Origin of the sequence: Paenibacillus sp. FSL M7-1046 (assembly GCF_038007405.1) — a bacterium.
Taxonomy (GTDB): Bacteria; Bacillota; Bacilli; order Paenibacillales; family Paenibacillaceae; genus Paenibacillus_AQ.
In genome coordinates, this window is the sequence record NZ_JBBOXB010000001.1 from 2,421,369 (window position 1) to 2,479,039 (window position 57,671).

At 46.3% G+C, this 57,671-nt stretch carries 56 protein-coding genes, 1 pseudogene and 1 riboswitch (2 of these 58 cut by a window edge); of the genes and pseudogenes, 35 read left to right on the plus strand and 22 right to left on the minus strand.

Translation table 11 applies throughout. The features are described from left to right. From NYE29_RS10550 to NYE29_RS34565, 7 genes and pseudogenes are all read left to right on the plus strand, one after another. A protein-coding gene (locus NYE29_RS10550) for a methyl-accepting chemotaxis protein (RefSeq protein ID WP_256718153.1) crosses the window boundary here: on the plus strand, positions 1-1,072 show its 3' portion. It extends 668 nt beyond the left edge of the window; the window shows 1,072 of its 1,740 coding nt (coding positions 669-1,740); the start codon falls outside the window, past its left edge; the stop codon is at positions 1,070-1,072. Between the two features lie 443 nt (positions 1,073-1,515). After that, positions 1,516-2,523, plus strand: coding sequence for a phosphotransferase (locus NYE29_RS10555; protein ID WP_076111789.1), 1,008 nt, complete (start codon positions 1,516-1,518; stop codon positions 2,521-2,523). Between the two features lie 284 nt (positions 2,524-2,807). Continuing rightward, the gene (locus tag NYE29_RS10560) at positions 2,808-3,674 is read left to right on the plus strand and encodes a hypothetical protein (RefSeq protein WP_076111791.1); all 867 of its coding nucleotides are present in this window, start codon (positions 2,808-2,810) and stop codon (positions 3,672-3,674) included. Positions 3,675-3,767: 93 nt separating this feature from the next. After that, a complete protein-coding gene (locus NYE29_RS10565) occupies positions 3,768-4,325 on the plus strand; it encodes a VanZ family protein (protein ID WP_076111793.1) in 558 nt (185 codons plus the stop codon). Positions 4,326-4,363: 38 nt separating this feature from the next. Continuing rightward, the gene (locus NYE29_RS10570; protein WP_039832860.1) at positions 4,364-5,047 is read left to right on the plus strand and encodes a response regulator transcription factor; all 684 of its coding nucleotides are present in this window, start codon (positions 4,364-4,366) and stop codon (positions 5,045-5,047) included. Then, positions 5,037-6,152 (plus strand): sensor histidine kinase, encoded by a 1,116-nt coding sequence (locus NYE29_RS10575; RefSeq protein ID WP_076111866.1) that lies wholly within the window; start codon positions 5,037-5,039, stop codon positions 6,150-6,152. The genes NYE29_RS10570 and NYE29_RS10575 overlap by 11 nt, the downstream gene beginning before the upstream one ends. A gap of 394 nt (positions 6,153-6,546) precedes the next feature. Next, positions 6,547-6,609, plus strand: a pseudogene (locus NYE29_RS34565) (DUF7660 family protein); the annotation flags it as partial. Positions 6,610-6,688: 79 nt separating this feature from the next. On the opposite strand, the gene NYE29_RS10580 reads toward NYE29_RS34565, so the two are convergent. The 6 genes from NYE29_RS10580 to NYE29_RS10605 all read right to left on the minus strand — a co-directional run bounded on the left by NYE29_RS10580 (position 6,689) and on the right by NYE29_RS10605 (position 16,554). Next, the gene (locus NYE29_RS10580) at positions 6,689-9,322 is read right to left on the minus strand and encodes a family 16 glycosylhydrolase (RefSeq protein ID WP_340895888.1); all 2,634 of its coding nucleotides are present in this window, start codon (positions 9,320-9,322) and stop codon (positions 6,689-6,691) included. Between the two features lie 176 nt (positions 9,323-9,498). Next, on the minus strand, positions 9,499-11,034 hold the full coding sequence (locus NYE29_RS10585; protein ID WP_340895889.1) for a response regulator: 1,536 nt from the start codon (positions 11,032-11,034) through the stop codon (positions 9,499-9,501). Positions 11,035-11,037: 3 nt separating this feature from the next. Beyond that, a complete protein-coding gene (locus NYE29_RS10590) occupies positions 11,038-12,879 on the minus strand; it encodes a sensor histidine kinase (RefSeq protein ID WP_340895891.1) in 1,842 nt (613 codons plus the stop codon). A gap of 135 nt (positions 12,880-13,014) precedes the next feature. Beyond that, positions 13,015-14,682 (minus strand): extracellular solute-binding protein, encoded by a 1,668-nt coding sequence (locus tag NYE29_RS10595; protein ID WP_340895893.1) that lies wholly within the window; start codon positions 14,680-14,682, stop codon positions 13,015-13,017. 51 nt (positions 14,683-14,733) lie between these two features. Then, positions 14,734-15,618 carry a carbohydrate ABC transporter permease gene (locus NYE29_RS10600; RefSeq protein ID WP_076111812.1) on the minus strand — a complete coding sequence of 295 codons (885 nt, stop codon included), beginning with the start codon at positions 15,616-15,618 and terminating at the stop codon, positions 14,734-14,736. Positions 15,619-15,633: 15 nt separating this feature from the next. Next, on the minus strand, positions 15,634-16,554 hold the full coding sequence (locus tag NYE29_RS10605) for an ABC transporter permease (protein ID WP_076111814.1): 921 nt from the start codon (positions 16,552-16,554) through the stop codon (positions 15,634-15,636). Between the two features lie 152 nt (positions 16,555-16,706). Between NYE29_RS10605 and NYE29_RS10610 the strand changes: the two genes are divergently transcribed. Next, positions 16,707-17,450: a glycoside hydrolase family 16 protein gene (locus NYE29_RS10610; RefSeq protein ID WP_076111816.1), complete on the plus strand. Its 744-nt coding sequence runs from the start codon at positions 16,707-16,709 to the stop codon at positions 17,448-17,450. Between the two features lie 216 nt (positions 17,451-17,666). On the opposite strand, the gene NYE29_RS10615 is transcribed toward NYE29_RS10610, so the two are convergent. The 4 genes from NYE29_RS10615 to NYE29_RS10630 all read right to left on the minus strand — a co-directional run bounded on the left by NYE29_RS10615 (position 17,667) and on the right by NYE29_RS10630 (position 20,861). After that, positions 17,667-19,088, minus strand: coding sequence for an MDR family MFS transporter (locus NYE29_RS10615; protein ID WP_076111817.1), 1,422 nt, complete (start codon positions 19,086-19,088; stop codon positions 17,667-17,669). 64 nt (positions 19,089-19,152) lie between these two features. Further along, entirely contained in the window at positions 19,153-19,392 is a 240-nt protein-coding gene (locus NYE29_RS10620; protein ID WP_038598107.1) for a hypothetical protein, read from the minus strand. A 343-nt stretch (positions 19,393-19,735) separates the two neighbouring features. Next, positions 19,736-19,921 (minus strand): hypothetical protein, encoded by a 186-nt coding sequence (locus NYE29_RS10625; protein WP_179091784.1) that lies wholly within the window; start codon positions 19,919-19,921, stop codon positions 19,736-19,738. Positions 19,922-20,054: 133 nt separating this feature from the next. Beyond that, the gene (locus NYE29_RS10630; protein ID WP_340895897.1) at positions 20,055-20,861 is read right to left on the minus strand and encodes a hypothetical protein; all 807 of its coding nucleotides are present in this window, start codon (positions 20,859-20,861) and stop codon (positions 20,055-20,057) included. Positions 20,862-21,094: 233 nt separating this feature from the next. Here NYE29_RS10630 and NYE29_RS10635 point away from each other — a divergent pair, with 233 nt between their 5' ends. Both NYE29_RS10635 and NYE29_RS10640 read left to right on the plus strand, forming a co-directional pair. Beyond that, positions 21,095-21,742 carry a response regulator transcription factor gene (locus NYE29_RS10635; RefSeq protein WP_076111821.1) on the plus strand — a complete coding sequence of 216 codons (648 nt, stop codon included), beginning with the start codon at positions 21,095-21,097 and terminating at the stop codon, positions 21,740-21,742. A gap of 1 nt (position 21,743) precedes the next feature. Next, positions 21,744-23,144 (plus strand): sensor histidine kinase, encoded by a 1,401-nt coding sequence (locus tag NYE29_RS10640; RefSeq protein ID WP_340895899.1) that lies wholly within the window; start codon positions 21,744-21,746, stop codon positions 23,142-23,144. 146 nt (positions 23,145-23,290) lie between these two features. Here the strand turns inward: NYE29_RS10640 and NYE29_RS10645 are convergent, their stop codons facing one another. The 3 genes from NYE29_RS10645 to pdxR all read right to left on the minus strand — a co-directional run bounded on the left by NYE29_RS10645 (position 23,291) and on the right by pdxR (position 26,516). Continuing rightward, positions 23,291-24,478 carry an MFS transporter gene (locus NYE29_RS10645; protein ID WP_340895901.1) on the minus strand — a complete coding sequence of 396 codons (1,188 nt, stop codon included), beginning with the start codon at positions 24,476-24,478 and terminating at the stop codon, positions 23,291-23,293. Positions 24,479-24,582: 104 nt separating this feature from the next. Beyond that, positions 24,583-24,894 (minus strand): ArsR/SmtB family transcription factor, encoded by a 312-nt coding sequence (locus NYE29_RS10650; RefSeq protein ID WP_340895902.1) that lies wholly within the window; start codon positions 24,892-24,894, stop codon positions 24,583-24,585. 191 nt (positions 24,895-25,085) lie between these two features. Continuing rightward, complete coding sequence (gene pdxR, locus NYE29_RS10655) at positions 25,086-26,516, minus strand: MocR-like pyridoxine biosynthesis transcription factor PdxR (RefSeq protein ID WP_340895903.1); 1,431 nt, start codon at positions 26,514-26,516, stop codon at positions 25,086-25,088. A 223-nt stretch (positions 26,517-26,739) separates the two neighbouring features. Here pdxR and NYE29_RS10660 point away from each other — a divergent pair, with 223 nt between their 5' ends. From NYE29_RS10660 to NYE29_RS34570, 7 genes are all read left to right on the plus strand, one after another. Next, positions 26,740-27,285, plus strand: a complete 546-nt coding sequence (locus NYE29_RS10660) for a pyridoxamine 5'-phosphate oxidase family protein (RefSeq protein ID WP_076111830.1) — start codon at positions 26,740-26,742, stop codon at positions 27,283-27,285. Positions 27,286-27,485: 200 nt separating this feature from the next. Beyond that, a complete protein-coding gene (locus NYE29_RS10665) occupies positions 27,486-28,247 on the plus strand; it encodes a leucine-rich repeat domain-containing protein (RefSeq protein ID WP_076111832.1) in 762 nt (253 codons plus the stop codon). Positions 28,248-28,485: 238 nt separating this feature from the next. Beyond that, complete coding sequence (locus NYE29_RS10670) at positions 28,486-28,875, plus strand: hypothetical protein (protein ID WP_340895904.1); 390 nt, start codon at positions 28,486-28,488, stop codon at positions 28,873-28,875. Between the two features lie 44 nt (positions 28,876-28,919). Next, positions 28,920-29,900, plus strand: a complete 981-nt coding sequence (locus tag NYE29_RS10675; RefSeq protein ID WP_256718154.1) for a helix-turn-helix transcriptional regulator — start codon at positions 28,920-28,922, stop codon at positions 29,898-29,900. A 75-nt stretch (positions 29,901-29,975) separates the two neighbouring features. Next, a complete protein-coding gene (locus NYE29_RS10680) occupies positions 29,976-30,521 on the plus strand; it encodes a DinB family protein (RefSeq protein ID WP_340895905.1) in 546 nt (181 codons plus the stop codon). Positions 30,522-30,592: 71 nt separating this feature from the next. Continuing rightward, the gene (locus NYE29_RS10685; RefSeq protein ID WP_076111839.1) at positions 30,593-32,476 is read left to right on the plus strand and encodes an AraC family transcriptional regulator; all 1,884 of its coding nucleotides are present in this window, start codon (positions 30,593-30,595) and stop codon (positions 32,474-32,476) included. 212 nt (positions 32,477-32,688) lie between these two features. After that, positions 32,689-33,012 (plus strand): MerR family transcriptional regulator, encoded by a 324-nt coding sequence (locus NYE29_RS34570; protein ID WP_076111841.1) that lies wholly within the window; start codon positions 32,689-32,691, stop codon positions 33,010-33,012. Here the strand turns inward: NYE29_RS34570 and NYE29_RS10690 are convergent. Genes NYE29_RS10690 through NYE29_RS10710 form a run of 5 tightly spaced genes read right to left on the minus strand, consistent with a single transcriptional unit; the run spans position 32,917 to position 37,194 of the window. Then, complete coding sequence (locus NYE29_RS10690; protein ID WP_340895907.1) at positions 32,917-34,308, minus strand: HAMP domain-containing sensor histidine kinase; 1,392 nt, start codon at positions 34,306-34,308, stop codon at positions 32,917-32,919. The two genes, NYE29_RS34570 and NYE29_RS10690, sit on opposite strands and share 96 nt — an antisense overlap. Next, positions 34,305-34,967, minus strand: coding sequence for a response regulator transcription factor (locus NYE29_RS10695; protein WP_076111844.1), 663 nt, complete (start codon positions 34,965-34,967; stop codon positions 34,305-34,307). Before NYE29_RS10695 ends, NYE29_RS10690 begins: the two co-directional genes overlap by 4 nt. Positions 34,968-34,996: 29 nt before the next feature. Beyond that, positions 34,997-35,755: a lantibiotic immunity ABC transporter MutG family permease subunit gene (locus NYE29_RS10700; protein ID WP_076111846.1), complete on the minus strand. Its 759-nt coding sequence runs from the start codon at positions 35,753-35,755 to the stop codon at positions 34,997-34,999. A 1-nt stretch (position 35,756) separates the two neighbouring features. Beyond that, entirely contained in the window at positions 35,757-36,485 is a 729-nt protein-coding gene (locus NYE29_RS10705) for a lantibiotic immunity ABC transporter MutE/EpiE family permease subunit (RefSeq protein WP_076111848.1), read from the minus strand. A 1-nt stretch (position 36,486) separates the two neighbouring features. Further along, positions 36,487-37,194 carry a lantibiotic protection ABC transporter ATP-binding protein gene (locus NYE29_RS10710; RefSeq protein WP_076111850.1) on the minus strand — a complete coding sequence of 236 codons (708 nt, stop codon included), beginning with the start codon at positions 37,192-37,194 and terminating at the stop codon, positions 36,487-36,489. A 136-nt stretch (positions 37,195-37,330) separates the two neighbouring features. Here NYE29_RS10710 and NYE29_RS10715 point away from each other — a divergent pair, with 136 nt between their 5' ends. The 9 genes from NYE29_RS10715 (at position 37,331) to NYE29_RS10755 (ending at position 44,913) form a co-directional block, all read left to right on the plus strand. Then, positions 37,331-37,663, plus strand: coding sequence for a helix-turn-helix domain-containing protein (locus NYE29_RS10715; protein WP_076111852.1), 333 nt, complete (start codon positions 37,331-37,333; stop codon positions 37,661-37,663). A gap of 188 nt (positions 37,664-37,851) precedes the next feature. Further along, positions 37,852-38,940, plus strand: coding sequence for an IS200/IS605 family element RNA-guided endonuclease TnpB (gene tnpB, locus NYE29_RS10720; protein ID WP_340895909.1), 1,089 nt, complete (start codon positions 37,852-37,854; stop codon positions 38,938-38,940). A gap of 274 nt (positions 38,941-39,214) precedes the next feature. Continuing rightward, positions 39,215-39,646, plus strand: coding sequence for a hypothetical protein (locus NYE29_RS10725; RefSeq protein WP_340895910.1), 432 nt, complete (start codon positions 39,215-39,217; stop codon positions 39,644-39,646). A gap of 21 nt (positions 39,647-39,667) precedes the next feature. After that, on the plus strand, positions 39,668-40,645 hold the full coding sequence (locus NYE29_RS10730) for a phosphotransferase enzyme family protein (protein ID WP_340895911.1): 978 nt from the start codon (positions 39,668-39,670) through the stop codon (positions 40,643-40,645). Positions 40,646-40,835: 190 nt separating this feature from the next. Next, positions 40,836-41,345, plus strand: a complete 510-nt coding sequence (locus tag NYE29_RS10735; protein ID WP_340895912.1) for an SMI1/KNR4 family protein — start codon at positions 40,836-40,838, stop codon at positions 41,343-41,345. Positions 41,346-41,540: 195 nt separating this feature from the next. Further along, positions 41,541-42,233 carry a response regulator transcription factor gene (locus tag NYE29_RS10740; protein ID WP_038598076.1) on the plus strand — a complete coding sequence of 231 codons (693 nt, stop codon included), beginning with the start codon at positions 41,541-41,543 and terminating at the stop codon, positions 42,231-42,233. A gap of 83 nt (positions 42,234-42,316) precedes the next feature. After that, positions 42,317-43,240 carry an ABC transporter ATP-binding protein gene (locus tag NYE29_RS10745; RefSeq protein ID WP_076113779.1) on the plus strand — a complete coding sequence of 308 codons (924 nt, stop codon included), beginning with the start codon at positions 42,317-42,319 and terminating at the stop codon, positions 43,238-43,240. Next, on the plus strand, positions 43,233-43,994 hold the full coding sequence (locus NYE29_RS10750; RefSeq protein ID WP_340895915.1) for an ABC transporter permease: 762 nt from the start codon (positions 43,233-43,235) through the stop codon (positions 43,992-43,994). Before NYE29_RS10745 ends, NYE29_RS10750 begins: the two co-directional genes overlap by 8 nt. Positions 43,995-44,016: 22 nt before the next feature. Next, positions 44,017-44,913: a sensor histidine kinase gene (locus NYE29_RS10755; protein ID WP_340895916.1), complete on the plus strand. Its 897-nt coding sequence runs from the start codon at positions 44,017-44,019 to the stop codon at positions 44,911-44,913. A gap of 61 nt (positions 44,914-44,974) precedes the next feature. Here NYE29_RS10755 and NYE29_RS10760 read toward each other — a convergent pair whose 3' ends face one another. Next, the gene (locus NYE29_RS10760) at positions 44,975-46,003 is read right to left on the minus strand and encodes a helix-turn-helix domain-containing protein (protein ID WP_340895917.1); all 1,029 of its coding nucleotides are present in this window, start codon (positions 46,001-46,003) and stop codon (positions 44,975-44,977) included. Positions 46,004-46,271: 268 nt separating this feature from the next. Here NYE29_RS10760 and pnuC point away from each other — a divergent pair, with 268 nt between their 5' ends. The 6 genes from pnuC to NYE29_RS10790 all read left to right on the plus strand — a co-directional run bounded on the left by pnuC (position 46,272) and on the right by NYE29_RS10790 (position 52,726). Then, a complete protein-coding gene (gene pnuC / locus NYE29_RS10765) occupies positions 46,272-46,949 on the plus strand; it encodes a nicotinamide riboside transporter PnuC (protein ID WP_340895918.1) in 678 nt (225 codons plus the stop codon). Next, positions 46,946-47,956, plus strand: coding sequence for an AAA family ATPase (locus NYE29_RS10770; RefSeq protein WP_340895919.1), 1,011 nt, complete (start codon positions 46,946-46,948; stop codon positions 47,954-47,956). Before pnuC ends, NYE29_RS10770 begins: the two co-directional genes overlap by 4 nt. Positions 47,957-48,073: 117 nt before the next feature. Then, positions 48,074-48,154: riboswitch (glycine riboswitch) on the plus strand. A gap of 164 nt (positions 48,155-48,318) precedes the next feature. Beyond that, positions 48,319-49,710 carry an amino acid permease gene (locus tag NYE29_RS10775; protein WP_340895920.1) on the plus strand — a complete coding sequence of 464 codons (1,392 nt, stop codon included), beginning with the start codon at positions 48,319-48,321 and terminating at the stop codon, positions 49,708-49,710. A gap of 160 nt (positions 49,711-49,870) precedes the next feature. Continuing rightward, complete coding sequence (locus tag NYE29_RS10780; protein ID WP_340895921.1) at positions 49,871-50,182, plus strand: VOC family protein; 312 nt, start codon at positions 49,871-49,873, stop codon at positions 50,180-50,182. Positions 50,183-50,440: 258 nt separating this feature from the next. After that, positions 50,441-51,844, plus strand: coding sequence for a phytase (locus NYE29_RS10785; protein ID WP_340895922.1), 1,404 nt, complete (start codon positions 50,441-50,443; stop codon positions 51,842-51,844). Between the two features lie 210 nt (positions 51,845-52,054). After that, positions 52,055-52,726, plus strand: a complete 672-nt coding sequence (locus tag NYE29_RS10790; RefSeq protein WP_340895923.1) for a YdeI/OmpD-associated family protein — start codon at positions 52,055-52,057, stop codon at positions 52,724-52,726. A gap of 119 nt (positions 52,727-52,845) precedes the next feature. Here the strand turns inward: NYE29_RS10790 and NYE29_RS10795 are convergent, their stop codons facing one another. After that, positions 52,846-53,955: a C45 family peptidase gene (locus tag NYE29_RS10795; protein ID WP_340895924.1), complete on the minus strand. Its 1,110-nt coding sequence runs from the start codon at positions 53,953-53,955 to the stop codon at positions 52,846-52,848. A gap of 111 nt (positions 53,956-54,066) precedes the next feature. Here NYE29_RS10795 and NYE29_RS10800 point away from each other — a divergent pair, with 111 nt between their 5' ends. Then, positions 54,067-54,660, plus strand: coding sequence for a TetR/AcrR family transcriptional regulator (locus NYE29_RS10800; RefSeq protein ID WP_340895925.1), 594 nt, complete (start codon positions 54,067-54,069; stop codon positions 54,658-54,660). A gap of 71 nt (positions 54,661-54,731) precedes the next feature. On the opposite strand, the gene NYE29_RS10805 is transcribed toward NYE29_RS10800, so the two are convergent. After that, positions 54,732-56,207 carry a DHA2 family efflux MFS transporter permease subunit gene (locus NYE29_RS10805; RefSeq protein ID WP_340895926.1) on the minus strand — a complete coding sequence of 492 codons (1,476 nt, stop codon included), beginning with the start codon at positions 56,205-56,207 and terminating at the stop codon, positions 54,732-54,734. Positions 56,208-56,373: 166 nt separating this feature from the next. Between NYE29_RS10805 and NYE29_RS10810 the strand changes: the two genes are divergently transcribed. Further along, on the plus strand, positions 56,374-56,928 hold the full coding sequence (locus NYE29_RS10810) for a TetR/AcrR family transcriptional regulator (protein ID WP_340895927.1): 555 nt from the start codon (positions 56,374-56,376) through the stop codon (positions 56,926-56,928). A gap of 72 nt (positions 56,929-57,000) precedes the next feature. Here the strand turns inward: NYE29_RS10810 and NYE29_RS10815 are convergent, their stop codons facing one another. Next, positions 57,001-57,432 (minus strand): MarR family winged helix-turn-helix transcriptional regulator, encoded by a 432-nt coding sequence (locus NYE29_RS10815; RefSeq protein WP_340895928.1) that lies wholly within the window; start codon positions 57,430-57,432, stop codon positions 57,001-57,003. A 180-nt stretch (positions 57,433-57,612) separates the two neighbouring features. On the opposite strand from NYE29_RS10815, the gene NYE29_RS10820 reads away from it, so the two are divergent. Further along, a protein-coding gene (locus tag NYE29_RS10820; protein ID WP_340895929.1) for an amidohydrolase family protein crosses the window boundary here: on the plus strand, positions 57,613-57,671 show its beginning. The gene runs 1,228 nt beyond the window's last position; the window shows 59 of its 1,287 coding nt (coding positions 1-59); the start codon lies at positions 57,613-57,615; its stop codon lies beyond the right edge, outside the window.

Genomic DNA, 57,671 nt, shown 5'->3' on the forward strand with positions numbered 1-57,671 from the left:
TCCGATCCGTTATTTGCGCGGACGTGTCCGAGAGATGGCGGAGGGCAATCTGGCCGTCGATATACGTACCTTCTCCCAGGATGAGCTTGGGGAATTAACCGCTGATTTTAATATAATGGCATCTCATATGAAAGAACTCATTTCGATAGTAAGCCAATCGATTGGCGATGTAAATACTTCCGCTCATGAACTTACCTCTATTGCGGAACAAACAACGGCAACCGGCGAGGAAATGACATTGGGCATTAATGAAATTGCATTTGGTGCTTCCGAGCAGGCGTCCTTGGCAGAGACAACGAGCCGTGAAGCGATGGCGCTATCGGACACGATTGAAAAGGTAAATGTAAGGAACAAAAAAATGACCAGCTTGTCTTCGGAGGCGGAAATCGTCTTAAGAGGCGGCATGGATAAAGTAAAGAAATTGCAGGATCACAATCTCCAAACGACAGAAGCAAACCAACTGGTCGTACAGCATATTGAAGGCCTGGCAGGACAGATGCTTACGATTTCCACAATCGTACAAACGATTAATGAAGTATCCGAGCAAACGAAGCTCCTCGCATTAAATGCGAGCATAGAAGCGGCGCGTGCCGGCGACTCCGGAAAAGGATTTGCAGTCGTCGCTACAGAGATTCGCAAGCTGTCGACCATGACTTATGACTCAACAGAGAGAATTAACACAACTATTGCACGCCTCAAGGAAGAAGTTTCTCAAACGTTGCAGGTCATGAATCAGACAGAGGTGGTTATCTCCGAACAATCTCTTATTGTTCAGGAGTCGGGAACGGTATTTGAATCGATTACGGATATGCTAAAGGAAATCATCTGCTCGATTCAAGAGATGGATGGGGATATAGGGCAGATGAATGTTAACAGGGAACAGGTGGTCTCATCCATTATCAAGATATCCGATGTAGCTCGAGATGCAGCGTCTGCCACAGAAGAGATCAGTTCGGCTTCTAACGATCAGAGTCAAGCGTATTCCCATCTGCATAGTGCAGCTGAACAATTGAAACAATCAAGCCAACAAGTGAGCGAAATGATCAGCAGGTTTCGAATTGTACAAAAATAATTAGTACTGAGAATAAGAAAAGGAGCTATCTGACTACGCTTTGGACAAAAATTAATAATATAACACTCATTGCGTTAGCAGCAATCACTTCTCGGGTTAGCCGGGTGATTGCTGCTATTTTTTCTGCACTTTTATTGCTAATCAAAGTCGTTGAAGTACAGAAGATTTTGTTATCTCAGGGGTTTATATAATAGAAGGAAGGCTCAATACAATGTTCTGCCTTATTTAGTTTGACTATTCCCAACCCCCATAATATTCTTACTATGAAGCATATAACAAGGCCAAAGCATGGCCGTGACCTGACCATTCAGAGGCGTATCCCCCCGGAAAGGGGAGAACCGCCTCTTTTTAACATTGTTTCATTAATAGTTTCAAAACTCTACTACGCTCTCTGCGCAGTTTCGCTGTTCGGGTGCGGAGGGATTTAGAAAGGTTGGATTCAAATGCTGTTGACGACTGAGGACCAATTAGTCAACGAAATCGCGGACTGGCTGAAAAAGCATTTTTCGGCTGAGTTGCTGTCCGCCGAGCGTGTTAAGCGTGGGCTATTGAACGAGAAGTGGATTGTCGAGACGAACAAGGGGTGGCTGTTCGCCAAAAGCTATCACCCTGAGCGGTTTAAGATGCATGATCCGGAATTTCGCGGCAAGATTGAAAATGCGCTGCAACTGCAACTTCTTTTTTACCAGTCGGGAGGACCGTGTCCTGAGCCGCTGACTTTGGATGGGCGCTGCATGCACATTCTGCCGTGCGGAAGGTACATGACCGTCATGACGTGTTGTCCGGGCGCTATGGTGCCTGCTGGCAAGATCGGTGAGCATAGGATGCACGCACTCGGACGGGCTGCCGCGGATATGCATACCGTCTGGGATTCCGCGATGGCATCAGGCCTCGGAGCAGCAGTGCCGCCAGAGGAACCTGTTTGGCGGTTGTCTCGCGAGGAGCTGGAGCGCACCTGGGAGGTAAGTTGGGAGGCGGCTCGTAACTCGTCTGAGCGCGTCCGGAACGCATTGCAATTACAGAAGGCGATTGTTGATTCCCTTGGAGATGATGACTTTAAGCCTCTGACTGCCGGCTGGGCTCACCTCGATCTGTGGGCAGACAATTTGCTTTTCGAAGGAGATGCTCTGGCAGCCATCGTTGATTTCGACCGGGCACGCTACTCGTTTCCGGCGCTGGACCTCGGGCGGGCTGTCCTTTCCGGCACGCTCAGCGAGCGCGGATTCCACAAGGATGCAGTGGTCGCTTTCACTGAAGGCTACCGTAGTGTGCGGCGGCTACCGCCGGGCTCGCTTTTGAGGGCAATCAAGTACGACTGGTGTATCGAATCGCTTTGGTGGATTCAGCCGTCGTTCGAATCGTCCAGCATGGTCCCTGTCCGTTTTGCCGAAGAAATGATCCACACTGCGGAGCGGTGGGAGCAACTCGACGCTCTTCTTGGGGACATCTAACTGGATGTACACTAACCTAATGCACGGATACGGTAGTTGAATAAAGCGATTTTCGAAGAAAGGGGACTGATCAACAGGTCGCCTTGTCCCAAAAGAAAAACATTATACTTCGTCGTTCGAATCGTCCAGCGTAGTTCTTGTCCGCTTTGCCGACGCTTTTCTGTGTGATCTCCCCTGAAAATTTACTAAATCTTTAAACGTTCTTTAAAGGAACTTAGAAACTGCTGTTTATACTAAGTACATTCACCAAGAACACAACCAAAAAAATATTGGAGGGATGTACAATGAACAACAATCAGGATGGTAATAAGACAACGAAGAATGCAAGGAAAAAGTGGGTAGTGGGTACAGCGATAGCAGCAATATCATTAATGGCGATGGGAACCTCAGCGTTAGCTTCAACAGATAAGGCTGTTTTCAAAGAGTTTTTCAATGGAAATACCGAAATTTCTAGGGAATCTGCGACTTTGATTAATCAGTCTAAAGTAACGGCAGGGATTAAAACAACGGTAGAAGAAAGCATTATTGGAGAAAATAGTGCGATGATCATCGTTTCTTTTGAGAACGAAGACGGCACGGTTTTCCCTCAAGATGCGGCCATTGCTACGCCTGAACTAAATTGGGCAAAGGATGCTAGTTACATGGTGGAGCAACGAGTGACAGAGGATGGTAAAAAGATCATCGCCATGTTTGATGTCGACACACCAAGTCCTTTGAAAGGAAAGAAAGTTACGATTAAGGCGGATGCAGTAGTGAATAATACAGGAGCTGTTATTGCTAAAGGTCCATTCCAAAATACATTTACAGCACAAGAGAGCAGTACATCGTACAATATCGGAATTGATCAGACCCTTTCACAGCAACAAGAAAAGCTGTCCATTCAAACCATTAATATTTCTACGATTGGGATTGGCATTGAAGGTAATCGTTTAGATGGGCAAACGGATCAATTACCGAAATATAACCCCAAAGTTAGCATATCGACGTCAGATGGCAAGGATACTGAACTTCATTTAGGCTCGGCAAGCACATTAGATCAAGGGTTTAAATGGAACTATAATTTAGACCGAGAGGGAAAAAAAGTCTTCTTAAATACAGCGAAGATCACAAGTATATCGATCGATGGTCATATCATTCCGGTTACTAAATAATGATGGATTGATAAAATGGGGCTGTTTCAATCAGTCCCATTTTTTCTTGTCAAAATTAATGAAAGACAGTCACCTAAATTAGGAGGAAATAACGTGGAACAATCCATTGTGTTTACGATTCAATCAACATATTTTCTGGTACCCTTATTCTTATTAGTTCTTCTGTATCTGATTGTAGGTGCTCCGTGGAAAGAAAGAAAACTAAATGTAGGCCAATATTTTATAGTAATAACGTTTAGTATTTACTTACTGTGTGTCATCCAGTTAGTGTTCTTCCCCATCGATGTGAATATTGGCAAATATGCTAATCTAACTCCTTGGTACAAAACGATTAATTTCATTCCAATATTAACGATCGACGTAAAAACCTTTGTATTAAATATCATAATGTTGATGCCTTTTGGTGTGTATCTGCCACTGCTCAATAGAAAGTTTGACTCCTTAAAAAACGTAGCTTATCACGGATTCTTTTTAAGTTTATTCATTGAGGTATTTCAGATGATGATTAGAATTATTTTTGGCAACGGCAGGAGCACAGATATTAATGATCTTATTGCCAATACTGTTGGAGCGATTTTGGGATATATAGTAATAAACGGACTATTAAAGAGAAGCAATGGGAATAATTTATTTAATAAGATAAGATTATGATAGGGGGACGTTGGACATGGTTTTGAAGGGGGGAATATATGACTACCGAAATACTTATTGTAGACGATGATAAAGAGATTGCCGAGTTAATTGGGGTGTATTTGCGCAATGAAAGCTATCAAATTTATACAGTGCAGGATGGACTTGAAGCACTTCAATTCATGGAGCGTCACTCTATTGACCTCGTGATATTAGATATTATGATGCCCAAAATGAATGGACTGGATGTTTGTAGAGAAATTCGAAAAGAGCATGAAATTCCAGTCTTGATGTTAAGTGCAAAAGCAGAAGACATGGATAAAATTGTTGGTTTGATGACAGGTGCTGATGATTATATGATTAAGCCTTTTAATCCATTGGAATTAACAGCGAGAGTAAAGGCATTACTACGCAGAGCTAATTATCAACCAACGGTTAAAGATCCAGATAGCATCTATATTCACTCCTTGAAAATTGATAAACAAAGCCATGCTGTTCATGCTCAGGGACAAGAAATAAGGTTGACAGCTATTGAATTTGATATTTTATATTTGTTAGCCAAAAATCGCGGAAGAGTGTTCGGCTCAGAAGAGATTTTTGAAAAGGTATGGAATGAAATAGGATCAGGATCTAATAAGACCGTTATGGTTCATATTAGTAACCTAAGAGACAAAATTGCTGCTGCAACAGGAGAGACGATTATTCAAACGGTTTGGGGAGTTGGTTATAAAATTGAAAAATAATACGTTTTTCATTATAAAAACAATCCCAGTTTGGAAAGCAATTCTCTATGCTCTGCTATCGCTAATAGCATCAACGATAACGGTAGCTATGCTACTTCCTTCGATTTATTATTATGAGCAGCAGTATAGTGCGTTAGATTTCATAGCGAGTATCCTTTTTTCTCTAATGGGAAAGAGTATACTTGTACTTTTGTTTGTCTTGATTCTCTGTTTCTATCTGTTCTTGTTCTATCGAATGGAAAAGAAGCGCTATATTTCAACTGAATTTAATCGTATGATACGTGAAGTTGAGCTTATTGCTAACGGTTACTTTGATTATAGAATAGAAGAGAGAGCGGAAGCTGGTTTAGATGAACTTGCTGCCCACATTAATAATGTCGTAATTCAAGCCCAGAAGGCCATTGAGGAAGAGCGAAGATCAGAACAGATTAAAAATGATTTGGTGACGAATGTTGCCCATGACCTTAGATCACCTCTAACCTCTATCATCGGATACTTGAATCTTATAAATGAAGATGAATATAGGGACGAAGTGGAGCTTCGAGGTTATATACAGATTGTGTATGCAAAGGTCGAACGCTTACATCATTTAATAAATGATTTGTTTGAATATACCTATGTTCAAAACAAAGAAACCCTTATAAGCGATCAATTTATTAATATTGAAGAAATGATTAATCAATTAGTTGTACAACACAGGATTCAGATGCAAGAAGCGGGCATGCAGATGAGGACATTCATAACGACTGATAGTCCTGTCATAGTAGGAGATGGCAATAAAATTGCCAGGGTGTTTGAAAACCTTATTCAAAACGCTATGAGATATGGAAAAGAAGGAAAATACATTGATCTTATAGTAAGTGACTCGAGGCAAACCGTTGAAGTTGAAGTGAAAAATTATGGAAAAGCAATACCAAGTGTGGATCTCCCCTATATTTTTGAGAGATTTTATAGAGTAGAAAAGTCACGTTCTGAATACACGGGTGGATCAGGCCTAGGACTTGCTATTGCTAAAAGTATCGTTAAATTACATGGCGGGGAAATTGAGGCAAAAAGTTCGATGGGGAAAACCTCCTTTGTCGTTACATTATTAAAAAAACCATAAAATAATAGCGCTTTACGTACAAGGGCATGATGGTTGGATTGTGATAATAGATGGGTAAAAGTGAACCGTCGGCCCACTGGGGAGGGAACCCGAAATCGGATTTACCAGGAAGCTGAAAAAATGCTAAAACGCTACTGACATCACGTTGTCAGTAGCGTTTTTGAATATTAGGAGTATGCAATATCGCAGTGCTTTGGAGATAGGGCGACCTTTCTCAGAAACATATCATAAAGGTGGAATGTATTCATGAGCAATGTCAATTGGGAAGTAGATCCGGATCCCAGCTCCGTCGAGTTTTCGGTGACGCATTTAATGATTACTTTATATCGAGGCAATTAGAATAGAGCTATCTTGAAGCGATGGAAGCATGGCTTACTGATTATAGCACCCCCCCCCATCACAACCAACTTGGAAGATATTTGCTGATATTTTATACGCTTCAAAGATATATGAGTAGGTAAAAACAACCAAGCGATGCCCCAGGGGCATCGCTTGGTTGTTTCATTCCGCTTAATCAGCTCATTTCGCCTAAATCCCTACTCCGGAACCCCCTGTGTCAATCCATGCACATACGTCTGCCAAGGTGTGTCGAGCGCTCCTTGACCCGGGTTGTAGGTGAAGGAGTATTCCACTGTATCCCCTTGCTGCAGGTTGAGGAGCGGGTAGGTGAAGTTGCCGTTCCCTGTAGAGGACATGGCGACGTTGATCTGGCCGCCGCCATTGATCTTGTAGTGCAGGTCGGCGAAGGTCGCGCCGTTAACGTAGAATTGCAGGTTGTTGGCGGTCTTCTTCAGGCCGCGCACGCTGTCGCCTATGACGACGGTGCCGGGTGACGGCGTGACGACAGTGATAGTGCTGGCGGCCGTTTTGCTGCCGTCAGCAGTTGTTGCTGTTACGGTGACAACGCCCGGCGCGAGGCCGGCTACGCTGCCGGTTGCGTTGACGGAGGCGATGCCGGGATTGGAGACCGACCAGTTGACCCCTTTGTTGGTAGCGTTCGAAGGCGCTACGCCCGCAGTTAACTGGACGCTCTTGCCTACCTCTACTTGGAAAGAGGACGGTATGACGGTGACGCCGCTAACTGGAACGTTGCCCGGATTGCCGGGATTTTCGCCGCCTGTGCCTTCTTTGTACACCCGCACATAGTCCACCTGCATTGTGGCCGGGATACTGGATGGGTCCGGTATGCGGCCCCCGTCGAAATGGCCGCCGACTGCCAGGTTCATGATGAGGTAGAACGGCTGATCGAACGGCGCGTCTGGATTGTTCGGTGCGGCGACAGAATACCATTGCTCACGGCTTACTTTGAAGAAGAATTTGCCGTCTACATACCATTTGATGTTGTCATCTTCCCACACCATAGAATAGACGTGGTAATCGTTCGCGAACGTCTGCCCTTGCGGGAAGTGATACTCACCGGCGATATAGCGGTTCACCGGCCATTGGCCGCCGAAGTGGATAGCCCCGCTGGTGGTGCCGGGCAGCCGCCCTTTGGCTTCCATGATGTCGATTTCGCCGGATGCAGCCCAGGCTCCGTATACGGAATTCTCTGGAAGCATCCAGAGCGCCGGCCATATGCCGTCGCCGGTAGGCAGCTTGGCGCGGATGTCCACCCGGCCGTACTCAAGGGACATATGAGCCTTGGTGTTGATTTTACCGGAGGAATACTCCGCGTACCGGTTCGGGTCCTGCGGGAACGAACGGTGATCGTTCAAAGCCCGGATGTTCAGCTGTCCGCCAGTCACGAATACGTTCTGTGTGCTGTTCGTGTAGTGCTGCATTTCTGCATTGCCCCAGCCCCAGCTGTTAGCATCATCGCTGATGTAATAGCCTGTTTCATAATTCCATTTGCTTGTATCGAGTGAGGTGCCGCTGAATTCATCCTGCCAGATGAGGTTCATGCCGGCGATCGCCGGATCACTTGGCGTCCCGATGGCAATGTCTTCATGGTCGGTTTCATCGGGACGCGGTGCATTGGGGTTGCCAATAAAGTTGTAATACACATAGTTGCTGCCGACGTTTCCGCCGGACTGCCCGTTTAACGGGTAGCCGATACGGATTTCCATGTTCTCCTGAATCGGCTGGAACCACAGGCCGTAGACATAGTCTGCCCAGTATCCCCACTGGTTGGCGGCGGACATGTTATTGTATCCATTACCCGAGTAGACGAATCCGCTCTGGCCGGAGCTGCTGAGATCGACCCATTGCCCGCCTATTTTAATCTGATACACGAAGTTGCCTAGTTCGCTGCCAATCGGTGCGCCTTCGTCAATCTTAGGTAACGGGAAGCCGATGGCGCCGCTCTTGTCCGCTGTGTAGGTGGTACCGTCGTAAGCGGAGAGGACGAACGAGTTGCGGACAGGCTGATTGAAGGTAATGGTGTAGATGAGGCTGGCGGAAGAGGTCTTCGACTCCAGCTTGACGTTGATTGATTCTGTTACCTTAAACCAGTAACCGCCGCCCCCTTCAGTAAATTGGCCGAAATTGCTGTCATAGATCCAGCCGCTGGCCGCATTGTTGTCGATGTTAATCCACTGGCTGCTGCTAACGGGCTTGACGGACAGCTTCAGATCGTGAGCTACCGCATCATAGATGAGGCCCGGATTGTTGTTGAAGACGGGATACGTAAAACCTGCGCTGCCGGTGAAGCCCGCCGTAAGTGCTGGCCCTTGCGTCGGCGTCATCGACGTGATGGTTGCGGTGTTAACGTTCTGGAACACAAGCGTGTAATCCAGTGTAACTCCGCTATTGGCTTTGGAGTATAGCTGAATCTCTGTGGTGGCCGTTAGCGTAAACCAGTAGCCATTCGCGCCGCCGTCGCTCCAGTGTCCCCAGTTCTGGTTATAGACATAACCGCCTGCGCTGTCGATGTCTACCCAATTGCCACTTTTCTTCACCTTAACGCCCACATCGCCGGAAACGTCGCTCCAGCTGGCGGCGCCTCCATTGAAGACCGGCATAACAAACCCAAAGCTGGCTTGCCCCACTCCGGATTTGGAGATGACCGGCCCGTCTGCCGCCGAGAAATAAGCCATGGACGTTACAGTACTGCCTGCCGCCTGAACCCTGGAAGCTGGTAACAAGCCAATGCCCGACAGCATCACCAGCGCGAGGAACAGGCTCCATGCTTTGCGTGTAAACCTAATCTCAGCCTTGAACATTCGTTTCATACTTGCCCTCCTTTAGAATCGTTTGGCACAAAAGAAAACGCTTACAGATTATTACATCTATATTCTAACCAATGGAATAATTGGGTTAAAGGTACAGGATTTTATATGAAGGCCCATTATTTTGGCTTTAGGCAGGATGAACCCAAAAAATCCCCCATAAAGGGGGATCGTCACACTTATTTCCGCCGGATCATCAGTCTGTATTCCGTGGGCTGCATGCCCATGACTTCGCGGAAGGCCCGGGTGAAGCTTTTGTAGCTTTCATACCCGACCAGCGGCGTGATCTCGACGATTTTATATTCCGTCTCGGCCAGCAGCCGCCGGGCTTTATCCAGACGCACATCACGCAAGTATTCGGCGAACCCTTTACCGACATTCTTTTTGAACAGGTTGGAGAAATAAGCGTAGTTCAGCGATACATGATTGGAAACCATGGCGAGATCAAGCGGCTTGTGGTAATTTTCGTGGATGAAGCGGATCGCTTCGTTCAGGTCCTGCGAGTTACGGTAGCTGCACTTAAACTCGTAATAGAAATGGTTGAGACGCAGCATCTGATGCTGCAGCGCCTGAATATAATCACGGATACCCGGATAGTCATACAGGTTACGCAGCGATTCAATATCGAGCGCATCCTCCCCCATGTAAGGCCGTATCACCCACTCGTACTCCTCCAGCATCTGCACCACAGCCCGGCATAACCGATCGGTATATTGAATGTGATAACGCTGCAGCACATCTTTGTGAAAAAGCATCGAGATGCCCTCGGCGATTTTGCCGTCGTTGTTAGCCCCGATGAAACGGAACAAAGCGTACAGCTCCTCATGGGGAAGCTGCCACTGCTGCATAAGCCCCGCGATGTTCTCCGGCAGCATGCAGCGCAGCTCGGGGAATAAATAGCTGTGCCGGTATAACTCCTGGACCTCGGTGTAGGCGCAGGGAAGCGCCTTTAACCCTTGCTGCGGCCCGGTCATGACGGCTGTAGCGCCAATCTGTGCGGTCTTGAGAGCGGCGGGCAGCTTGTCGGTAGGAACAGAGGCATCAACGGCTAATATCAGGTGCGGCCGGTGCTGAAGGCAGATGCAGCCCTCACTGCCATACACGCGGTAGGCGATGGATTCCATGCTGTGGGCGCTGCTGGCACCCGGCTGGTTAATCCGCCGCTCCTCGCGCAGCAGGCAGAGCCGGTAGCTGCGCCATAGCTCCGCATTCTGCTGCTCCGTCTCGCCCACCCACACCTCATCGCTTACCGAGCCCTGCATGTATAGGCTGAGTTCCTTGCGGTCCGTCTCCCGGGCGAGCCGGGATAGCTGCTCCATGTTGCGCGAAAGCGCCTGCCGGGTCCGGATTTCCTGCCACACATGCTCAACCGAGGCTTGCAGATCCTCACGGTTCACCGGCTTGAGCAAATAGCCCTTCGCCCCCAGTTCGATCGCCTTCTGGGCATAAGCGAAATCGCCGTATCCGCTAATGATCAGGTAATCAGCTGTGATGTGCTCTTCCCGTGCGTGCGCCATCAGCGTCAGTCCGTCCATATCGGGCATGCGGATATCGGTAATGACGAGCTGGATGCTGTTCTGACGAAGCAGCTGCAGCGCCTCAATGCCATTCCCCGCGCAGTAAATGTTGTCCGGCTGGAGCGGGAATTGGCGCACCATAGCCTGCAGACCGTCGCGGATATGCTTCTGATCGTCCACAATCAGCAGATTAATCAACTTTTACCATCCCCCCAGATTGACTTGTTCCCAAGGCAACCGTATCGTGACGCATGTATAGACGCCCGGTATGCTATCAATTGAAAGGCCGCTGCCCTTGCCGTAGTGCAGCTGCAGCCGTTTGTGCACATTCTCTAATCCGAGGCCGTTTTGGCTGGCGACAATCGGGTTATCCGACTCATCCTCCAGCGCCTCTTGCAGATTGCTGAGCGTCTGAGAATTGATGCCGGCTCCGTTGTCGCGGATTTCGATCAGAAGCATGAGGTTGTTCTCCACGGTTACGTTAATTTCGATGATGACGCTGCCCCCCGGGAGCGCTGCATGCTGCACGGCGTTCTCCACAATGGGCTGCATGCACATTTTCGGAATGGGGTAGCGCAGCACCTCAGGCGGAAGGTCCGCCCGCAGCTCGAAGCTGCTGCCTTCCATAAAGTTAATGAAGCGGATATAGCTCTGAATATTGGCTAGCTCATCCCCGAGACTGACGGTATCGCCCCGCCACTGCATGCTGTAACGCAGCAGCGACCCTAGTGACACCAAAGCTCCGGCGATGGCCGGCTGCCGCTCCACTTCCGCATGCATCCGGATCGACTCTAGTGCGTTGTACAGGAAGTGGGAATTAATCTGCGAATGGAGCGAATGGAGCTGTGCGTTTTTGGCGATCAGCTGCTTATCAACGACCTGGTTCATCAGGCGCTGAATTTCATCAAGCATGTTGTTGTAGCTGACGGCGACATAGTCGATTTCATCACCGGGTTCATTGTCGCCAAGACCTGTATGGATCTTGGCATCAAGCTGGCCTCTGCGCACCTTGCGCATGGAAGCCAGTACCATCTCCAGACGGCGGAAAATACGCCGGGTCATATATGAAACTAACAGCAGCATCATCAGCAGCACGCAGGATGTAATGGCCACGACGAGCAGGTACCAGCTTCGCGGCCCCTTCATCAGATCATGGCGGGAAGCGATATCAATGACATAGGCATCCAGCGGCGCGATGTAACGGTATAGCGCATAATAGGTTTGATCACCGGCCCGGACCTCGACGGGGTTGTTATGCTGCAGTACGTCGAGCTGCCCGTGAACGCGGGTAAGGATCTCATCCAGCTGCTCGCCTGCGTCCAGGGCAAAAGCATGCGAGGTATTATAAACATGGCGTGAAGGAGCGGTTCCATCCATGACAACAGAGAAGAAATTGTCCCCTGTCTCCTCCTCCAAAAGATTGCTGAAAAAGACGCTGTGCCGGGTCCGGATTTCCATAATGGTAGGCCGCTTGTACTGTTGTCCCTGAAGGCGCACCAATCTGTAGTAGGATAACGTATGCTCTCCGTCCTGAAGGGAGAACAAGCGGTAAGCAGCTCCGTTCTCTTCACGCAGTGACCTCCAATAGTCCTGCGGCCAGAAGCGGTCATAATGATAGATTTCCGGCCAGATCTCGTACAGATTCGGGTTGTCAACATAGAAGCTTAGCTCGCTAACCATGTCGTAGCTTTGAATAATATTATGCATTTGCTCGTATTGATTCTGCCTGAACTTGACGAGCCGCAGACCGTCGGCCCGCATATCGGAATGAATGAAGTCCACAAATGCTTTCTGCGTCAGAGCTGTTGAGGAAGCGTTCTCAAGCATATCCATGCGGCTGCGCAGCTGTTCCTCCAGGCGCGAGACGTGGCTGCTGCCGGTGGCCATGGCGTCTTTGTAGAGCTGGGTTTCCTGCGCACGGATAAACAGGAAGGATACCACAATGGCAGGAATGGCAATCATCAGGCTGAAAGCCAGAAATAATTTTTGCGATATACGGGAATTGCGGTAAAGCTTCCTTATTTTCATCCATACAGCCTTCATTCCCATACCTCCCTACATTTGTAATATACCATGTATTACAAACCTTCAGGCAGGTAAACAGGAGAATGAGCGAACTTACTGAAACTTCTGAGTAAGCAGGCAAGACCGGCTGCCCTCAGGCAGCCGGCAGTACTGTTAATCGGCCATTTTCGCTTTCCGCACATCCAGCTCGGCCTGGCGGAACTCCATTACCTGCTGAAAGCCGTAACTGTCACGGCGCTCAAGGAAGCTTGCGAAGATTTTGTCAAACGCAGCCTCATCCTTGGCTGTAATCAGCTCCGGCAGCACTTCCTCCCAGTTCTGTGAAATCCGTGACCAAGCTACTGCAACCTCGGAATCGCCCAGCGGGTCCAGCCCCTTGTAAATGCCGCTGTCAATATCGGCCTGAGCGTTGGCGAAGTCCTCCATCTGCTTGATCACAGGTGCTTTCTCCGGTCTCCACTGGTTAACGATAACCGGGTTACGCATCATCCAGTACGTATCGAGCACGCCATACTGCTTCTCCAGCGTCTCAATATCGCTCTCAATCAGGTTCAGCATGTCAGCCTTGAGCTGAGGCTTGCCGTCCACCGTCTCCCATGTTTCGCCTTCTTTGCCGAGGAACAGATCGTGCTGCCCTTCTTCGCTGGAGAGATAGGTCAGGAAGCGGATGGCCCGTTCCGGATTTTTGGTCGACTTGCTGATCATCGTCACCATCCAGCCGTCCATATTGCCGGGGAACAGCTTGGCGCTGTCGCCGCTGCTGTTCTGCGGTCCATCCACAGCGATATAATACGAATCGGGGTTGGTGCCGGCAGCCAGCATCGGATTCACGGCCGTCATACCGGACCATTCACGGATCATCATGAAATAGCGCGCGTTATTCGTTTTCTCCTCCACCTGCGTATCGGAATCCACCAGGAAGTCTACGTTGATCAGCCCGCGCTCGTAAGCGGTGCGGAATGTTTTCAGCCAGGCAATATATTCGGGATCGGTTACGCGGTCATATACTTTTCCGTCCTTCTCGTGCGGTATGGCCAACAGATTATGCAGATATTCAGTCATGCCGTATGGCACATTGCCTTGGGCGAAGAAGGGGCTCATCGGCTGGCCCTTATATTTCGAATATTTATCCTTGAACAGTTGCAGCGCGTTCAGAAAGCCCTCCGGGGTGCTGAGGTCTGGACTGCCCATTTCTTCATACAGATCCTTCCGTACAAGGAACGTCTGGTTGGCCGCCGTCATACCCGTTTCATGCATCAGGTTCGGGCTGTAGGAGTCGTTCGGAATGCCATAGGTGTTGCCGTTTTCCTGCCGGTACCATTTCAGGGTCCCGTCACCCGCCACCTTGTAGAAGTAAGGGTCATACTGGTCAGCCAGTTCGTTTAAGGCATAGACATGGTCGCCTTCCCACAGTTTTTTGACAGCAGTTTCCCATGATCCCATGGAGATAAGGTCCGGCAGCTGGCCGGAGGTCATCATTAAGGTGATATGCTCGTTCGCTTCGCCGGAAGGGACTTCGAGCTTAACATTGACGCCTGTTTTCTCTGTAATGTACTTGGAGGTCAAGCTTTCGCCCCAGGAGTGGGCGTACCAGTTGGCACCGACGAACCAGGTTAAATCGATTGGACTCGTATCCAGTTTCCATGCGGGCTCATCGGGATTCAGCGTTGCTTCGTTCTGCGGCGCTTGTGTAGAGTCTGCGGGCTGTGCGGTCGGGGCGCTTTCATTATTGCCGGAATTGCCGCTGCACGCGGCCAGAGCCAGCGACAGCATCAAGGCCAGCATGATAGTCAGACTTCTTTTAACGGGTTTACGCTTCATAAGAAGATCATCCTTTCGGTTTTTTGTAAGTTACTGATTAGGGAATCCGGTTCACCCCTTAATAGCGCCGATCATAACCCCTTTGACCAGATAACGCTGAATGAAGGGATAGAACACCAGAATTGGCAGGGTAGCCACCATCATGGAGGCGAACTTTATGGAGTTGCCGGGCAGTCTTGCCCCGAACTGGGCCATCGCCTGCTGCTGCATGAAGGACATGGAGTTTTCGGCAATGATTTTGTACAAAATGGTCTGCAAAGGCAGAATCTCCTGCGAGCGGATATAGATAACGCCCTGATAATAATCGTTCCAGTGATAGACTGCCGAGAACAGCGAGATGGTAGCGATCACAGCCATGCTGTTAGGCAGTACAATCCGGAACAGCACGCCGTAATCTGATGCCCCGTCTACCTTGGCCGATTCCTCGAGACTGTCTGGAATGGTGCGGAAAAAGCTCATGAAGATGACCATATTAAAAAAGCTGTACATGCCGGGAATGACGAATACCCAGAAGTTGTCGTACAGGCCCAGCTTCGTCATCAGGATAAACGTTGGAATGAGTCCGCCTGAAAAGAGCATGGTAATCAGGGCGATTTTCATATACAGCTTGCGGCCGATCAGCGTCGTCTTGCTCATGCCGTAAGCTATTATGGCGGTAAAAAAGACATGTGCAGCCGACCCGATTACGGTGCGCAGGGTTGTAATTACGAACCCGTTCATCATTGTCTTGTCGTTAAATACGACGCTGTAGCTGGCCAGCGAGAACTGCTCCGGGAACCAGTTGACGGTGCCCAGCAACGCCTGCTCCGGCGCATTAAGCGAGTTAATAAGCACGAACCACATGGGGTACAGCGTCAGAAAGCATACCCCTAGCATCAGGAGGGTGTTGCAGACTTCAAATACTCCGATGCTCCTTAGTCCTGAGCGTCTTTTCACCGGTTGGCCCCCTTTCTAGAAAATGCCGTCGCCAGTCAATTTTTTGGATGTCTGATTCGCCATAAACAGCAGCCCCAGCGCCACGATGGAACGGGCAAATAAAACGGCTGTTGAGAAAGAATGGCGTCCCGACACAAGTCCCATGTTATAGATATAGAGATCGAGACTCTCGGCCATCTTCATGTTCATATTGTTTTTTAACATAAAGATCTGCTCAAAGTTACTGCCGAGAATGCCGCTGACGGCGAGGATGAACAGAATAGCGATGGTCGGACGGATGCTCTGCACGGTAATGTGCCACATGCGCTGCCAGCGGCCCGCTCCGTCAAGCTCTGCGGCCTCGTACAGACCAGGGTCGATGCCGGATATAGCCGCGATGTAGATGATGGCGCTCCAGCCTGTTTCCTTCAGCGTATCGGTAAAAAAGGTAATCCACCAGAAATATTTCGGGTCACTGTTAAAGAGAATTTCGCGGTTCTGCAGTCCGAGTGTGATCATCAGCTGGTTGACCACACCACCTTCGCCCAGCCAGTTGAGCGCGATGCCGCCGAAGATCGTCCAGGCGATAAAGTGCGGCAGGTACGAAATGGTCTGCACAGTGCGCTTGAAGCGCAGGCTGCGGATTTCGCCCAGCAGCAGAGCAAACAAAATCGGAATCGGAAACCCCAGCACAAGCTTGATGCTGCTCATCCCCAGCGTATTACGGATCGAACGCCAGAACCGGTCGTCCGTCACAAAATCCTGAAAGTGCTTCAGTCCGACAAACGGCGACTCTAGCATAGGCTTCGCGATACTATAGTCCATAAAGCCGATAATGAGCCACAGCATCGGAAAATAACAAAAGATCAACATCCAGATGATTCCCGGAATGACCATGCTTTGCATCTGCCACTGTCTAAAAAACGCTTTCATTTGTTTCGTTTGAAATTGAAACATGTCTCGTGTCCCCCCCTTCCTTTTCATCGTAAGAAAAAAGACCCAGGAAAAAAAGGGCATGATTTTTGACCCTATCCCATTTTTTTGGATTCATTCGGGCCGGGCACTGAAATGCATTATGCTGTGGTTAAATGGAAAGGAGAGTGTCTTGGATGAGTAAGCTGATATGGGAGCAGGATTTTGTGAACGGCGGAGGTGATTTGAGTCTCTGGAACATCCGTATAGGCAACGATCTGCTTGATAATAACGATAATCCCATCTATGCCGGTTGGGGGAACGGCGAGCAGCAGTTCTATACGGATCACCCGAACAATCTCTATTTCGATGAGTACGGCTTAAACCTGCGCGCGTGTCTTGAAACAGTTGAGAAGGATGGAAGGAGCTTTGCGTATACATCGGCCCGTTTAGATACAAGGAATCACTTCTCTTTCTGCTACGGTAAGCTTGTCATACGCGCCAAGCTGCCGGTAGGGCAGGGTCTATGGCCTGCCATCTGGCTGCTGCCGCAGGATCTGGCATACGGGCCTTGGCCAGCCTCCGGAGAGCTCGACATTCTAGAGGCCAAGGGCCGCCTTCCCCGGCAGATCGCCGGCACGCTGCACTACGGAAAGGACCTTGACAGCAAAGTGGTTGAGGAATTCACCCACGAGCTTGAAGACGGAATCATCAATGAGTTCCGCGATTATACGCTGGAATGGGATGCGGGTTCTATTCGCTGGCTGGTAGACGGGTATTGCTTCGCGCAGCGCCAGCTGGAGCCGGGCATCATGCCGTTCGACCAGCCCTTCTATCTGCTGCTTAACCTGGCCGTGGGCGGATGGTATGACAACGTGGAGGTGGACGAGGCAGCGCTGCCCGGGTTAATGACGGTGGCGGGGGTTTGGCTGTATGTGTAGGGGGATTTTGGAACTGGAGGAGCGATAGCGTCCGCCTGAAAGCTTTCCGCAGGAAAGCTCACTTCGGCAGCATGGGCAAGGTTTGGATTTCTACCGCGATTCGCGGTTAAATTCAGGAAATCCAAACCTAACAGCGGCTGGAAGTCCAAACATTCTCTCTAGTCACGGCCAATCCCAAAATAGAAGAATTATAAGTTCAATCTATATAGTAATGAATCAATTATGCTCAGGTGTCTTTTTGATAAACCAACCCAGCACCAAAATAAGTATTGCAAGAATAAATTCAATCCAAAAAACCGTTTGTAGACCGGAAACCATGCTTTGTGTCTTCTCATGCATTGCAGTGGGATCGAGCGAATGGTGAAGATAACGAGTGGCTCCAGACGACATGATGCCGATGAACAATGCGATGCCAATTCCACCTGCAATCTGTTGAAGCGTATTGTATATGGCTGTGCCATGAGGGACCAGGTGACGTGGAAGTTGATTCAATCCTGCCGTCTGAGCCGGCATGACGACGAATGACATGCCTACGAATAAGAGGACATGGTTGAACAGCACGGAACCTTGTGTTGTATCACTGTCGATGCCGGCAAACAGCCACAACGATATGGCGATCAGGAACAGGCCGGGCACAATTACGCGTCTCGGTCCGAATTTATCGAATAATTTCCCCGACACCGGCATCAGGATCCCGTTCAAAATGCTACCTGGCATAAGAAGTAAGCCTGTTGCGAATGCTGTCAACTTCATCACATCCTGCATATAGAACGGCAGCAATGTTGTTGTGGAGAATAGAACCATCATCAGAATAACAATCAATACCGCAACCAGAGAAAAAGTGGGATGCCGGAATACTGAAAGATCGATCAACGGCTCTTTGATCTTGAGCTGTCGCCATACAAGCAAGAGCAAGAACAGGCTGCCTATTGCAATCGATCCGTAACCAGCAGGCCCAAGAGATACACTTGTTTGGCTGAAGCCGTAGGTAACGCAGCCGAAACCGGCGGTTGACATCACAATGGATACAAGATCCACCCTTGGCTTGGTCAGTTCTGTCACATTCTTCAAGTAGATGAATGCATAAATAATCGAAAATAGTGCGACAGGAATCACCATGTAGAACAGCCAGCGCCAGTGTAAGGTATCGATAATCAAACCAGACAAAGTCGGCCCGATGACAGGGGCGACCATGATGACCAGCCCCATGAGACCCATGGCAGCACCCCGGCGTTCTGGAGGATAGAGGGCGAGAATCGTATTCATCATCAACGGGATCAATAATCCTGTACCGCAAGCCTGAATAACCCTGCCTGTCAGCAAGATTCCGAATCCCGGGGATACTGCACATAAGCAGGTACCGGCCAAAAATAACGCCATCGCAGACATAAACATCTGGCGAGTCGTGAACCATTGCTGCAGTAATGCGGTCACCGGCACGAGTACACCGATAACGAGCATATAACCTGTCGATAACCACTGTATGGTCGCGGCAGCAACATTGAATTCCCGCATCAATCCAGGAAGCGCATTAGCAAGCAAATTTTCGTTAAGAAAGGCAACAAATGCACCGATGAGTAGTGCGGTTAACATCGGCCCTCTCTTCATTCCACTTGCCTCTTGAATCCGGTTGTCCATTTTCTACCTCCCGAATAGTTATTTCGTAGTGCCTTGATACCAAACCGCCAGCCTGCCGTGCAGATTACCCCACACCATCACTTTCTAACAAGGAGTAAAAATTATCGCGGTCTTCGTTATCGAATTTGCCAAGCGTCCGCACCCTGATAAATTCATGTCCGCCATACATGTCTATTTCCTCGCCATACCTGTTATAGAGCGCGATCATATTGCCATCCCGATTCAACTCCATGTACCCGTAACAATCTGCTTCAGGTGCTTCGCCGTAAAAGAGCGTAAATTTGATTTTGATCACTTTGTGCATGCAGAGCCTCCTTTTCCCCATCAACCTGAAGTAAATTTTACGTGAAACCGGATGAATTGGAAAAAGCGATATCGCTCTTCCTACTCGGAAATTCATTCATATTTCGAAAGCATGAGGGGGGATTCCCCGCTACGCCGCTAATTCACACATTATTTCTTGACGGGATGAGATTAGGGGAGTATTATAACGTGCCGGTCAACTCTACAAGGTAAATCAATAAAAAGACCGACTTTTCGAAGTGCCTACGGCACCGAATCGTCAGCCTGTCATGCAAATCATGAGAATAAAATTCCATAAGAATATCAAACGAAGGAGCATGCCGCGGCAGCTCCTTTTGCATTTTTCAGGGCTTTTTTTCATGCTCTTTACGGTCTTCGTCCACGGCGGCATTGAGCTCGTCCACGTAATCTTTGGTATTTTGCCGCACTTGTTGTTTCGTGTACTGGTGTTTATTCGCATTGGCCTTCACATGGGTAGATCCGGTTACGGGAACACGTCCGCCGACCATATAGTTACCTATATTATACAAAATTAACGCGGTGACGCATTAAACTAATTGCATATAAATAAGGCTGTCGAGACTTTCTCGACAGCCTGGGCACCCAAATGGGTGCCTTTTCTGGTGTAACATTGATATCTGCAGGGGCTTCATAGTTGCAAAATTATTTATTTTCCGTACTTAAAACCCTATAGTAGTCTCTCAGTTGAGTAAGATCTTGAGAGAGTGCAACACGATAGAGTTTATTAGAAGAAGTTGTGACATCAAAGGTATGTGAAATTACTGCGAATGCATCAGCAGATATCCACTGATAGGTTATGGATTTAGTAGGTTCAGTTATATAGCCTTTTTTGGTGATAAGATTTTCGACTTTTGCGTATGAGCCATCAAGAGTAAATTGTTTAGTTCCAGCATCGAGTCGTTCAGATATGAGTTTATCGGCTGAAGGTGAATCAATAACAAACTCATTGTCTATATTAGGACCACCAGTGCATTTGCTGCGAATTAGTTCACCTGTACCTCCATCCACTTCAACTGAAAAACTATAGAAGGGTGTAATGTCTACCTGAGCCCACCACGTAGAACTAGATTGACCAGCTTGAGGGGAATAGGACATTTGAAGCGTTTGATTATCAAGTGTTACGTCAGAAAATTTAAATATCTCCTGGGCAGCTATTTCAGCAGCTTCTTGTAAAGATAAATCTTTAGGACTAGGTGCTTTACTTTGAGTGTAAGGGGCATAGATAGCCTTATAATTAGCCTTTACATAGCCAGCAGGAATTTGTCTATCCACTAAGTAGGAAAGTTTAGAGACATTGTAAGCAGTAGGAACCTTGTCTACAGTTTTTAGTTCACCAGCTACTGCGACTTGTGTGAGCAGCAGGAAAGAGACACCTATAAAGGTAATGATTTTAATACTTTTAAAACCGTTTTTTACGACATTTCTTGGATCTGATGATTTTCGAGACATTTTATTGTCCTCCTTGTTATTGTTTTTTAATACAAAATAAAAATAACAAGAAAATACATTGGTACTATTATAAAGTTGTTTCAGAGTTGTAAAAAAAAGAAATATCAGTAATGTTGAAGTTTTAATGTGAGATAATAAGTGAAATATTTATACATTTCCACATAGAATAGTACATCTATGTACAGATTTCAAGTGTAAAGGATATTAGTTGCTTAATATGATGGGGTGAAAGCATGGCGGATATTCTGGTAGTAGAAGATGAAGAGGCAATTAATGAATTAATAAGGAGAAACTTAAGTTTGGTAGGGCATACCTGCTATTTCGCTATGGATGGTGAGACAGCCGTAGAAATGATAAAGAATAAAAGTTTTGATTTAGTTGTACTGGACATTATGTTGCCTAAAATGGATGGGTTTGAGGTATTGGAACAAGTAAAGGGTATTCCTGCTATTCTTTTAACGGCTAAAAGAAGCGTAGAGGATCGGGTAAAGGGGCTTGTTATGGGAGCAGATGATTATCTGACAAAACCCTTTGAAATGTTAGAGCTTTTTGCAAGAGTAGAAGCTATATTAAGACGAACCAAGAAGGATGAAGATACATTTTGTATAGATAATGTTAGGGTTGAACTTCATAGTAGAAGGCTTTTTTTGAAGGATAAAGTAGTTGAATATACACCTAAGGAATTTGAGCTATTAGAGGTACTCATAAAAAATAGAAATATTGCTTTATCAAGAGAGAAGCTTTTAGAGCTGGTATGGGGATATGAATACATGGGAGAGACAAGAACGGTAGATGTCCATATTCAGAAGCTGAGAAAAAAGTTGGGGTTGGAGAAAAAAATTGTAACAGTGTATAAACTAGGTTATCGGTTAGAAGTGTAGTATGAAAAATAAAACCTACATCTGGACCTTGGTATTATTTCTATTGTTTATTAATGTTGGGATTATGGTATTTAGTATTGTTAATACAAAACATAACCTTTCAGGCATTAAGAGGAGCTATCTAAGAGAGCATAATTTTATAGTAAATAGTATGACTAAAGACATAGTGGCTATGAAAAATAGAGGCTATGAAACAGATGCTGCTATTGCTCGTTCTTATGATATGTATAATAAGCAATATGAAGTTCAAAAAATTTATTTACAGATTTATAAAGATAAAGAGAGAAGATATTCAAGTTTACCTATAGAAGCAACATTAAGTGATAAAGAAATAAATATAGAAAAAGATATAACGGAGATAACTGTTGTAACACTAGATGGAAGGAAATACATACAAATATGCGGGTACTTACCAGAGCCGTATAGCCAATATGCATTAGTCTATTATGCAGACATAACAGATATAGTAAACGAGTGGGAAAAGCTGAATAACTCCTTATTTACTGCAAGTATAATATTTTCAGGAGTTTTAAGTATATGCTTGTTTATTTTATTAGAATATCTTTTTAAACCACTAGAAAGAATTTCATGTATCTCAAATAAGATTGCCAATGGTGAGTACAAAGAAAAGCTAGAGATTACGGGTGGCGAAGAAATCGCAGAGGTTGTACAAAGCTTTAATACGATGGCGGATAAAATTCAATATCAGATGGAAGAGCTTGAGAACCATGCGAAAGAAAAGCAGAGATTGATAGATGATTTGGCACATGAATTAAGAACTCCATTAACTGCAATCTATGGATATGCTGAATATATGCAGAAGACGCATTTAAGTGAGGAAGCTAAGTATGCTGCAACCAATTATATTTTATCAGAGAGTAAAAGGTTAAAAAATATTTCGGAAAGTTTATTGGAACTGGTAATAATACGAGAAGAAAAAGAAATAGAAATGGTATCAATTGATATAGAAAAGTTGTTTAAAAAAATTCATCAAACCGAAAATATTAAGCTCAAAGAAAAAGGAATAGAATTAGTATATTACAATGAGTTGAAAGAAATAAAAGGAAATGAAGATTTAATAGAAAGTATGGTTGTGAACTTAGTAGACAATGCAATAAAGGCATGTAGCACAAAAGGTAAAATTACGATGAGAGCTTATTTTGAAAAAGAGAAAAAAGTTATTGAAGTAGAAGATAACGGAAAGGGAATGACAGAGGAGCAGCTTCTTCAGGTGACAGAAGCATTTTATAGAGTAGATAAGGCAAGAAGCAGAAAAGAAGGGGGAAATGGATTGGGACTCGCATTATGTGCGCAGATTGCTAAGAAGCATCATGCAGAGTTATCTTTTTCTTCAAAGCCTAATGAAAAAACAATAGTGAAGGTAATTTTTCAAGAATGTTAACTTAAAAGATGCTAAGAACTTTACTTTAGGAAGAGGCTTTAAATCATAGCTGGATAGACATAAGGCCATTCAGCGAAGGATGGCCTTAAAAACTCACCTCCAGCAATTGACATCCCCTTTAGGTGTGACTACAGAAACGAGTTCCGTCAATCTTCTTCCGTAACCATAGATTTCACATTGGGTTTAGCATGTAAGTCAAAACACATTATTTTTACGACGATACACAAAAGAGACAATACTACAAAAAGTAAACCGCTCCAAACGACTTCTCCTACTCCTAATCGTGATATAAACCAGCCTCCTATTGCCGCACCCATCGTGACGCCTAAGTTTGAAAAAGACACATATAAACTGTTGGCAAATTCCGGTGCTTCTGAAGCTTCCGATGTCAGCCAAATTTGACTTACAATAAGTCCACTCGTATGAACAGCTCCCCACACAATGATAATCCCACTTATGAGAATAAGGGGTGTTTCCACATAATAAAGAAGTAAATAACATATTCCTAAAGCGACAGGATAAAGCAGCACTGTTTTCGACATACGATGGCTTAATAGCTTTCCAGCATACCAATTTCCTGCCACACCGCTAATTCCGAAAATCACAAGCATCACGCTAATGAGTTTCCCGCTCATATCAGACCTCTGTCCTAAATATTCCGCAAAATAACTATATACAGAAAACATAGCAGCAAATATGAAGCAAGCAGCACCGCTATTTAACCATAAAGCGGGTTTTCGTAATATCGCAAGCTGTGTTCCAAAAGAGATTTTCTCCTTTGCCGACATGGCTGGAACCATTACTCCTATTCCAACACACGCAATGACATTCACTAGGGCAGAAAATAAAAATGAGGTACCAAGTGAAAATTGATTGGCAATATAGGAAGAAAGCGGGATCCCGAGCACCATGCCCATGCTTACCCCAAGAAATACCTTTGCACTCGCCTTCGCGGCTTCCTCCTTTACTGATAATTCAGTGGCTAGTACAAAGGCAATGGAGAAATAAACCGGATGAAAGAAAGCTGGAATCATTCGGAGAGCCATAAGCATATAAAAATTCGGAGCAAAAACTGACATCAAATTGGAAGCGGCAAAAATAATCAGAATGCCAGTCAATGCAGTTTTACGATTTAATCTTGACAGCAATAGCGTCATCCATGGGCCAAAAAGGGCAATAATAAGTGCAAACGAACTAACAAGCATTCCAGCTAGTCCTGCAGTAACGTTATATTTCTCCATGACCATTGGCAAAATTCCGACTACACCAAGTTCGGTATTTATAATTCCAAATATACCCAACGCAATAAAAAATAGTGGACTGATTCTTTTCACGATTTCTTTTCTCCTTGTAACACAATGTTTTACCTTATTTCTATATATCTATTATTATAGATATATTATCTAAAAATGAGCAGGTAATCCTATATTCTGGTTACCTACATTTCATTCTTGATATAGTCGGCAAATTTACGAATGGTTTCTTCATTTCTCCGATAATAGGTCCACTGTCCAAATCGCCTTGATTCTAGAAGTTCAGCTTTCTTCATGACCATTAAATAGCTGGAAATCACGGATTGTGCCAATCCCGTTTTTTCCTGAATGCTACCTACACAAATCCCTCCTTTAAAGTCAGCATCCGTTGGTAAATACAATTGCGGTCCAAAATTTTCATCCGGATTTTTTAACCATTCCAAAATTTTCACACGGGTATCATTGGACAAAGCTTTAAAGATCATCATGGTTTCCATAGCCCCATTATATCTAATTATATAGATATGTCAATTTTCATATACAATAACTCCGGTAGCATAAAAATTTTGCTTCTAGAATAAGCGACAAGCAACGGAAAATCGACCATAAAGCATCATCTTCCTGGTTCGTATTACAGCCCCTGAGGATAGAACCCCTACTAAAGCCTAATTAGCTTGTGAACATGACCCTATAAGATCAGCTCCGCAAGACGATGGATTCCCTGCTCAATCGATGCTTCATCTACTTTTGCAAACCCCAACACCCAGCCCTTCCTTTTGCTTTCCAAACAATAAGGTCCAAGAGGGTATACACGTATTCCCTGTTGAAGGGCTAACTTTGTCACGGTTTCTTCGTCGTATGATTCTACAGCTTCAAGTAACATATGCAATCCCGTTTCTACTCCACTTAGTGTGAAGCGTTCCCCTAAACCGCTAGCCATAATAGCCTTTGTCATAGCTTCGTGTCTTCGCCGGTAGACATTTCTGACTCTTCTCATATGGCGCATAAAATGCCCATTCTTGATGAAGTGGGTTAGTGTGAGCTGATCCATAATCGGAAGATGACGGTAAGTCAGTTCCTGTACCCTGGCAAGTTGAGCAATTGCCCGGGCAGATCCAACGATAGCCGAAATACGGATGCCTGGAGCAATCATTTTAGAAAAACTCATGAGGTACAAGGTATTATTAGATGCCTGACTAAAGAGTGTGGGAAGCGGGTCCCCACGATATCGAAATTCACTGTCATAATCGTCCTCAATGATCCAAAATTGTTCTTGCACGGCCTTATGCAGCAATTGTTGCCTGCGCGGCTCCGACATAACAACCCCGACCGCGCACTGGTGCGAAGGAGTCGCAAAGATCAGTTTGGATTGTGGATGAATACGGTCAACCACAAGACCATGCGCATCAACGGGGACGGGCACCACATTCATACGCCGATAGTTCATCGCCATCCAGGAAGCTGGAAAACCGGGATCTTCTACAGAGACAGTGTCCCCATCAGATAAAAGCGATTGTGCGATTAAGTCAATGCTATGCTGAGCTCCTGAGGTCAACAGAATCTGATTTGTTTGGATATGGATACCTCGTTCAAGTGATAAATAACGCTGAATTTGCTCACGTAATGGTGTGAGGCCATAGAGGTTGCCGTAAGCCCAGTTTGATAAGTCCATTGCAGCGGATGCGTGGAGAAACGATTGTCGCCAGTTCTTTTGAAAATGTCCATCCAAATAAGGTTCGTGGGGACTAAAATCAATATCCGCTTCTCCATGTTCTTTGCCTCTGAACCAGTCCTGTAATTGATCGACCGCCGAGTCCAACAAGGGAAGTGAGGGAGGCAGAGGGCCATTTGCTATGATTTCCTTCGTTGACTCAGTGATTTGATTCCATTTACTAACCCGCGTTCCTCCTCGTCGGGATGTAACCGTATAGCCTCGACTTAGCAATTCCTCATAGACGATCTGTATAGTAGAGCGAGAGACGCCTATCTGGTGAGCGAGTTCGCGGGAAGGAATCAGCAATTCTCCTGGAGCCCAGATTCCACTTGTAATATTATGAATGGCTTGATCAAGCAATTGCTGCCAGATCGGTCTCTTATCATTACGAATTACTTTCATCATCGTGTATACCTCCAAATAGTAGCTCCAACCATAAAATATTAAGTAATTATGGATTGCTCATAACCTTGATGTTTGGATCTTAAAAGGCACTCCATTCACTGATATACTACCGTAATAACGCTGGTATTTGCAATCTGAGTCGTTGCCGCACTCTAGAAGAGTATCGGAGTTCAAACTATTGGAGTGGGATGAATATCTCATGAGTGAAAGGAGAGATTTCGAAATGGATCCAGTTCGTTACAAGACCAGGGAATGCAAGGATCAGGAGAAAATTGAAAGCTTCCTGCAGCAAGCGAGAATTGGATATCTTGGGTTGGTTGATGGGAACCTCCCTTATGTTGTACCGCTAAATTATGTATGGTCTGAGGGGAAGCTCTATATTCACGGGGCTGGCGATGGAAGACGTAATCAGGTCATGAGCGAAAATCCAGAGGTGTGTTTTACGGTGTGTGAGGAATACGGGACCATTACGGATCCGGTACCTGCTAAAACGGATACGGCTTATATGAGCGTAATGATATTTGGACAGGCAGAGCCGATCACAGATTTGGACGAAGCCACTCATGTACTTCAGGGATTGATCAATAAATACGTACCCGGCTATTATAACCGCCCTTTGTCCAAGCAACATGTGGACAAGTATAGGTCGGCTGTATTCGGCGGACCGGTTCAAGTTTACCGGGTTATTCCGCACCATATGACAGCAAAAGAAAGTCCTATTGAAGCAGAAAAAATGTATAGAACGGACACGATTGTGCGAGAGATTTAACGACAAGATATGCTTTCATATTTCTTCAAAATTTAGCGCGAATGCCCTATGACTATGTGATATAGTTTTAGGGTATTTTTTCGGTATAAATTTTAATTATTTTGATTGAATTCAACAGGTTAAGCTGAACATTTTTGAAGTGAAATCCGATAAAGGTAAGGAATGGCACTTATTCAATGTGCTTGAAAAGGAGAGTGTATATGCCTGCTAAGCTAATGAAAAATATCATCGTGATTTGTTTGGTTCTCGTATTCTTACCGGCAACATCCATTTGGGCCGCATCCGTCATTACAGACCCGGCTTTGGCGAAAGCCGTTCGCGCGGAATTAGAGCTGCCGGCTAAGAAAGAGCTGAAGGCAGTTGATTTGAAGAAGTTGGAATCTTTGTATCCTAGCGAATCTAAGGCTAAAATCACCAGTTTACAGGGTCTTGAATATGCGGTTAACATGGAGAGCTTATTTCTGCCCGGCCAAAAGATAAAGAATATTAACCCGCTAAGCAGGTTGAAAAAGTTAACGTTCTTAGCAGTTGAGGAGAATCAGATTACGGATCTTTCACCGATTTCCGGGTTAAGTTCTCTAGAGAAGCTGGTTGTTGACGGTAACAAGATAAAAAGTCTAGTGCCGTTAAAAAATCTAAATAAGCTGACCGATCTTCTTGCCAGCAACAATCAGGTGGAAGACCTAAGTCCCATTAAAAAATTGAAGTTAGAATGGCTCTTACTGAGCGGAAATAAAATTCAAGATTTGACGCCGTTAAAAAATCATCCAACATTGGAACATCTCTATCTAGACGATAACCTCATCCAGGATATTGAAGTGCTCGAAACGTTGCCCCAATTACAAGAAGTATCTTTGGCAAACAACCCGCTGAATGAACAAGCGGAGCAGGTTATCCAAGAGCTGGAGAACAATGGTGTCATAGTAAATTTGGAAGATAACAGGGATACTCAGCCAGAGTAGCTTGAAAGCGAGGAAGTGAAGCAATACGTCGATCTGAACCGGATTTGCCTGAGCCCGCAATGCGGCTTTGCTTTCACGGAAGAGGGCAACTAATCGAGAATTTAACGTTGGATCAAAGAAAAGTTATTAAAGCAAAAAATAGTGAGGGGGTGTACCAAGCCATTTGAGGGCTATTGGGACACCCCCTAAAAGCTTGGCGTTACAGACAGCTATTTTTTTCATTGGAGGGACCCCCAGATTGATGAAGGTTATCCGGTTTTTTTTCATTCTCACTTTTCTTTTCATTGTCGGATGCAATAACAGTAATTCGTCAGATGATGAGATCCTTTCCTTTGTTCTTAAATACAGCGATTTAAACGAAACTACAGTAAAACTAAAGGATTGGCCTGATACAAATGAAGACGAAGAACAATTAAGCGATCCTATTTATTTTGTTGTAGTCGAAAAAAGACCAGATAATAAAAGTAATGAGGTAGATCAAAGGGATTATTACAGTATTTACTTTGGTGAGAATTATGGGGATCATATTGCCAGGTCCTTACGGATATTTGTAAAATATGATCTGAGCGAGATTGTCTTATCCGAAGCTGGATATTTTGATGAACAGACGGAAGTTATCTATCCGTAGGTAGTAAAGAGTCACTTCCGAACACATTTTCGCGAGGAAAGAAGGTGCTCCCGTTGGCAAAATGGGATAATATGCTATCCATGCTTTGGATGCTACGCTCCGGTAGGAAACTCACCGCCGCTCAGATCGCGGACAGTTTGGAGATCAGCATCCGCACCGTATACCGGTATATCGACGCATTATGCGCCAGCGGTGTGCCAGTCATTGCGGAATCGGGCCATGACGGCGGCATTCACATTCTGGAAAGCTTCAGGGAGACTCCATTGTTCTTCAATTCCGTAGAGCTGAAGGCACTTGTGGATGCGTTTAAATTTGCGCAAGGTGCCGGCTATCCGTATACGGAAGAATTGGAAAGCGCATTGGAGAAAGTGAAGAATGGGCTGCACGAAGAGCAGCGCGACGATCTGTCCCGTCAGACGAGTGGCTTGGATGTGATTTCTCCGGTGCGTCCGCCTTCCGGTGTTCTGTTGTTGCGGGACCTGGAGCAGGCGGCGAAGGATGGGCGAACGGTCTGCATCGCCTATCGTAAGGAGCACGCGGGACAGGCCGACGAACGTAAAGTCGATCCATACGGGTTGGCTTACGACCGGAACGAATGGTACGTCGTCGCGTTTTGCCATCGGTCGCTGGCAATGCGGACGTTCCGCGTAGATCGTATCGCGCGGTTGGAGTCAACCGAAGCGCGGTTCGAAAAGCCGGAGCATTTCTCCGCGTCTGCCTATTTCCACGACCAGTCTAAGCGGGAACGGGAGGCGGACGGACCGCTAACGGTCATCCGTATCGAGGGGGAGCCCGACACGTTGAACGCGGTTTGCCGCCACTGGCATCTACGCCACTATTTGACGGAAAGGACCGATCGTGAGGCGCGGTTTCTGCTCGACGTTCCGACGATGAACAAGTACCTTCCGATGTATCTGCTGACGTTTGGTCCGGCCATTTGTATACGGGAGCCGCTGGAGCTGAAGCGTCAGATTCAGGAAATGGCTTACGGAATCGCAAAACATTACGAAGACGATCCCGATTGAACTCCGCTGACAACGGTTGTCAGCGAACCCGGCATACGATAGAGATAAGGCTGCGGCAGTGGCGGCCAAACGACGATGAATAAAGGAAAGGTGGATTCATACATGCTTCAACATCCGCAGCAATTATACGAATATCATGTTTGGGCGAATGACCAGCTATTCACCCATCTGGAGCAGCTTCCGAAGGATGTTTTCCATGCGGAAGTGACGAGTGTGTTCCCGTCCGTGTCGAAAACGTTTGGGCACATGTATTTGTACGAAAAGCTCTATATGTCCGTACTGGCGGAAGCTCCGAACGAGGAGATTTTCCCGAAAATCCCGGGCTGGGCGGAAGAAGCACAGGGCAAAACCGTGGACGAGATGCGGCGGCTGTTCGCTGGCGTCGCCGAACAGTTTCGCGATTTGCTGCGGCGTACGCCAGACCCGGACAAGGCGATGACGATCGAGCATCCGAAGTACGGTCGTCTCGATACGCATTTCTCCGGCATCCTGCAGCATGTGGTCAACCATGGGACATATCACCGGGGCAATGTGACCGCGATGCTGAGGCAGCAGGGGTACGCCGGGGTCCCGACCGATTATTTGTTCTATTTAATAGAACGGCAGGAAGGTCAGCGGTAAGCTGGGCGGCACGTATGGCGGGGCCATTATGAAATAAAACAGAATTTTGAGAGTGGAGGCGGGGCTGCGGCATGGACATCAATGATCTTATGGTTTCTTGGAATCACGCGAATTGCAAAGTCATAGATATTCGCCGCACCACGATTAGCACTGGCGAATCCATTCGTTCCTATTCTGTACCCTCAAACCTGTTTCTCATGTCGGTTCGCGGCAAGGCTACAGCTTATCTGGGAGAGCAATTTCATCGCCTGCAGCGGTTTACAGTGCTTCATACAGGTAAAGGCGATGTGCTCAACATGGTCGCGGGCAGCGAAGGCATGGATTATTATAGCGTTTATTATAAAGTGAGTATGAATCCTCCGGTACCCGCAGAGCTTGCCGCATTATTAGATCCGGCTCGTTCCTTTGATCATTCGTACAGTATAACGCCGGACAATCCGGTAGCGCTGCATCGGATATTGAGTGAAATGTTCAAGGAGTGGGAGAAACAGAAACCACTTGTGCATCTGCGCGTTCGGACCTTACTCTATCAGTTTGTGCATGATCTGCTTCATCAAATGCAGGTGCACGGTGTAAGCCCGGCGAAACGTGATTTGGCAGCTCAGGTCGCCGCTATTATCCATGAACATTATGCGGAGTCTATTACGCTGGAATCACTGGCGGAAAGCGTGAATTACAGCATTCCCCATTTATCCTCTTATTTTAAAATCCGTACAGGACTTAGCCCAATTGACTACTTAATCAAGGTGCGCATGGATAAGGCAGCGGCACTGCTGCTTGAAACAGATGCTACGCTGAAGGAAATTGCAGAGGGCATCGGCTATCAAGACCCAAGCTATTTGGGCAGGCTGTTCAAAAAATACAAGGGTGTTTCTCCAATTCGCTATAGAGAAGTGCATGCCGGCAAGAAGATACTAGAAGATTGTCCTGCCATAACCATGGAATCCTCCATTGTCCCTCCTGAACCATTTAACTATACTAATATCATTGATAACGATTATCAGTATCATGGCATCAGAGAGGGAGATTCATTCATGTTTAAACATTCAAGGCCTACGCTGGCATCAGTATTGCTGCTAAGCTTTATTCTGATGCTGAGCGCATGCGGCACGAATGATGCTGTGGAGCAGCCGCAGACCAAAATCGTTACAACAGTTAACGGTGATGTGGAGGTACCGCTTCATCCGAAACGAATCGTTGCGGGGGAGTATCTTGGTAGTCTTATTGCGCTTGGCATTACACCCATCGGAACATCCGATCATCATATTAAAAATCCTTACTTTCAGGAATATTTGAAAGACGTTGATAATATAGGGGACGGGAATGGCAACGTAGAGAAAATCTTATCGCTTGAACCGGACTTGATTATTATGGACGACTTCTATCCTGAGCTGAATGAGCAGATGTCGAAAATTGCGCCTACTGTCGTCATTCCGTACGCTTCCTTAAAAACGGTACATGAGGAGGTCGCTTATTTCGGCGAGCTGCTTGGCCAAGAAGAAAAGGCGAAAGCCTGGCTTGCCGATTATGACACCCGTACCGCCAGTGCCAAAGAAGACGTATTGAAGGTTATACCTGCGGACAGCACATTTTCAGTTATTGAAATGAGTGAAAAAAGCTTGATGGCTGTCGGAACCGGCTTCGGTAAAGGCGGACAGCCGGTATACAATGGATTCGGCTTTAAGCCTCCAGCGGCTGTCGCAGCCGAAATGACCGATCCCGGCTGGGCTTCATTTTCTGCGGAAGTACTGCCAAAGTATGCGGGAGATTATATTATACTGACCTCCGATTCGGAAACGCTGGATGAACTCAAAGCAGACCCGATCTGGGGGGCGCTTCCAGCAGTCAAAAATGATCATGTGTTTTTATGGACAAGCGATCGCTCCGGCTACTGGGACCCGATAGCTATTCTGAGCCAGACCGAAGAATTGGCAGACTGGCTGACAAGCCTCTAAATTCCTTTGCACAGCCAATGTCTGCCGCTCCACACTCCTGTTCCAAACGTTAGGGCATCCAATCGGGTGCCCTATAATTTTGCCTTGCAAATGTTTCGGTGAACCTTATCATAAGTAGGGGCAAGTAATCTCATTTTAGAGAAGGAACACTCTTGAAGTTGTCGCAGCGTCAAGTGCTATTATAACTTTGAGAGCTCGGAAAGGAGACCAGGATGAACAGATCTGTTGCAATCAATAAATTGTCGGAGCAGATGGGACTGACGAGTCGCACATTGCGCCACTGGGAATCAGAGGGACTATTTAAAAGTTCAAGGGATACCTCCTCTGGCTGGAGAATTTATGATGAAAATGCACTCTTATGTATACGAATTACTGCAGTACTTCGCAAAATGGATATTTCGATAAAGGATATAAAATCTGTTATCGCAAACAAGTCCCCTTCACTCCTGCCCATAACCATCCCCGCCTCTAGTAGAAACAGGAATGCTCATAGTTACCTTCCCTCCACTGGAGGAGGACATATTTGCGATAGTTAAGCTCCCTCCATGCTGCTGGGCGGCGGACTCGGCAATGTACAGTCCCATCCCGTGATGATTGCCGGAGCTTCGGCTCTGGTCCCCTCTGTAGAACTGAGTGGCGGCTTCTTTCAGATCGGTTGACGAGAAGCCGTTTCCCGTATCCGTAACCGTGAAATGGACAGCAGCGTCATCTCCCCTGACTAGCAAAGCAACACTCCCCTGCGCAGGCGTATGCTCGACCGCATTGGCGATCACATTGATGATTCCCCGCTGAAACAGCTCCTTATCTATAAAAAGAAATGCTGGAAAGGTATCCTTCTGGACAAGCGTATGCAGGTCCTTGCCGGAGGACAGAGCCTTCATCTGCAGCTCTAATTCTCCAAGAATCTCCGCTGTACTTACCAGCGATTTCTGACGAACAAAGCTGGCCTGCATGCTGGACAGATCAATAACCTCTTGTACGAAGGCTTCAATATCCTCGGCGCTGCGAAGAATGTATCCGTTATATTCCAGCTGGGCAGCATTCTGTGTCGTCTCCTGCAGCAGCTCCGCATTTCCCCGAATGACGGTAAGCGGGGTTTTGATATCGTGGGCCAGCGCGGAAATCTGCTCTCTGCGGGAACGCTCCAGCTCCCACTGCCGCTTAAGTGAAGTGTGCAGGGCTTCTTTCATCCGGTCCAGTGAGACCAGCACATCGTCGATTTCGCGGATACCGCTGGGCTTGACGGTAAACTCAAGATTCTCGCGCTGGATGTTCTCTGTCGCTTCCTGTAATCCTGCCATTTTCTCCGTGAGTTTTCTGCCGAACCGGGCGGCAAGCAAGGCCGCTTGGAGCAAAATTCCCAAGATGAAGAGCAGCACTCCCAGCAGCTGAGGATTCGGCAGATAGCTGCGCAGCAAGGAAGATGCATACTGCGGTGTTAAGCTATACCGGAATATCCAGATCTCCTGTCCGTGCTGGGCGGTTGTATAGAAATGAGAGTCCTGAGTATTGCCTTGCTGTATAATCTCCCAGGCATGTGCTGCTTCACTCCGGCTCAGATTACCGGCGAGAAGTTCTCCTTCCTGGGTGAAAACCGTATAATCTACCATTCCCGGAACGCTATCGGGCGTTACTGTTCTGCTTGAGGCAAGACGCTCCTTGAACGCAGCAATCTCCTTCTCGGCATAGTTAGCAGGCAGTATAACATTGGAGGAAAACGCCAGTGTGAACAAGCCAAGCACAAGTATCAGCAGCAGAATGGTCCCCGCGCTTAAGAACAGGAGGTATTGCAGGAAAAAGGTGCGAAGCCGCACTGTTTTGATTCGTTTCACAGATTCCACTTATATCCAATCCCCCAGATGGTCTCAATCGCGTCGATCCCGTATTTGCTCAGCTTGGCGCGGATGTTCTTGATATGCTCTGTAATGGCGCTGCGGTCGCTTTCTCCGTCAAACCCGAAGACCGTTTCATAAATATGTTCTTTGGAGAAGACCTGTCCGCGGCTGCGGGCCAGAAATTCGCAAATTTCATATTCGCTTTTGGTCAGAGGCACTTTGTCCTCTTGGACCAACAGTTCTTTACCGGAGAGGTTGAAGTGTACATTCTCCAGATATAGAACATTCCGCCGCTCCCTGCTTTCCCGCCTGAGATGGGCGCCAATCCGTGCCCGCAGCGCACCTATGCCAAAGGGCTTCACAATATAATCATCTGCCCCCAGTCCCAGGCCGTACATCAGATCGCTTTCCAGTGTTTTGGCCGTTAAAAAAAGGATCGGGCAATCCACCGCCGCACGTATCTCCCGGCAAAGTGTAAAGCCGTCCACACCCGGCATCATCACATCCAGCAAAATAAGATCATACGCGCCAAGGTCGTTCCGGCACACCTGTGTAGAATCGGAGATCGTTGTCACCAGATGATTGTCAGTAATAAGTGCGTTGCGGATCAGCGACAGGATGGCGGGTTCATCGTCTACCACGAGTATTTTTGCCATATTCGTTCCCTCGATTGTAAGTTGTATGTCTAATTATCGGCTGAGCGTCCCTCCCACCGCTGGAACCATGCAGCGCACAGAAGGGCAGCCAGTATTGTTCCCAGCAGCCAGACCGTAATTCCGGCGCTCAGCCCCGATACAGCGGGGGATAGCATGGTACCGGAAGCGTGGATTGTCCACAGAGAGATGAAGCGGACGCCCCATGCGAAGGGAATATACGGCCAGATGGTATCGCCTAGCCCGGTAAGCATTAAGGCAGCCACCAGACTCCCCACAATCCCCACCCCGATGGAAGCGCCTCTTCCGAAGCGCAGGCTGGCTGTCAGATGAAGAAGATAGAGAAACATATTGCTCGTGAACAGAATAACCGCTCCGGTGATGTAAAAGGGCATTCCCAGTCTGTCCTGCTGCAGAATCCCGCCGAACCCCAGGCCAAAAAGGGTGTAAGCAAACAGGACGGCTCCAAAGCCAAACAACAGTAGGAGAAGCAGCTTACTTATAAAGGTTGTGATTTTATTTGCGGGAATGGCAAGCATACCTTGAAATTGTCCTGCATTCGCCTCCTGTTCCACCGACATGGAGCAGACCAGCCCGATCAGGGTAGGAAATGCGCATCCTAGAGACTGAATAAACGCCAGTGCTTTGTCGTTTGCACTCCATGGGGAGTACGAATAGTACGCCAAGAATACGCCAACTCCGATAAGAGGAGCCAGCAGATGAATTAGCAGAAACGGCGTATGCCGGCTTTTGAGCAGATCCGCTCTCAGCAATCCCAGTAGTGAAGCCATGTTACTTCGCCTCCTGTTTACGGAACCATAGCGCAGTAAGGAGGGAAAGCAATCCGAACCAGGCCAGGGAGATCAGGGCATCCGGAAGAATCATTTCCGTGCTTCTCAGCGGACTGTCCACCGGTACGCTGAGACCGTTCGGCAGGATAGACAGAACTGGGCACATGAGCCTGGCAGTAATAGTATAAGGCACAAAATCCCACAGTCCTCCGGTATCGAAGGCAACGACACCCATGACATTACCGAATATATTAAGCAGAACAGCAGCGAATAATCCGAGTCGTGCAGCCAGGAACAGACACAATGGAATCTGCCACAGAAACGTGACGAAGATCAGGAAGCTGCCAGCCATGCTGTTCAGCGGCGGAATGGTTTGGCCGAACAGTATTCCGCCGAAAGTAATGCCAACCAGGAACAGGAGGATAGTGACTAATAGCCATTCTGCGCAGGCAATTATTTTCCCGGTCCAGAGTGTCTTCAGATCAACGGGCAGAGCCAGCAGTCCATGGTATTTCATCTTGGCGTCCTTATGCAGAGCCAGTGAACAGGTAAGGGTCAGTGCTCCGGGCAAGAGCATCGTGTACCACCAGTTGTAAGCCCCCATTTGAAATAAGGCTCCGCCCGTTAAAATAGCGCAAAGGAGCAGCGTGAACACAGGTGCTAGCCAGACAAGCTTGGGGATAGCCGTGCCCCGCCATTTTAAACGTTCAGCCCTAATATGACAAAGCATGTTATTCACCAGCCCTTCGGTTGGCTGCGGCGACCTGCATGAATAAGGCTTCCAGCTCTTGCCCGTGGGGAACGGCTCCCTGATACCCCAGAACACCCCCGGCGATAATTCCGATCTGGTCCACTACCTGTTCGACCTCGGAGAGAATATGACTCGACAGAATAACGGTGATTCCTTGCCCGGGAAAAGAACGGATCAGCTCCCGCAGCTCCTGAATCCCGATGGGGTCCAGCCCGTTGGTCGGTTCGTCCAGAATCAGCAGCTTCGGCTGGTTTAAGAGTGCAATCGCGATTCCCAGCCGCTGCTTCATGCCCATGGAGAACTGTCCGGCACGTTTCTTTCCGGTATCGGTTAAATCCACAACGGAGAGGGTCTCCTCGATCCGGGACTGCGGCAGTCCGAGGGCAAGCGTACGCACCTTAAGATTCTCTCTGGCAGTCAGATTCTCATAGAGCGGTGGCGCCTCAATTAATACGCCAATCTCGCCTAAATCCTTCCGGGTCCATTCATGCCCATGAATACGAATACTCCCGGAATCGGGGCGCAGCATGCCTGCGATCATTTTGAGCGTTGTCGATTTGCCTGCACCATTTGGTCCTAAGAGCCCATAGATCGAGTTACTCGGTACTGCTAACGATACTTTGTTGACGGCTGGTTGATGTTTGAAGCTTTTGCAAAGATTCTGGGTTTCTAAAATATTGTCCCGCATATTATATCATCCTTTCCACTTCCACAGTGTAAGGGGAGATTCTAAGGATTCTGTAAGGATAATGGGGGATACACCCGAAGAATTAAGAGGTAATCTATAAATAGGGCAAGATTGACATGGAGAGGTGAATACCGTAATGGATAAGGAAATCTTAAAGCTCGTAGGAACCCGTATTCGTGCTCTTCGGAAAGAGCGGGGCTTGTCTCAGGAAGCCCTTGGTGAGAAAGGCGGATTTCATTTTTCATACATAGGGCAGATTGAACGTGGGGAGAAAAACGTATCTTTGCTGAATTTAAATAAGATTGCGGAATCCCTTGAAGTGAATTTAATACAGTTGTTTGCATATCTGGATGAAGATTTCATCGTTACATCAGCAGAGAGCGATATTCAAGACATTGTGGCTTTACTTCGTGATGCCAATGATGAGAAGATACGGCTGGCTAAAAATGTACTAAAAGAATTATTATGAAACAAAAGTATGGCCGCGGCCTAACCAGCTGTTAAATTACGAATAAGGAAAGGGTGACGATATGGTTTTATCTTCAAAAGCCGAAAAGACTCCGACCTCTGTAGGCGGAGAGGAATCGGCGGTTTTCAACTATTCAGCGAACATACGTGCTATACTGTAAGAAAATACTACAAATGGGGGTGTCGCACATGATCGTTCATCAAGCCTATAAATACCGCATCTACCCGAATACCGGGCAACAGCAACTCATTCGTCGAATGTTTGGCTGCTGCCGCTTTGTGTTCAATCATTTCCTGGAAGAGTGGAATCAAACCTATGCCGAGACAGGCAAAGGTTTGTCCTATCAGACCTGTGCGACACAGCTCCCCGTCCTAAAAACACAATATGACTGGCTCAAAGAAGTCGATAGTATTGCTTTACAGTCCGCCGTTCGGCATGTGGCAGATAGCTTTGACCGCTTTTTCAAAAAGCAAAATCAAGCGCCTCGCTTCAAAAGCCGGAAGCATCCAGTACAAAGCTACACCACGAAATTCACGAACGGAAATATCGCCATTGAAGGCAACCGATTGAAGCTTCCCAAGCTCGGCTGGATGCGTTTCGCCAACTCCCGGAAGCTGGAGGGTCGTATACTGTCCGCTACGGTACGGCAAAACGCCAGCGATAAGTATTTTGTCTCCCTGGTTTGCGAGGTCGAAAAGACCCCACTCCCACAAGCAGATGCACATATCGGCATTGACTTGGGGCTTAAGGAATATGCTGTGTGCTCCAACGGCGAACATTTTGCCAACCCCAGGTTTTACCGTCAATACGAGAAAAAGCTTGCGCTGTGGCAGCGGCGTTTGGCGAGACGCACACCAGGGGGCTCCAACTGGAAGAAAGCCAAGAAACACATTGCTTGTATTCACGAACACATTGCAAATTCCCGGAAGGATTTTCTCCACAAGATGACAACGAAGCTGATCCGTGAGTGCCAAACGATCAGTATCGAACATCTGCATGTGGCGAATATGATACAAAATCCCAAACTCTCCAAGTCCATCGCTGATGCGTCCTGGGGCGAATGGGTGCGTCAACTGACGTATAAAGCATCCTGGTATGGACGAACCCTCCGGGTTGCCGACACCTTCGAGCCGACCAGTCAGCAGTGCCACGTATGCGGCACAATCCATCCCGAAGTGAAGAACCTCTCGATTCGAGAATGGACATGTGTAACTTGCGGAACACACCATGATCGGGATGAAAATGCGGCTTATAATATCAAACAGGTAGCGGTATAGCTATTACCTATAAAAATAAACGTAGAACTGCGAGAACGCAGGGATCGCTTGCCCATAAGAGGAGGTTGCTCCTCTGTTCGCAAGAATCCACCCCTTCAAGCGTCAGCTAAGTGGTGGAGATTCAACAAAAAGAGCTTGTGATTATCTTGCACACTCCGAATGGAAAGACTCTGTTAAGGATGAGAAGGAGATAATCAATGCTTTTCAAGCGGCAACAATCATACCTACAGCTCAGTTAATAGATTTCCAGACAAGATTCGGCGGATTAATCGTAATGGAACCGGAGGATGATATCGTCATACGCCACTTTAATTGTGCAGATACGTTGTATCAAGAGATATTTTCAATTGATGAGCAAGGCAGATATTATGAGGGATACGACTTGAAATGCAACAATTTTGAGACCCATATAGAGAGTTCAGCCATGCTGAATCAGGTCAACAAAGGGAAATGGCAGACCGTTTTTAAATATGAGTTAGACGCATATAGGGACTACTATGAGATTGTGGATGAGAACAAGTATGGTGAATTAGTCAAACTGCTGGGGCTAAAAAAGGTGGAAGATTTCCCTGAGGATATTATTAGTTGGGATACGAATGGAGAAATTCTTGTCTGGAAAAGGGCCGATTCCGTGGTTGTACTTAGTGAAAACGGAATTAAGCCCCGGGAACTAGAGGGAATTAAGGCGATTTTCCAAGAAGAGTAGGGTAACTAGGGGGGATATTCTATGGATTATACGAAGTGTTTTAAGGAAGTCTTACTGAAGTATTCTTTTATTGACCCTTTCGTGGAATTGATCCGTCATAACGAGAACATCACATACAAGGTCACAGAAAAGTATTCTGGAGACACTTATTTGTTGCGGATGCATAAACCCATTACAAAAAACATGCAGGGTGTACATAATACGCGTGGGGCTGTTCAATCGGAGTTGGATTATCTGTTAGCTTGGTCTTCTCATTCCGAATTACCTGTTCAAATCCCTGTTCCGAATTTAAACGGTGAACTGGTAACAACTGTTGTCATTGAACACGAAGAAGTGCACTGTTCCGTCTTAAAATGGATTTTTGGGGAAATCATGTCCAAGCAAGACTTGAACAGTGAGGGAACAGTTCGTACCTTTGGGACGCGTATTGCCTACTTGCATCAGTTTTCAATGCGCTATCAACAGGGCTCAAGTTTTATTAGACCCGAATATGAAATAGAGTGGACAAATACCATACTGGCCAAATTGCGATCCGGTGAAGAAATGGGTATTATCGCTACCAAGGATTTTTATATTCTTGAAAATACATTTTCGTTGATCAATGATCGTATTAAAATATTGAGCAAAACGATGGAGACATGGGGATTCATCCATGCAGACATCAACTATAGTAACTTAATCCTCACACCAAAGGGGACTTCGTTCATCGACTTTGGCTTGTCGGGTTCTGGATATTACGCGATGGATATCGCTATGGGTGCCCTTTTGACTGAAGGAGAATTGCGAAACGCTCTACTAGCCGGCTACACTACTATCATTTCCAGAAAAATAGACACTGAGCAGCTAGAGGGTTTCATGTTTTTGGTGATATTTGCCTACTACGCTTTTCTGGTAAGTAACCAAGATAAGCATATGTGGATACGTAAACAAATGCCGGATTTGATTGAGAATTATTGCAAACCCTTCCTAAACGGTGAAGCGGTTTTCTACAGTTTTTAATTCAATCGAAGCAATCCATTCTTAATTAAAGTGGTGATCTTAATGCAGAACGTTTATCAAGGAATAGACAACGTTTTGGAGAAAATGCAATCAGCTTTAGAGAAGACAAGGCAGCAAAACCCCGATTTTTACGCGAAGTATCCGATGCAGCTGCTAACCGATCAATCTATTTATTTACGGTGCCAAGGACTTGGTTGAAGGCCAATCGGGCTACAATTATAATCCCGTTACGGAAGAGGTCATTACCGATTGGCCGCGCGATTATCTCGTTATTGCGTCGGATGAAGGAGATCCGTATTGCCTGGATCTCTCCAGAGGAGATACCGTGATTTATACTGCAAGGCATGGAGAGGGTTCTTGGGATTTCTCCGTTGCTTATGATAATCTTACCGAATTTCTTCGCAGCGTCTTACTTCCTAGGGGGATTGAGGAGGAAGGGGAGATGGGCGAAGACGAGCAGTTGGATTACTACAAAGTGTTCATTACAGGCCCGGGCGCCGACAAAATAAAAATATTGGTGTTTATCAAAAAGGTATTCTCCTGCGATTATGCGCTGGCAAAAACTTATCTGGAGGCGGCACCTCTACTGGTGTATAAGGGCATTGCCCGGGGTTCCGCTAAAATAGAGGATCAATTAAAAAGCATCGGCGCGGAGTATGAGTTACAGCAAATCAGTGTGGATGAATTTTTGAAGCAATAGATTTATGAGGCGGGCAGATTGGAGCGGAATTTCCACGTGGAACATTTGAATAGCATAAAAAACCACCGGATTCCAGCGAACACCGAAAGGGCCGCATCAGGAAGGCTATTCTGGAAATAGAGGTAAAAATCGACTATCATATAGGCTATAGAACATCTAAATGACAGGCGATTAAGGATAATACAAGGAGAAAAAATGGATAATTCAATAAATATTCTCGTGGCCGAGGACGACAATGACATTAGCCGGCTGCTGTGCAGCATTATTCGAAAAAGCGGTTATGTGCCACAGCCTGCCTTTTCCGGAACGGAGGCGCTACTCTATCTGGAGCAACGGGAATGGAGCATGGTACTGCTAGATTTGATGCTGCCGGGAATGACGGGCGAGGAGCTGCTTAAATGGATCCGCTTGCGGGGAGGCGTGCCAGTCATTATCATTTCGGCCAAGGGTGAGCAGCAGACCAAGGTGTCAGCGCTGCGCGGGGGTGCGGACGACTTCATTACGAAACCTTTCGATATCGAGGAAGTCTCGGCGCGAATCGATTCCCATCTGCGCCGGTTTGCGCAGATTGCTCCGCCGGCTGTGCTGAGTGTGCTGCAGCATAAGGGACTTGTGCTCGACCACGATTCCAAAACGGTGACGGCAGAGGGGATAGAGGTTGCGCTGACCGCCCGGGAGTATGAGATTCTCACATTGCTTCTGTCGGCACCGAAAAAGGTATTCACAAAAGCAAATCTATACGAAAGCGTATGGGATGAGCCATATTACGGAGACGACAATACGGTCAACGTTCATATGAGCAATTTGCGGAGCAAGCTTGCGAAGGCTGCGCCCGGCAGCGAATTTATCGAGACGGTATGGGGCATGGGCTATCGGCTAAAGCCTTAAGACATTCTTAAGGATTGGCTTTAGCTCCTCTTAAGTTTTCGTTTCTATACTTGGTCTATCACATAAGGGAGGCCAAGACTACAATGAGTGAATATGTATTGCAGACGAATCAATTGTCTAAGAAGTTCAAAGGCAGCGTAGCGCTGGATAAAGTGAATTTATCTATCCGCAAAGGCTCCATATATGGCTTTATTGGGCAGAACGGAGCCGGAAAATCGACGCTGATGCGCATCGTTACCGGACTAGCTTTTCCGTCTGGCGGAAGTATTGCGCTGTTCGGCGCGAGCGACGAGCGGGCGTTGACCCAGGCCCGTAAGCGGATGGGGCTGATTATCGAGAGCCCCTCGTTGTTCCCCCACATGACCGCCGCCGAGAATCTGGAGGTGAACCGGCTCCTCCGGGGCATCCCCGGCAAAGACTGCGTCCCAAGGATGCTGGAATTGGTCAGACTGCAGGGAACAGGCAGGAAGAAAGTGAAGAATTTCTCGCTTGGCATGAAGCAGCGGCTGGGTCTGGCAATCGCCATGCTAAGCGATCCGGAATTTCTAATTCTGGACGAGCCGACCAATGGGCTCGATCCGATGAGCGTCATCGAAATGCGCGAGCTGCTCAAGCAGCTTAACCACGAACGAGGGATAACGATTCTGATCTCCAGCCACATTCTGAGCGAACTGCATTTGCTGGCAAGCCATTACGGCATCATTCATAACGGCAAGTTGCTGGAGCAGCTCACTGCTCAGGAATTGAATGATAAATGCCAGCAATACGTGTTTATTAAAGCGGATGATCCGGACAAGGCGGCAACGGTTATTCAGAACGAACTCCACACCAACGATTTCGAAGTGATGCCCGATGGCGCGATCAAGCTGTTTGGCCGCATCGAACAGCCAGGTAAAGTATCTTCGACGCTATTCTCCGCAGGTCTGGAAATTGAGCAGTTTATGCCGATGGGCGAAGACCTGGAGAGCTATTTCATGAAGCGGATCGGGGGTGCCGGGCATGTATAATCTGATTAGATCCGAGCTGTTCAAGCTGCGTAAGGATAGGTCGTTCCGCGTGCTGCTGCTAATCTCCGCCATTCTTTCACTGGTCTATCCACTGCTCTACTACTTTGACCATAAGTCGAGTGGAGAGCCGCAGTTCACGGGAGCCGAATTTCTGATTCAATTTATTGCAAGCAATGGCTATGTGATCAAATTCGGCGTAGCAGCGCTGGCCGGATTCTTCATCGCCAATGAATATGCGACGGGTGTCATGAAGACGATCGCATCGTCGGGCAACGATAGAGGGCGGCTGTTCACCGCCAAACTGATCGGATTCTCGGTCGGAGCCATGGCTATCTCTCTCGTATTCCCGATCGTAAGCACGACCGAAGTTTCCCTGCTTTCAGGTTTCGGCCATTTGCCGGAGGGGTTTGACGCGTCCTTCATACCGCGGGCCCTCGGACTAACACTGCTGTATACTGCAGGCTACGCGGCGATCGGGGCGCTGTTGACTGCCGTGTTCACCGAAAGCGGCAAGACGATCGGCTTCTCGATGATTTTCTTCCTAATGATTGATACGATTTTGGGGGGCTTGGGTGAGTACATCCCTTTCTTTACTACAGTGTATGATTATTCTATCTTCAAGCTGATGAACGATATCGGCAAGCCCAGTATTGACAGCGGCGATCTGCCAGCGCTCCTGCTCGTGCCAGTGCTGACGATTGTTGTATCCGCGCTACTCGGTATTCTCGTGTTCCGCAGAAAAGAAATTAAATAATAATGAGAGGGGCGGGAGAGTCTTGCTTATCATAACGCTCATATCGGTTACGGTGGCGGCTCTCCTGCTTGCCCATCTGCTGCTGATGAGGCGGGAGCTGGGGCGGATGACGGAGCAGCTGCGCCACTATAATGAACGGACAACCGGCAAAAAAATAGACGTGACTCTATTCGACCAGAGGCTCGAAACGCTTGCAGGTCAAATTAATCGCCAGTCCGATCTCGTAGTCGACGCGGAGGCCCGCAGAAGACGAACCGAGAATGAGCTGCGGCAGGCGATTGCGAACATTTCCCATGATATCCGTACTCCGCTCACCTCCATATTTGGCTATATTCAACTGCTGGAAGCAGAGCCTATTACGCCTGAGGAGAAGCACGAATACCTCACCATTGTTAAAAATCGCACGAGACGGCTGCAAGCACTATTGAACGACTTCTTCGAGTTATCCCTAATTGAATCTTCCGATTATCAGCTTAAGACTGAGCGGATCGGAATGACTGTCCTCCTGTCAGACATCCTGGTCGGTTTCTACGACCGGTTTAACGAACGGGACATTACGCCGGACATTCGGATGCCGGAGGGAGAGGTAGCCGTATATGCCGACGAATCAGCCGTGCGGAGGGTCGTTGAGAATTTGCTTACCAATACTATCAAGCATGCTATCGGTCATGTGAAAATTTGCTTCCAGCAACAGCCTGAGATTGCCGAGTTTACGATCATTAACGAAGCGAAGGAATTATCCGATATTGATGTGAGGCTGCTATTTGACCGCTTCTACACGGTCGACCGCACCCGATCCGGCCAAGGATCGGGACTTGGTCTTTCTATCGCCAAAAGTCTAATGGACAAGATGAACGGCACGCTGACCGCGGAGCTGCACGGGGGCAACTTAAAGATGACCTGCCGCTGGAAGCTGTGATCACGGGACACCGATTTAGCCAATCAATGGGGAATTCAGTTAGTCGTTTATGCCACTTTACTTACAGTTTCTTGAAATATTCTATTTCTCTTGCATAAAAATCAACTGCCTTACCCTTTGTGATTTCCCAATTACTTTCCAATTGTTCGATAATTTCTTGAAGCTTCTCAATAGCTTTATCATATTCTCCTTGAATCTCATATATATGTGAAATTGCTATCAATGCATCTATATATTTGGGATTGGGTTGTAGTTCGTATCCTTTTGTGTAATATTCGATGGCTTCGTCGTATTTGCACAGTTTCGCCATGCAGTCTCCCCTAAAGGACCACGTACGCCATTCATCAGGATACAGATCCGTCATCTGCTCCCAAAGAACTAATGCCTGAGAAAGGTTGCTTTCTTCCTTGCAGATCAGTCCTCCATATAATTGATATAAATAACCTGGATGGATTTTGTTCAATCCTTCTAGAGTTTCTTTAGCTTCAGCGCATCTGCCATCTGCAAGTAAGTGGTTCATAAGCCATACGTAACCCTGCCAGTAATCTGGATGATTTGGCACGAAATTTTTATAATACTCTATAAGTTTATGATGATTTGAATAGTTCCAGTCAAAAATGACTCCATTCTCCGCATCCCGTAAAGCATTATGATTACTTTTTTTATGTGGATCTAATAACAGGGCCTCCTTGGCATAATGGGAAGCTAATTCACGGTGCTCCTCTGAACGATGAATGTGTAACTGAGCCAGCAATGTGAGACATGGGGCCTTTTTTTCGTCATTAGTTAGCCTTTCTTTGAGAAATTGTTCAGCATAATTAAAATCATCTTTGGAAATAAAATGTTCGGTACTAATCATATTTTCAATACGCTCTAGATGTGTGTCATCAGTTAATGCAAATAGCTCATCAATTGTAACCCCTAAAATCACAGATAACTCAGGGAGAATTTGAATATCTGGCATGGTTACGTTGTTTTCCCACTTGGATATGGCTTGGGATGACATATTCAGTTTTGTTGCTAGTTCTTCCTGAGTCATTCCTTTTTGTAAACGTAGGGTTTTGATTTTTTTTCCGATCTCAATATTCATTTGAATACCCTCCAATTTTTATCAGTTCGACTAGTCCCTTGAATTATAACTTGTGGTTTAAAATCTCCTCAATGACCGCGTGGTTAAACGAATTAACTTATCAGTTACATTAGCAGCCACAAGGCACGAAGCCTCCCTTTTGAACATTCGATTCATCAAGTGTGCATTTTTGCTTTCAATGATATTAACAATGTGTTATTATCAAGTTGAAAGTAAGAGTGAACTAACTTTATGGTGCACAAATCGGATGAAAGCAGAGGGGATGCAAGTGAATAAATCATGGGGCGATTGGAACCTGTTTGAGTTGACCTGGCTGGTTTTGTTTACCTCAATTGCTGTTGGGTTTACGGTGATTTCTAAGGATTCTTTATTCGGATTTACGGTCTTTATCACCGGGGTGCTGTGTGTGGTGCTCGCGGCGAAGGGAAATCTGATGAGTTATGTGTTTGGCATGTACAATACCATTGGTTATGCGTACTTGGCTTACGTCAACGGTTTGTTTGGAGAGGTTATGCTAAATCTGCTGTTCTTTGTTCCTATGAATGTGGTCGGCTTCTATATGTGGAAAAATAACCGGACTGATGGCAAGCTGTCCATGCGTCAGCTGGAGCTCAAGCGTCTGCTCCTTGTGGGGGCGGTCTGCGTATTAGGCAGCCTGCTGCTGGGCCTGGGTCTATCGTTCATACCGGGGCAGAATTCGCCTTATATTGATGCCATTACGACGGTGTTGTCCGTTGTCGCCACTCTATTAATGGTTCGAAGATTCAAGGAACAATGGCTGGTCTATATTGTCCTCAATATGTTCACGGTTCTGCTGTGGGTAATTCGAATGCTAGAGGGGAGCGGTGAAGGCCTGCTGATGATCGTCATGTGGAGCGCGTATCTGGTTAACGCTGTATACGGCTACTACAATTGGAACAAGGGCGCTAGGGAGGTATCAGCATGAAGAGATTAGGCTTAACGCTCGGAAAGTTTGCCCCGCTGCATAAAGGGCATCAGTTCATGTTCGAGACGGCGCTGCAAGAGGTCGACGAACTGATTGTAGTGATCTATGAGACGACGGTGACCCCGATCCCGCTGCAAATCCGGGCCAACTGGATTCGCAAGCTCTACCCGGCGGTGCGGGTGATTGAAGCCTGGGACGGTCCGGACGGGTATTCGAACGACCGGGAGCATGAGATAAGGGAGGAGCAATATATTCTGGGGTTACTGAAAGGCGAGCAAGTGACGCATTTCTACTCCAGCGAGTTTTACGGAGAGCATATGAGCATCGCTTTGGGCGCAGTAGACCGGCGGGTGGATGAAGCTCGCGGGCAGGTACCGGTTTCAGCTACCATGGTCCGTTCGGATCCTTACAAGTACCGGCAATATGTGAGCGATAGCGTGTATCGGGATTTAATAACAAAAGTGGTTTTTGTGGGAGCGATGTCTACCGGCAAATCCACGATCACCGAAGCGTTGGCCCGGCGGTATCGCACAACCTATGCGAGCGAATACGGGCGCGACTATTGGACGGAGCATCAGGTGGACCGCCGAATTGGCTTGGAGGCGTTCGATGAAATTGCTGTCGGCCATATGGAGCGGGAAGAGCGGGCTTTACTGCAAGCGGATAAATATCTTTTTGTCGATACCAATGCGATCACGACTTATATGTTTGCCCTGGATTACCACGGCCGGGCCCCTGAACGCTTAACCCGGATCGCCCTGGAAAATGCACAGCGGTATGACCTTTTTTTCCTGTGCGACGACGACATTCCTTACGAGGATACATGGGACCGCAGCGGGAATCAGAAGCGGCATATTTTCCATAAGCAAATTATTGCGGATTTGAAGGCGCGGCGGATTCCCTACATCACACTTCGGGGAAGCCTGGAGGAACGAATGGGTAAGGTAGACGAAGTGCTGGCAACGTTCAAGCCCTATCATAATTATTTTGGCGAAGCACGGTGGTAATTAATGTTATTGACAAAACTTTTGACTATGATTAGTATTGAAAAATATTTAAATGAAGTTATGATCCTATAATCAAATAATTTCTAAGCTATGAATGCTATGGATCACACTATAGCAGGAGCAGCTTCTGGAGAGACCGTGGGGATTCCCCGGCGCCGAAGGGTTCACAATCTCAGGCAAAAGGACAGAAGAGTACTGGATAATTCATTTGTTATTCTGATAAGCGTCAGAATGATGAATGTATTTTATTTAATATTCTTATGACCGTGAGATTGGAGCGCATCCAGTCTCTTTTTTTATTGTCATTTTTACTTGTTCATCATTTCACAAAGAAATATTTAGATTTAGAGGGGGAGTTTCACATGGCACCACAAGAACTAAAGAGAGATTTAGAGAATCGGCATGTTCAGCTCATTGCAATTGGCGGCACCATCGGGACCGGATTGTTTTTAGGATCAGGTAAAGCTATACAACTCGCAGGACCATCCATCATCTTTGCTTATTTAATCGTCGGTATTGCCGTGTTTTTTGTTATGAGGGCCTTGGGAGAACTTCTGTTGTCAAAAGCGGGTTATCAATCTTTTACAGACATCGCTGAAGATTATCTTGGACCGCGCGCAGCATTTGTAACCGGATGGACCTATTGGTTTTGTTGGATCATGACGGCTATGGCGGATATTATAGCTGTTGGCGTATATGTACAATATTGGTTTGATATCCCGCAATGGATCCCTGCCGTCATTTGTTTGATCATTTTATTAGGACTCAATTTATTAACTGTAAAAAGTTTTGGCGAATTGGAGTTTTGGTTTGCATTAATCAAGGTAGTGACTATTCTGGCGTTGATTGTTATCGGGGCAATCCTGCTGGTGATTGGATTCAAAACGGCTAACGGAACGGTTACTGTCAGTAATATTTGGGCACATGGGGGGATATTCCCGAACGGGGTTTCAGGGTTCCTACTTTCCTTCCAAATGGTTGTGTTTGCCTTTGTCGGTGTGGAATTGGTGGGGGTATCGGCAGCCGAAACATCCAATCCAGAAAAAACCATCCCATCGGCTATTAATAAAATTCCTTTAAGAATTCTATTTTTCTACGTGGGTGCCATTATCGCCTTGTTATGCATCAACGCATGGACGGAACTAAATCCGGCAGAAAGTCCTTTTGTTAAAACGTTTAGTTTGGTGGGGATACCGATTGCTGCTGGAATTATTAACTTTGTCGTATTGACTTCAGCCGCGTCTGCCTGTAACAGCGGAATGTTCTCAACAAGCCGGATTCTATATAATTTGAGCAGGAATGACCAGGCTCCAGCCAATTTTGCAAAGCTGAATAGAAATCATGTCCCAAGCAATGCGCTCTTCATCTCCACGCTTGTGTTATCTGTGGGAGCTCTTTTGAGTAAGCTGATTCCGGAGACTGCTTTTGGAATCGTGACAACCATCAGTGCCATTTGTTTCATCTGGGTTTGGGGTATCGTTCTGATCTGTCATTTGCGGTATAAGAAAACAAAGCCGGAATTGCAGGCGAAGTCAAAATTCAAAGCCCCGTTCACCCCATTTATTAATTATGTAGTCCTAGCGTTGTTTGCAATCATACTCATTATTATGCTGTTTGCTGAAGAAACACGTCCGGCCTTATTATTGACGCCGTTATGGTTTATTTTATTATTTGTTTTGTATTCGACGAATCGGAGAAAGCGGGAAAGAAGCAGCAAAATAATCAGTACAGAATCACATCCCATGGATGCCTGACCCGATCATTCTTTTAATAGAAAAGGGGATTGCCTCAGGCCTTAGTTATTTTTTAGGCAAAAAAATTGAAATTCTTCAATATCACCTTTCAAGAAGCAATTCCGGCAGTTATTCTTATAAATGAAAATGGACATAATTTTGTTTATAAGGAGGAATAACTATGGCGGGGCAAATATGGATCAATCTACCAGTTAAAGATATCAACAAATCAAAAGATTTTTTCACGGAGATTGGATTTTCTTTGAATCAAGGACCTGGAAATGCTGATGATAAAGCTAGTCTAGTCATCGGAGACAAGAATGTTATTGTGATGCTATTTACGGAGTCCACGTTCGAAAGATTTACAGGAAATGATATTGCAGATACAACGAAAGGCACTGAAGTATTGTTTACAATTGGTGCAGATCGCAAGGAAGAAGTGGATGAAATGGTAACGAAGGTGGTAAAGGCTGGCGGTAGCATCTACGGCTAGCCCCATGACCAGGGTTGGATGTATGGTGCAGGTTTTGCTGATTTGGATGGTCATCGCTGGAATGTGCTGTATATGGATATGAGCAAATTCCCTGCTGAGTAAAAATAGAGGCAGTCTAGAACTATGAGATGCATTCAAATGCTATCTTGAATTTACATTGTAAATTTTACAAAGGCTTAGTTGTCCGTTAATACTTCTTTTACACTCATCTTCTATAGTTAAGCAATTACTAACAATAGAGGGGAACATTGAACATCAATGAAAACATGGGAAACTGTACTATCTACGCTGCTCCTTGCAGGCGCTCTACTTCCTGCCGCAACAACTAACGCAGCATCCGCCTCAGACCTAAAAGGATATGAACCTCTGCGCAAGCACATGGATGGGATCGGAGCAACTATCACATGGGATAGCGACGATAAGTCGGCACTGGTCAAGCTGAAGAACGGATTCGCAGGCACGTTCACGGCAGGCGATAAGGAATATCGTCTAGCGGGTAAAGCAGGCGAGCTTCCAGCGGAGGTCAAATTAGTCGATGGCAAGATGTACATTCCTTCCAAGCTGCTTCAAGCTATTCTGGCGGAAAATGCAAAGTTTATCAATTCCGCAGATATCATCACCCCTTATTCGGTAACCGCTCAGGTAGAGACGGCAGCCGTTGAAGATGGCGAGGATGCAGCCGATGACCCGGCCATTTGGCTCGATTCTGCGAACCCGGCGAATTCCAAAATCATTGCCACGAATAAAGGCGGAGGTGTCCTCGTCTATGATTTGCACGGCAAGGAGCTTCAAAATTATAAAGTAGGAAAAATGAATAATATTGATATACGTTATGATTTTCTGCTTGGCGATAAAAAAGTAGATATTGTTGGCGCGACGAACCGTTCTACGAACACGATCGATATTTTTGCTATGGATGGGGCAACCGGGAAGTTGACTGACATTGTAGCAGAGCCCATTAAAGCGAAGATGGAAGAGGTATACGGATTCAGCCTTTACCATAGCCTGAAATCGGATGAGTATTACGCTCTGGTTCTGGGTAAAGAAGGCGAATTTGAGCAATATGAGCTGACTGACAACGGGAAGGGCAAAGTTTCAGGTAAGCTCGTTCGCGAGTTTAAGCTGGCTACGCAATCAGAAGGTATGGTAGCTGATGATGAGTATGGCATGATGTATATAGCGGAAGAGGATTACGCGATATACAAATATAATGCGGAGCCGGACAGCGGCACAAAACCTCTATCCACTGTCGATATTGCGGACGGACGCCGATTGCAGGATGATATTGAAGGGTTGACTCTCTATTACGGTGCCGACGGCAAAGGTTATTTAATCGCCTCCAGCCAAGGCAGTGACAGCTACGCAATATATGACCGTGAAGGCAATAACGCTTACCTTACTAGCTTCAATATCGCCGATGGCGCATTGACCGATGGCACCTCAGTAACTGATGGTATTGATGTACTCGGGTTCGGACTGGGCGAACAGTTCCCTTATGGCATTTTCATCGCACAGGATGATTCCAACATTAACAATGGCAAAGAGCTTAACCAAAACTTTAAAGTGGTAGCCTGGGATCAAATTGCTAAAGGTGCAAAGACTCCGCTTCTGATGGACAACAAAGTGGATCCTCGTAAACTTGTGGACCGCAGCGCGAAGTAATATTAGTTAACAGCTAATGTGCAAGCTTTAAAGTAAAGAACATTTTCTCATAAGCAGCCTCCAACTCCACATTTCAGGGGTCTTAGGGGCTGCTTTGATTTTTTCAGCAAGGAAGGTATTTCCTTATGGGGCTGCAGAAGCTGCACGGCTTGCAAAAAGGCAACGGTTATGCAACCCTAAATAAAGACAACATTTAACGGGGGGCCGTATATGGCTAAAACAATTGTAGAAAAGCTAAATATGCACAAATTCAAAAAGGTTGCTGTATTGTACAGACCAGAGAATGACGACAGTTTAGCGGGATTAGCAGAGCATGATACTGAATTAACAGCCAGCAGTTATGATCTGATTTTTGCTTATGTGCTCAATATGGAATCGCTACAGGATCTCGTCCATAAAGTGATTGATCACAACTATTTAAATAAAGGCGGCTATTTGTTCGCTGCGTATCCCAAAAAAGGGAATAAGGTTTATTCGGCCTACATTCACAGAGACAGTCTTTTTGAAGGGGTAGGAGCCGATGAGGACGGTTATATTGGCACAAGCAACCTGAAGTTTGCACGTATGGTGGGCTTAAATGATGTGTTTACCGTTGTCGGATTCAAAGAGGAGGCGCGGAAGAACAAGGATGCATCTTCAAAGCCAAGTCAACGTGTGGACGATTACACCTCTATGATCCCTGCTGTGGAGCAGGATCTGACGGATAGTGCGGAGCAGCTGGCTTTTTACCAATCCCTTACGCCCGGCTACCGAAAGGATTGGGCCCGTTATGTATACAGCGCTGTACAAGAGGAGACTAGAGAAAAACGGAGGGCGGAAATGAAGAAGATTCTGGGTGAAGGGTATAAAAGCATTGATATTTACCGGAGAGACAAGCCGTAAATGGAATGGCCCTCCGTTGAATAAACAATAAGCCTTCTCAAGCGGGATCTAGGGTTATAAATAATGGTGATAAGGGGCCATCCTGCAATAGATGGCCTTGAAACGAAACGAAATTGCCCTCATTTCAACTGAAACTGAAAGTACTCCGTGCGTAAAGGTTTACTGTCCGCTACACCCTCGCCAGCGTAGAAACTGATTTCCATACTGCAGTCTTTCGTGTTATATAAATTATGCCATAAAGTTCGGTGGGGATAAGATTCTGGAAGACAAACATGAGCACAGGAAAGAATGTGCTTCATAGCTTCCTCTGTATAATGAGATTTCTCGCTTAACTTCTTCTGTAAGGTGAGGAACCGTTGGTACATTCCCTGTGGCTTGGGATCGTCCGGGAGACTGTCTCCGGATAAATAGCGGTACAACAAGAAATTCGTGACCACTTGTGGTTTGTGATCTCCGTTTAGGATGTAATAGCGATTTGCAGTATAGGAATTCTCCCAGACGAAAGATTGCCCATAACGATCCCCGATAATATAATGCAGCGGCAATTGCGCGTAGCTGTGTTTTAGAGACAGCAGCGCTTCTTTGGCTTCGTCAACATTACGGCACCGGTCCAACAAATAACGCATGATTTGCAATTCGTGAAGACCCACATACAACCCGCCGTTTGGCTCTGCAGGATGGGTTATAAAGCTCTCGTCATCTGCCAATACGGCCACGGTCAATCCCTCGGAATTGATTCCATCCAGCACTCCGCTGACCAGTTCGAAGCTGCACAAATATAGCGAAGGGTATCCCTTATCCGGGTAGATTTCAAAAATATAAGGTTCATTTACAGCCATCACCGGAAAATCGAAATTTCTGCTGAGCATTGCCGCCCCAGAAGAGGTCGTATGGTTGGGAAAGTAAATAGAAGAACATCCGATTGATTGTTTCTGATACATAATACCGCTGCAATCATACAAGCCTTCATCTAACTGAACGTCAAAAGCCTTGGCAATTCCCTTCATTCGTTCGTAGTGCTCGGGATAGTTCGTTTTCAAGTACTTATGTTGATTTCGAATCCTTATCGGGTCATCACCGGGGATCTGACGATGCAAGGTGTACCGGTCGAGTGCCATTTGTCCAATATAGTTTCCAATATCATGATTAGTGCCTTGAAGTACAATATGTCTGACTGTAAGGCCGTTATCCGAAGCGTGGACGGTGGTTTCGTTATGAGATAAGCTCACTGCGCGTTCCCTCCTTAAGGTTATTTCTGTAAATAATTATATAACTGACCAGTCAATTAATCAACGAAAAGAAATAAATATGGTAAGATAAACCCGAGGTGAGTAATGCTTATGGCTCGTAAAATTAATGAAGAACTCCGACAGGAGAAAAGAGCTGCAATTTGTGATGCTGCGAAAAGGCTATTTGCCGCGAATGGCTTCAACTTAACTACCATTTCAAACATTGCAAAGGAAGCAGGAGTTAGTCACGCTTCTGTATTTACATACTTTTCGAGCAAGGAAGAGCTAATCCATTCGTTAGTGCTGGAGCCGTTAGAGGAGAGCCTTTTGTTCTACGAGTCCATCATTTGTGAAGATAATCAACCCACCGAGTCGTTAAGAAGGCTGATCGAGGTTCAAATCCGAATGGTTGTCGAGCAAGGCACATATCTGCGTTTGCTCCAGCAGGTGTTAGGGCAGCCGAACCAGTTCCCTGAATTGACCAAAGCTTTGACGGAGTTTGGAGAGAAGTTTGTAAATTTACTTGAGCCGCTCATTCGAAAAGGACAAGAATTGGGAGAGTTAAGTGAAGGGGATGCGAAAGTCATCGGTTGGACCTATTTTGCTTATTTTAATGGGGCAGGATTAATTTATCTTGATTTGCATGAGGGATTGACTCAATTCACAGTTGAATGCGCTATGCGTATTTTTGGATTGCGGACATAATAGAATCGAAGCCACTCCGCATAAAGAGTGGCTTCGATTCTTCATATACTGATATTTCCAGCTCATGCGTGTTACAACAGAGGTTCTTCCTTGTTGACTACGTTTGCTTTCTTTTCAATCATGAGCTTGTTTTTCATGGGCATAAATAATGTGATAACAAGTGCGGCAATGGATAAAATCATCATAAAGTAATAGGCGTCACTTGCTCCTAAAATTGATGTGAGGGATTTAAGGAGCTCAGCAGTAGTAGAAGGATTGTATTGGAGCACTGTAGCTGCATGGCTTGTTGCCTGCACTGTATAAATCGTAATCACGACAGCCGTACCAATCGCCCCGGCAATTTGGCGGACGGTATTATTCACTGCTGTACCATGTGTACCGAGTTGCTTGGGCAGCGCATTTAGTCCCGCCGTATTGAGTGGCATGGTAATGAAGCTTAATCCAATTCGCAGGCAAATCGTACGAATCATTAAATACATATACGTTGTCGATTCAGACAGATCTGTTACCGCCCACATGGATGGAATAATAAACAGTAAACCAATGATGAACAACGGCTTCGCACCGAAACGGTCGTATAATTTACCGGTGACGGGTGACATGAACGCATTTACAAGCGCACCCGGCAATAATAGAAGGCCTGCATCAAATGCTGTAAATCCACGGCCATTCTGTAGATAGATAGGCAATAAAATCATATCTGCGTACATCATCATCGTGATTAGCACGTTAATTAGAGACGTTAACGTAAAGACTTTATTTTTGAAGACAGACAGGTTTAACAGCGGGTCAGCGGACTTGATTTGCCGAGTACAGAATATGGCCGTTACAACGATCCCAATCCCTAAGGACAGGATCACCACTACATCGCCCCAGCCTTTACTGCCTGCACTGCTGAAACCGTACAAGATTAAGCCAAATCCGATTGTTGATAAAAGAACACTTACTACATCGAGCTTCGACTTAGACGTTTCGGATACATTCACTAAATATTTGAAGGCCAACGCTATAACAATGACGACAAGTGGGATGAGGCCAATAAATAACCAGCGCCAAGAATGATATTCGACGATAAATCCCGAGAGAGTCGGTCCAATGGCAGGAGCGAAAATCATCGCCAGTCCAAGCAGCCCCATAGCGCTGCCGCGTTTCTCAATGGGGAAGATAGCGAGCACAACACTCATCATGAGCGGCATAATAATGCCTGCACCGGCGGCTTGGATCATACGTCCTATTAAGAGCACAATAAAGCTTGGTGCCGCTGCACAAATGATCGAACCCATTAATAAAAATAACATGGCGCTTAGAAATAACTGCCGCGTTGTAAAGCGTTTCATTAAGTAGGCTGTAATCGGAATTAATATCCCGTTGACCAGCATAAAGCCCGTTGAAATCCATTGTACGGTCGTTGCCGTCACATGAAATACATTCATTAAATTACTTAAGGCGACATTTAATAGCGTCTGATTGAGTGTGGATAAGAAACAACCCAAAATTAAGATGGTTAATAAGATCCCTTTATTTATTTTCTTAATGTCTTCTTGCACGGTGTAATCCCCTCTTCATTGCTTTTTCGACACAGTGTCAATAAAATGAATCATATCAGTAATTAATAATTATTCCTATTTACAATTTTATTGAAAATGTTGACTAATCGACAGAACGGTTGGATTAGTAGATGAAGTGACAAATAAACGATAATAGAGGGATGAAATGTCTGCACAAAAGAGAGTAGATCCACGAGCCATTCGCTCGAAAAAGATGCTGAAGAATGCCGTTTTTTCATTATTGGAAGAAAATTCGGATATTTCGCAGCTGACCGTCCAAAAAATCGCCAACCGGGCAGAACTGAATCGTGCAACGTTTTATTTGCATTATGAGGATATTAACGATTTGTTGCGCCAGATCGTACATGAAATCTTTGACGACCTGTCCATGAAAGTTGAACCGCTATTACAAGTGAAGAGCAGCAATGAACAGGAGCAGTTGGTTACATTCTTAAATTATTTTTATGAATACCGGAAGGTCTTTGCTGTATTCGTTGAGCATAAAGGCTTCAAAAATCACTTGTCCAACCTGTTGAAAAATACGATAGAAACACGAAGAAACGCGAGAAGACTAGATTCCACAAAGGAGGTTGTTTCAGTCGATATTGTGGTATCATCACTGCTGGGGATTATTATGTGGTGGATTAAGGATGGCGTCCAATATAATTCTGAATACATAGCAGCGCAAATTACCTTGATGCATAGAAGAAGGTTATTGTAACCGGTTAGGTCCGCATATAGCAAGAGGGTTCAGCTCAATAAAAAAACCACTCATAGGAGTGGCTGTGTCTTGCTATAAAGTCTCTTTCACTTTGATTAATAACTTCAAGAAGGCCGCGCTTTCTTCTTCGGTAAGGCCTTGGGTAACACATCGTTCTACTTCCTTGAATATATCGTGGAATTCCTCGACGAGGTCGGCCCCTTTTTGCAATAAATATATTTTTTTCTGCCGTTCATTATCTTCCGGAATCACCCGCTTGATATACCCTTTTTTCTCCAACCCCTGAAGCATGCTTGTGATGGTGGCTCCCTTACGGTTGAAACGCTCGGCCAAATCCTTCTGGATCACACCTTTGTCCTGATGTTCAAAAATATAGCCCATCATCTGCCCTTGCTGCGCATTCAGTCCCAGTTCCGATAATCTGACATTGGCCATACCTCTGATTTTCAATCCAATCTCCCGGATTAAATCGGAGTAGGGGGTAAGCAAAGCTTGCTTCGTCATCCTGTGCCTGACTCCCTTGCTATAGTTTGAATTCTAATTATAAGAACATCTTAATTTTCGCTCCCTAAATTGTCAAATTCAAATGGTTAGACTTCATTTAATTTTACGATTGACAGTTAGAAGTCTAACTGTTATATTCCAATCAATAACAAACACTATCCCATTATAGGAGGTATCACAATGATTACAGCAATCACCAATGCGTGCATATTTGACGGCGAGAACGTGATCAGAGCCAC

What these genes read in the sequence shown, in the direction of transcription:
- tnpB (WP_340895909.1), top strand. Translation starts at nt 37,852, where the DNA reads ATGATCGTTCATCAAGCCTATAAATACCGCATCTACCCGAATACCGGG.
- NYE29_RS10810 (WP_340895927.1), top strand. Translation starts at nt 56,374, where the DNA reads ATGTCTGCACAAAAGAGAGTAGATCCACGAGCCATTCGCTCGAAAAAG.
- NYE29_RS10815 (WP_340895928.1), bottom strand. Translation starts at nt 57,432, where the DNA reads ATGACGAAGCAAGCTTTGCTTACCCCCTACTCCGATTTAATCCGGGAG.
- NYE29_RS10560 (WP_076111791.1), top strand. Translation starts at nt 2,808, where the DNA reads ATGAACAACAATCAGGATGGTAATAAGACAACGAAGAATGCAAGGAAA.
- NYE29_RS10710 (WP_076111850.1), bottom strand. Translation starts at nt 37,194, where the DNA reads ATGCGGGACAATATTTTAGAAACCCAGAATCTTTGCAAAAGCTTCAAA.
- NYE29_RS10640 (WP_340895899.1), top strand. Translation starts at nt 21,744, where the DNA reads ATGAAAAATAAAACCTACATCTGGACCTTGGTATTATTTCTATTGTTT.
- NYE29_RS10615 (WP_076111817.1), bottom strand. Translation starts at nt 19,088, where the DNA reads ATGGACAACCGGATTCAAGAGGCAAGTGGAATGAAGAGAGGGCCGATG.
- NYE29_RS10610 (WP_076111816.1), top strand. Translation starts at nt 16,707, where the DNA reads ATGAGTAAGCTGATATGGGAGCAGGATTTTGTGAACGGCGGAGGTGAT.
- NYE29_RS10695 (WP_076111844.1), bottom strand. Translation starts at nt 34,967, where the DNA reads ATGGCAAAAATACTCGTGGTAGACGATGAACCCGCCATCCTGTCGCTG.
- NYE29_RS10730 (WP_340895911.1), top strand. Translation starts at nt 39,668, where the DNA reads ATGGATTATACGAAGTGTTTTAAGGAAGTCTTACTGAAGTATTCTTTT.
- NYE29_RS10635 (WP_076111821.1), top strand. Translation starts at nt 21,095, where the DNA reads ATGGCGGATATTCTGGTAGTAGAAGATGAAGAGGCAATTAATGAATTA.
- NYE29_RS10725 (WP_340895910.1), top strand. Translation starts at nt 39,215, where the DNA reads ATGGAACCGGAGGATGATATCGTCATACGCCACTTTAATTGTGCAGAT.
- NYE29_RS10660 (WP_076111830.1), top strand. Translation starts at nt 26,740, where the DNA reads ATGGATCCAGTTCGTTACAAGACCAGGGAATGCAAGGATCAGGAGAAA.
- NYE29_RS10555 (WP_076111789.1), top strand. Translation starts at nt 1,516, where the DNA reads ATGCTGTTGACGACTGAGGACCAATTAGTCAACGAAATCGCGGACTGG.
- NYE29_RS10570 (WP_039832860.1), top strand. Translation starts at nt 4,364, where the DNA reads ATGACTACCGAAATACTTATTGTAGACGATGATAAAGAGATTGCCGAG.
- NYE29_RS10750 (WP_340895915.1), top strand. Translation starts at nt 43,233, where the DNA reads ATGTATAATCTGATTAGATCCGAGCTGTTCAAGCTGCGTAAGGATAGG.
- NYE29_RS10580 (WP_340895888.1), bottom strand. Translation starts at nt 9,322, where the DNA reads ATGAAACGAATGTTCAAGGCTGAGATTAGGTTTACACGCAAAGCATGG.
- NYE29_RS10685 (WP_076111839.1), top strand. Translation starts at nt 30,593, where the DNA reads ATGGACATCAATGATCTTATGGTTTCTTGGAATCACGCGAATTGCAAA.
- NYE29_RS10775 (WP_340895920.1), top strand. Translation starts at nt 48,319, where the DNA reads ATGGCACCACAAGAACTAAAGAGAGATTTAGAGAATCGGCATGTTCAG.
- NYE29_RS10780 (WP_340895921.1), top strand. Translation starts at nt 49,871, where the DNA reads ATGGCGGGGCAAATATGGATCAATCTACCAGTTAAAGATATCAACAAA.
- NYE29_RS34570 (WP_076111841.1), top strand. Translation starts at nt 32,689, where the DNA reads ATGAACAGATCTGTTGCAATCAATAAATTGTCGGAGCAGATGGGACTG.
- NYE29_RS10605 (WP_076111814.1), bottom strand. Translation starts at nt 16,554, where the DNA reads ATGTTTCAATTTCAAACGAAACAAATGAAAGCGTTTTTTAGACAGTGG.
- NYE29_RS10745 (WP_076113779.1), top strand. Translation starts at nt 42,317, where the DNA reads ATGAGTGAATATGTATTGCAGACGAATCAATTGTCTAAGAAGTTCAAA.
- NYE29_RS10705 (WP_076111848.1), bottom strand. Translation starts at nt 36,485, where the DNA reads ATGCTTTGTCATATTAGGGCTGAACGTTTAAAATGGCGGGGCACGGCT.
- NYE29_RS10590 (WP_340895891.1), bottom strand. Translation starts at nt 12,879, where the DNA reads ATGAAGGCTGTATGGATGAAAATAAGGAAGCTTTACCGCAATTCCCGT.
- NYE29_RS10715 (WP_076111852.1), top strand. Translation starts at nt 37,331, where the DNA reads ATGGATAAGGAAATCTTAAAGCTCGTAGGAACCCGTATTCGTGCTCTT.
- NYE29_RS10785 (WP_340895922.1), top strand. Translation starts at nt 50,441, where the DNA reads ATGAAAACATGGGAAACTGTACTATCTACGCTGCTCCTTGCAGGCGCT.
- NYE29_RS10650 (WP_340895902.1), bottom strand. Translation starts at nt 24,894, where the DNA reads ATGGAAACCATGATGATCTTTAAAGCTTTGTCCAATGATACCCGTGTG.
- NYE29_RS10740 (WP_038598076.1), top strand. Translation starts at nt 41,541, where the DNA reads ATGGATAATTCAATAAATATTCTCGTGGCCGAGGACGACAATGACATT.
- NYE29_RS10770 (WP_340895919.1), top strand. Translation starts at nt 46,946, where the DNA reads ATGAAGAGATTAGGCTTAACGCTCGGAAAGTTTGCCCCGCTGCATAAA.
- NYE29_RS10800 (WP_340895925.1), top strand. Translation starts at nt 54,067, where the DNA reads ATGGCTCGTAAAATTAATGAAGAACTCCGACAGGAGAAAAGAGCTGCA.
- NYE29_RS10620 (WP_038598107.1), bottom strand. Translation starts at nt 19,392, where the DNA reads ATGCACAAAGTGATCAAAATCAAATTTACGCTCTTTTACGGCGAAGCA.
- NYE29_RS10700 (WP_076111846.1), bottom strand. Translation starts at nt 35,755, where the DNA reads ATGGCTTCACTACTGGGATTGCTGAGAGCGGATCTGCTCAAAAGCCGG.
- NYE29_RS10790 (WP_340895923.1), top strand. Translation starts at nt 52,055, where the DNA reads ATGGCTAAAACAATTGTAGAAAAGCTAAATATGCACAAATTCAAAAAG.
- NYE29_RS10680 (WP_340895905.1), top strand. Translation starts at nt 29,976, where the DNA reads ATGAATAAAGGAAAGGTGGATTCATACATGCTTCAACATCCGCAGCAA.
- NYE29_RS10665 (WP_076111832.1), top strand. Translation starts at nt 27,486, where the DNA reads ATGCCTGCTAAGCTAATGAAAAATATCATCGTGATTTGTTTGGTTCTC.
- pdxR (WP_340895903.1), bottom strand. Translation starts at nt 26,516, where the DNA reads ATGATGAAAGTAATTCGTAATGATAAGAGACCGATCTGGCAGCAATTG.
- NYE29_RS10595 (WP_340895893.1), bottom strand. Translation starts at nt 14,682, where the DNA reads ATGAAGCGTAAACCCGTTAAAAGAAGTCTGACTATCATGCTGGCCTTG.
- NYE29_RS10630 (WP_340895897.1), bottom strand. Translation starts at nt 20,861, where the DNA reads ATGTCTCGAAAATCATCAGATCCAAGAAATGTCGTAAAAAACGGTTTT.
- NYE29_RS10760 (WP_340895917.1), bottom strand. Translation starts at nt 46,003, where the DNA reads ATGAATATTGAGATCGGAAAAAAAATCAAAACCCTACGTTTACAAAAA.